This is a genomic window from Hyalangium versicolor (assembly GCF_020103695.1).
In the GTDB taxonomy this organism is placed as follows: Bacteria; Myxococcota; Myxococcia; order Myxococcales; family Myxococcaceae; genus Hyalangium; species Hyalangium versicolor.
In genome coordinates this window covers 1-57,671 of sequence record NZ_JAHXBF010000015.1, presented here as the reverse complement: position 1 = coordinate 57,671, position 57,671 = coordinate 1, and the positions used below count along the sequence as shown (strand labels likewise).

Here is a 57,671-nt window from a genome sequence, read left to right as displayed (position 1 = left end):
CCGCTCATCGTCGAACGCCTTGAGTAGGCGGCAGGCGATAAACCGGTTTCACGGAAAGATTGCGTGTGTGCCGCCCGTGTAGAAGGCGTGTGCATGCATTGTGTCATCAACTCTTGATGACGCAGGGGGTCCTGTGAGAGATCGCCCGCGCCATCCGGGAGGGGTGCCACATGACTCGTAAGCTCTGTTTCCTCGCTACACTCGTCGCCGTCTTCCTGTCGCCGATTCAAGCTCACGCGGGAGTGTGGTTCGAGGTGCTCCACGCGCCCTGCTGGACGGGTGACGAGAAGAACGTGAAGCACCCCACCGAGGGAGACCTCACCTACGGCCGATACCGGGGCGCCATCGACTGCTTCAACGATGACTTCAACGGCCGGGGTTCTCGCACCATCCTGTCGATCAAGGCGTTCCAGGCTTGGGAGTACGGGACGATGTTCCTGTACTACGACATCACCGGCCCGTGGAACGGCGCCAACTCGAAGACGGATGGCCAGGAGGATCGCGCCAACGAGCGTGGTGGCTTCTTCGGCGGCATCACCACGACGGTGTCCCCCAAGAAGATCGGCGAGAAGATCGCCGGCCGCCAGTTCGACTGGGGCATCATCTCGGACCTGGAGATCAAGTACGAGATGGAGCACGTCGCGAAGTTCGGCATGCTCAACTACTACGGTCTGCAGTGGGGCCTGAAGGTGCCGTTCATGGACTTCGTGACGGTGACCACGGTGATTCGCGACGACAGCGTGTTCAAGGGCGTCGACTTCCAGGTGGGCGGTGCGTGGCAGAAGTCGTTCTCGATCGCCTCGCAGGACTTCATCTTCGCGGGCTTCGTGCAGGTCGGCCTCTTCGGTGAGGGCGAGGGCGTGGGCAACTTCGTGGGGCAGAAGGGCAACCAGTTCCTGACCTCCCAGCCGCAGCTGCTGTGGGACTTCGGCAAGCCCATCGGGTTCACCCCGGGCAAGCTGTATGCTGGCTTCGAGTATCAGATCGCGCTCAACCGCTACCTGATCTCGGGCAAGACGGAGAACACGCTCCAGGGAATGATCCGCTGGAACATCTGATGCGGTAACGGCCGTGCCTCCGCTCCCCGCGTGATTTGCCCGCGCGGGGATGGAGTGATGCAGTGCAGGGGGGATGACAGATGGCTGATTCGTTCGAGGCAAGGTGCCTCCGGTGCGGTGCGCCGGATCCTGGGGACAAGGCGCGGTGTGTCTGTGGCGCCAGTCTCCTCATCGATGTGTCTTTGAAAGAGCCCGTGGCGGATGAGCGTCGGCGCTTCGCGCTGGCTCGCGCGCTGGCTCTGCTCGGTCCTCCAGCCCCGACATTCTCTCAGGCTCGCATCTCGCTGGGGCTCCCGGGCGAGCGGCTGGTTCGTGGAGTCTCTCGAGCGTTTGCCCAGAAGCTCGTGGCAGTGCTCTCCGAGCATGGAGTCAGCGCGGTCCTGCAGCCCGCCGAACCGCTCGTGGCGCAGCCCGTGGCCGAGGCTCCCCGGCGCTCGGGGTGGGGTGTCCTGGTGGCGGTGCTGTTGCTCGTGGTTGTTGCGGGAGCCGCGCATCGGCTGTGGAGCTCCCAGTCTCCCGAGACCCGGAAGAGCGTGGCGTTCGGGCTGGGGGCTCCTTCGCTGGCGTCTGAGGAGACTCGTCGGCCTGTGGGGTTGTCCACCCAGGAGATCTCCCAGCGGTCCATGCCGAGCACGGTGAGCCTGCGCTGCGAAAACCACATGGGCTCCGGGTTCTTCGTGGAGGAGGAGCTGGCGCTCACCAACGCTCATGTGGCCTGCCCGGTGGGGAAGAGGATGAGCGTGCTGCTGCCCGACGGGCGCCAGCTCATCGGAGAGACGTTGGCGCGTGACGAGGTGCTGGATCTCGCGACCGTCCGGGTGGTGGGCGCGAAGGCGGTGCCATTGAAAGTCGGAGATGTCACCCGGTTGCAGCCGGGAGATCCGATCGTCTTCATCGGTAGCCCCAAGGGGCTGGACTTCACCGTCCACGAGGGGAAGGTCGGCTATGTCGGCCGGCAGGACCTGGGGATTGGCTACGTGCAGGTCAACGCGACGATCAACCCCGGTAACAGTGGAGGTCCGCTGTTGGATGGTCGCGGCGAGGTGGTGGGCGTCGTCTCGATGAAGATCATGGATGCGGAAGGTCTGGGGCTGGCCCTGCCCATTGCGTATGCGAGCAAGCTCACCTCCGTTCCTTCCTCCCCCGAGGCGGCAGGGCGGTGGGAAGAGCTGCTGGCCCGCGTGTCCCGTGACGAGCAGCGGGAGATCGAGAACTACAAGGAGGACATGGCTCAGCCCAGGCTGGACTCGATCGCGGTGGTTCCCAATGTGGGGCTCGTGGTGATGCTCATCGAGCACTTCGATTCGCCCCCTTCGCGCAAGAGGCATGGGCTGGTGCTGCAAGCGGGGAGCGAGCCGTGCTCGATGCCCGCGGACTTCGAATTCTGGTTTCCCATCCTCGATGCGGTGAAACGCGTGGAGGACTCGCGCCGCATGCGGTGGATCGTCGCGCACGGCCTCACCGAGGGCGTTTATGTGGGGGCGGCGCGGCTTCCGGTCGAGAACTGCACCCTGCGTGGTACGGGGAAGGCCTGGCTGAAGGTGGATGGGGCCGGGGACGGCGAGCTCGACAAGTATGAGGTATCGCTCCAGTCGGTCGCGGAGGCCCGGGCTATCTGGGAGCGCCGCCAGGGCGCCATCAAGGCGTGGGAGCGCGATCTCTGGAAGATGGGCGTGCAGGGAGAGCGCACGAGAGAGGAGGCCGAACAGTGGCGGAACTCCTTCCGCCGGGCGCGCGAGCGGCTCTCTCGAGCCGAGGAATCGCAGCGCCAACTGCGGGAGGATTCGGCTGCCGGGAAGAATGTGCGGCAACAGCTCGCCGACGCTGAGGCGGAGACGAAGCTCGCGAAGGAGCAGCTCGGGGAGCTCGAGCGCTACGCCTCCAGCAAGAACATCCCCCCGGAGTGGCGGCAGTAGCGCCGCGTCACCCGCTCGGGCTTCACCGAGCGCTCAGGGCATCCAGCTCGGCGACCAGGGCGGGCACGTTGCCCCGAGGCACCGTCCGGCAGGGCAGGAAGCCCGAGGCTCGATCCGTGGCAATGATCGGGATGCCTCGGGCCACCGCGCGCGGCAGCTCATGGGGATGGCTCTCGCACCAGGCAGGGGCCAGCACCACATCCACGCCTCGTAGCGTCCGTTGCGTCTCTGCCGTCACCTGCCGCACCCGGGGATGATGCAGGTGCCTCGGATCCGTGCCCTCGGCCGGGCGCACCCACAGGCTCCACTGAGGACGCGCGTCGATGGCTGCCAGCGCCTCCCTCAGGCCGCCTCGCGCGAGCGCGGGGCCGGCGAGCAGCGCCACATGGTGGGCATGTGCTCCGGGCTTGTGCCCAGGAGATCGCCGGGGGATGCCGGAATCCTCCACCAGGAGACCCAACTCGCGGATCTTCTCGGGCGCGTGACCGGCGGACAGCAGCCACTCCCGGCAGAACTCACTGCGCACCCAGAGTTCGTCCGCCAGCACGCGTTCAGCCTCCTGCCGCGCCACGTCTTCCGCGGAGGCGCGGTGGTTGCGCAGGAAGGACTCCTCCGGGTGCCTCGTGGCTGCCTCATCCAGGTCCGCGTGGAGCGCTCTCAAGGAGGGCAGGTCCTCCAACAGCACGCAGCGCGCGCCCCGGCTTCGGGCCATGGCGAAGACTTCGCGTGCGCACAGGGAAGGGGCGAGCACCGTCTCTACGGAGCGAGGCAGCAGCGCCGCGACAGCCTGTGCCACCCGTTTGCGCATCGCGAAGCGGGCCCGGAACGTCGCCGCCGTCGAGGGTGCCGCCAGCCGCATGCCCGCCTCCACCGCGACCCACCCCGGCAATCCCCAGACGCGGAAGCCCTGGGGGACTGGAAGCGTCCGGCGCTGCCAGGCCGAGCGCAGCTTCGCGGGAGCGGGGACCCACCTTCCAATCCGGGCGGGGAGGGTCCACGGTGCCACCACCTCGCCGCGACCCCCGGGGCCCAGCAGGGAAGGCAGCTGGTGGATCCATGGTGCGGGTTCTGGAGCGAGGATCAGGTTCATGACGCCGCGACCTGGGGATGAGGGACTTCTACCCGCGCGTGGCACTCCGTCTCACCGCACGTCAGGCATGTCCGCTTTCGCGCTTCGGGGTCCAGGATTCGCCGACGGTTCTCCCCGATGACGCGTTCCTCCAGCACCGCGCCGGTTCCCACGTCGACGAGCCTCCGGACAATGCGGTTGGTGCGCACCGGCCCTTCGGGCGTCTCCACCACCGAGTCATTCTCGGACCACAGTTGGCTGCGTGTCCGAGGAGCCGCCGCTCCGTGGAGGGTGAGCCGCAACCTGCCTTCCTGCACGCGGGCGCCCAACCGCACTGGCCCTTCGCGCGGTGCCACCACCAGATCCACATAGGGCCAGGCCACCGTGGCGTCCATGCCCCACAGTGTCCCTTCGAGCGGAGGCACGGCCTCCATCGTATGCCCGTGGCGCTCCAGGATGTGCCAGCCCTGGCGCGCGGCGAGCTCGAACAGCGCGTTGGCCACCAGGCAGATGCCGCCGCCAATCGACGGCGTGAGACATCCACCCCGCAGTGACAGCCCGTACCGGTAACCCGCCTGTTCGGTCAGCCGTCCCAGCGTGCGCCAGAACGAGAGCGGCCGCTCTGGTGTCAGCAGCAGCCCATCGAACGCGGGCGCGGCCAGGCGGACGTTGTGCTGCTTGCCGGCCTCCAACAGTGGATCCGCCTCGGGATCCACGCGAGCCAGCTCCACGGTGTGTGAAGCCACCTGCACGCCCAGGCCCCGCACGGGCGCGAGTTGGGGACGAGGCCAGCGCTCGGGAGTGGCTGCCCAGCGCACCAGCCGGTTCGCCTGCAACGCCAACTGTTTGCTTCGCCGCCACAGCAGCGCGGCCGAGGAGAGATCCACCAGGCGGGGCGCTACAGTTCGTGAGGACATGTCCTCCCCGGGTTGCAAGGGCACTGCCAGCCACGGATCACAGCCTATGAAGCCGGCAGCGGTAAGGCCTTCATAGCCCTATATGTCGCACCCCGAACTCCCGGCCATGTGTTCATCACTGAGCTGAACACGTATACTGGTGTTTCAATTGTTCAATGTGAGCAGCATGGAGCGGCAGTCGGAGCCAATGGAGGAAGTGCTCGCGGAGAAGGCGTACGCCGCGGAGCGGGGCCTGGCGCTGCAGCGCGTGCTGATCGTCTTCGCGGGGTGGTGTTGCTACCCGCTGATGGACAAGACGGGGACGGTTCCGTGGCTGGCGTACTTGCTGCTGAGCCTCTCGACGGTCTACGCGATGGGCGTCGCGCTGCTGAAGCCCCGCGCGAGGCGACGGTCGCTGCCGTCCACCACCGCGACGGTCGTCAGCGATGCGGCCTTCGTGATGCTCTGGCTGTACGCCACAGGAGGCATCCACTCTCCCTACATGCCGGTGCTGATGCTGGGAGTGATCGCGGTGGGGATCCGGCTCACGCCTCGAGACACCCTGCTCGCCATCGCCGCGTTCGCGGGTGGGTACGCCGTGCTGCTCTGGGTCATGGGGCAACTGGGGGACAACCTGATCCTGGCGGCGCTGCGCATCTTCTATATCTGCATGTCGGGCCTCATGGGGTGGCTGGTGTCCGGTCTGGTGCTCGAGCAGCTCGTCGCCAAGGTGGAGCTCCAGAAGCGGCTGAAGATGGAGGAGCGCCTGTCGAGCAGCGAGGCGGCGCTCGCCGAGGCGCAGGCCATTGCCCAGACGGGGAGCTGGAACTGGGAGTTCGCCACGGATCAGCACACGTGGTCCGCCGAGCTCTACCGCATCATGGGGCGGACACCCGGCGAGCCGGTCCGGCATGAGGACTTTCTCCAGGGGATGCATGCCGAGGAGCAGCCGCTGCTCCATGCGGCATTGGGGCAGGCCCGTGCGGACCAGGAGGCCTTTCACGGTGAGTACCGCCTGGTGCGGCCGTCGGGGGAGCTGCGCTGGGTGCACCTCAAGGGCAAGGTGGTGAAGGACGGGCTGGGGCAGCCGGTGCGGATGAGCGGCACCTTGCAGGACATCACCGAGCGCAAGGAGATGGAGCGCCGGCTGATGGTGGCCGATCGCATGGCGGCCCTGGGCACGCTGGCGGGGGGGATCGCCCACGAGATCAACAACCCGCTCACGTACATCACCACCAATCTGGCTTTCCTGGAGGAGAATCTGTCCACCTCAGCCGCGAAGCAGAATCCTGCGCTCGAAGAACTCCGGGGGGCTGTGTCTGACGCGCGCGAGGGCGCCAACCGCGTGCGTCACATCGTGCGCGACCTCAAGGCGTTCTCTCGGGTCGATGAGTCCCGGCCCCAGCCCGTGGATGTCCGCAAGGGCCTGGAGTTCTCATTCAACGTCGCCGCGCCGGAGATCCGCGCGCGGGCGCAGTTGGTGCGCGACTTCCAGGAGGTGCCGCTCGTGCTGGGCGACGAGACGCGGCTGGGGCAGGTGTTTCTCAACCTGCTGGTGAATGCGGCGCAGGCGATTCCCGAGGGCAATCCCGAGGCGCATTCCATCACGGTGCGCACGCGGAGAGGGGAGCCGGGCCAGGTCGTGGTGGAGATCAGCGACACGGGGGGCGGGATTCCCCCGGCGAACCTCGAGCGCATCTTCGAGCCGTTCTTCACGACGAAGCCGGCCGGGGTGGGAACGGGCCTGGGGCTGTCGATCTGCCATGGCATCGTGACTTCGCTCGGGGGAAGGATCTCCGTTCAGAGCGCGGTGGGCCGTGGGACGACGTTCACGGTGACGTTGCCCGCGACGGAGGCAGCCCAGGTGGTTGCGCCCCAGGCGGCTCCCGTGGTTGCGAGTCCGCAGCGCGCTCGGGTTCTCATTGTGGACGACGAGCCGATGGTGGCCGCGTCGCTCAGCCGGCCGTTGCGGGCGGAGTACCGGGTCACGACGGCCACGGGCCCAGAGGCTTTGCGCCGGGTATTGGAGGGAGAGGACTTCGACGTGATCGTCTGCGACCTGGCCATGCCGGACATCAGCGGCATGGACCTGCACGCGCGGCTGAAGGAGCAGCGTCACGCCCTGGCCGACCGGATGATCTTCCTCACGGGAGGAGCGTTCACCCAGAAGGCTGAGGAGTTTCTCGCCCAGACGCGCTACTGGCTGGAGAAGCCGGTGGACCTGGCGACGCTGCGCAAGCTCTTGCAAGAGGTGGTGGAGCAGGCCCAGTTGATTCAGTAGGACACGCCGTCCAGCTTCTCCAGCACGGCCTTGATGGCTTCGGGAGTGGTGCCGCTGCGCTTGGCGAGGTCCGGGGCGAAGTACGTCAAGGCGGCTGTTGAAGGAGGTCGCTCCATGTGCCGTAGGAAGAGTTTCGTTCCGAGGTCGCCAGGCCAAGGCAGGGCAGCCAACTCTGCGGCTCTGCGCACGGGATCAAGAATGGTGAAGCATGGCCAAGGAGGAAAACGGAGGGTTCGGGCATCACAGCCGAGGAAGCGGGTCTGATCCATCTGCGCGTCAGTGAAGTCACAATCCGCGACGCTTCCGTGAGTTGGGGTGGAAGGCCACTCGCCGAAGTCATTGCCTGTGAAGCGTCCCTTGAACCGACACCCCGTCAGATGGGCATGATCCCATCTGAAATTCTTCAATAGCCTTGCCACCTCGATGTTGCAGTCGAGCCAGCGTGTCCGGTTCAGAACCAGCGCTTTGGCGGGGACCTTCACGATGAGGGTGCACCGATTCAGGGTCAGCGAGGGACCCAGATAGTAGAGCTCGGTTTGGCTATCGAGAACGAGTTGCTCGTTCGATATCTCGCGATCTCGGAACTGAATCATGATGTCCCTGTATGCCGCTGGATCAGAACGTGATCATCCGGAACAGCTCCTCCGCCATCCTTCGCCCGTGCAAGTGCATGTTCCAGTCCGTCCCTGTGAGAATCTCGTATTTGAGCCCTGTGGCTGGGTCAACTGCATCGACACCCGTCGGGTTCCAACGCAGTTCCGGAAATTCAAGGCGCAGTTGCTTCTCCACCCATTGCCCTCGATACATGCGCTCCATCAGATGCGCCCGGAGATAGTCGCCATGGTTGAAGGCCTCCTGGAGAGCGTCGGACTCTCTTTCGGATAGCTCGGTGCGGTTCCAATTCTCCCTGATGCGCCGCGCTGCTGCTTGAAGAGCATCCCCCGCAGCATCCTTTGCCGGGATGTCTCGGACGGACCTGCTGGCTGGCACGTGCCAGCGCTGGCCGTTGATGAGGAGCTGCCTGTTGCCGGCTCGGTGGCGGATGAGAACCGTGGCCCCGGTGCGCTGCTCCGCAGCCTCCTCCGCGGCCGCAGCCGCGCGGCTTCCGGGCCGACGTACCATCAGGGTGAAGGTCTGTTCCTCGACGGCGGCTACTGCCTCCACCTCTCCTGCTGCGGAGAGGCTCATGCCCTGGGCTTCGGCCCGGGCCGCCGCCGGAGCGAAGCCCGGTAGCTTGGGTAATTGCGCGCTGAACCTGGCCATTCCCCCCGTCACCACGGCCGTCACTACCATCACCACCACGTGCGCCGTGTTCTCGCCCATCTGCCGGCGGAACTTCGCGCTGGCCTCTTCCACCTGAGTAAAGGATGTGGCCCGGTCCACCTCGTGCACCAGACGGCCCCAACCCTCCATCAGGCTCCACAGGGTGTGAACCGGCAGCCATGCCAGCAGCGCCACCGTCAAGCTCGCGGCCAGGACCTTGCTTACCGGCTCGGGCAGCAGCCAGAGAGTCAGGTACACGCAGCAGGTCCACACCAGCATCGCTACCAGCGCCCGTGGGGATACCATCCCCTTGAGGGCTGTGCCCGTCTCCGCCAGAGCGTCCTTCATGGCCAGTGCCAACGCCAGCGTGCGCAGGTCTTCCCGCGTCAGCGTGGGCCCGTCCGCCAGCAGCCCCAGGCAGTCTCCGCCCCCGTATTGCTGTTGGCACAGGCCGAGGTACTTGCGCTTGTTCTCCGCGGCTGAGGCTGCCTCCAGCGGGCTGTCATCCTCCAACGGCATCAGCCGCACCACACGCCCGCGCTCCATTTCCGCCTGCAGGTCGGCTCGAAGTGAGCCCTCCATCAGCCAGTGCGCGGAATCCGCCGGTCGTGCCGCGGGGCGGAAGCCCGGGGCCAACACCCTCATGGCGCGTTGGAAGTCCTCGGTATTCACCTCCACCGCCTCAGCAGGTCCGCTGCCCGCAGTGAGCTCATGTAGCTCGTAGCGGGCTGCGGCCAACTCCGCCTTCGCAGGGTCGTGCAGTGCCCGCGGAGTACCTGCACAGGCCGTCAAATAGGTCAAAAACAGTGCTCCGACCTGTTGCAGCCGCATAGAACGCCTCCGGCACGACAAGGGGCTCGGTCCATCCAGCGTAAGCGCAACCCCGTCTTCCGTGGGGCGCTGCCGGAGGATGACCCGGTGCGGCAGGCGGAGAACGTGCCATCCACAGTGGCCGGATCCTCGTCCGTGGCCTGGCCGCGTATATGATGGCCAGGAAATGGGGCTTTACGAGCAGGTCCAGGAGACGGTTCAGGCCATCCGCCAGCGGGCTGGCAGCTTGACGCCACGCGTCGGAATCATCCTCGGCAGCGGGCTGGGCGCCTTCGCGGACGGCTTCGGACGCAAGGTGGTCATCCCCTACCAGGACCTGCCGCACTTCCCTCACTCCTCCGTCCCCGGGCACGCGGGCCGCATGGTGCTGGGCGAGGTGGGCGGCGAAGTCGTCGTCGCCATGCAGGGCCGCGTTCACTCCTACGAGGGCTACTCCTCAACGCAGGTGGCCTTCCCTGCCCGCGTGCTCTGCGCGCTCGGCATCCGGGGCCTCGTCGTCACCAACGCCGCGGGCGGCATCAACACCCAGTTCGCTCCAGGCGACCTGATGGCCATCACCGACCACATCAACCTGTCGGGGTGGAACGCACTGACGGGCCCGAATGATGATCGCCTCGGCCCTCGCTTCCCGGATATGAGCCGGGCTTATGCACCCTCGCTCCGGACCTCCCTGCTGGAGTCGGCCCAGCGCAGCCAGGTTCCCCTGCGGCAGGGGGTGTATGCCATGGTGGCCGGCCCCTCCTATGAGACGCCGGCGGAGATCCGCATGCTACGGACGCTCGGGGCGGATGCGGTGGGCATGAGCACCGTGCCGGAGGTGGTGGCGGCGGGCCACATGGGGGTTCCCGTAGTGGGCATCAGCTGCATCACCAACCTGGCAGCAGGGGTGGGAGACAAGCCCCTGACTCATGATGAAGTGGCAGAGACGGCGAACCGGGTGGCGGGTATCTTCTCGCGGCTGCTGACGGACTTTCTTCCAGTGGTGGCACGCGCGTGAGCAAGGATTCGACAGCGATGGCGGAGAGGACTGATTCCACGGGGCCCAAGAGCGAGGAGCGGCGTGAGTCGCCTCGGGTGCCCATGAGCTTCCAGGTGCGGCGCGCCGGGAGCGAGGCGACGTTTGAGTCTCACCCGGGCGATCTCTCGCTCGGTGGCTGTGCCTTCAAGGGGGCTGGGCTGGAGCCCGGTTCGCAGCTGGAGCTGCGCTTCCGTTTGCCCTCCGGTGCGGACGAGCTCCAGGTGCGCGGCGAAGTGCTCGCCGGCTCGGACGGGACGGCCACGCGGGTGCGCTTCCTGGATCTGCCCGTGGAGGCGGAGCTGGCCATCGCCCGGCACCTGGATGACCTGGAGCTGGCCACACCGAAGACCTGAGCCCGGAGGCAGCATGGCCGACGAAATCCCCTGGGAGGCGCTGTTCCAACAGGCGACGAAGGTGCGCGAGCGCGCCCACGTGCCGTACTCGCGCTTCCCCGTGGGGGCGGCCGTCCTGTTCTCGGACGGGGCCGTGGTGGCGGGCTGTAACGTGGAGAATGCCACGTACGGACTCACGGTGTGTGCCGAGCGCAATGCGTTCGCCTCGGCGGTGGCCCAGGGGCACACGCGCCCGGTGGCGGTGGCCATCGTCGTGGACACCCCCGCGCCCTGTCCTCCCTGCGGCATGTGCCGGCAGGTGATGGCCGAGTTCGGTGGGCCCGAGCTCCCCGTGCGCAGCCGCAACCTCAAGGGAGAGGAGGCGCAGTACACGCTCCGGGATCTGCTCCCCCATGCGTTTACGCGCGACTTCCTCTGACACCAGCCTGCTCTGTGTTAAGAGCAGCCCGCGAGTGGATATCCTCCTCACCCATGGCACCGTCGTCACGATGAACCGCGAGCGCGAGGTGCTCGCGGACGCGGACGTGCTCATCCAGGATGGTCGCATCGCGAAGGTGGGGCGGGGCCTGAAGGCCGGCAGTACGGCGCGGCGGGTGATCGACGTGAAGGGCCAGGTGGTGATGCCCGGGCTCATTCATGGCCACCTGCACGCCTGCCAGACGCTGTTCCGCAACCACGCGGATGGGCTGGAACTCCTGGACTGGTTGCGCGAGCGAATCTGGCCCTATGAGGCCGCGCACGACGCGGACTCCCTGCGTGTCTCCGCGGACCTGACCTTTGCCGAGCTCATCCAATCCGGTGCCACCGCGGCGCTCGATATGGGCACGGTGCGCCACTACGACGCCGTCTTCGAGTCCGCGCGGGACAGTGGGTTCCGGCTCACGGGCGGCAAGGCGATGATGGACACGGGCCACGGGTTGCCTGCGGGCCTGCGTGAGACGACGGAATCCTCGCTGGCCGAGAGCCTCGCGCTGCTGGAGCGCTGGCACGGCAAGCACGGTAACCGGTTGCGCTACGCGTTCGCGCCGCGCTTCGTCCTCTCGTGCACCGAGCCCCTCCTCAAGGAGGTATCCCGGCTGGCGCGGGAGAAGGGCGTGCGCATCCATACCCACGCCAGCGAGAACGCCACCGAGTGCGACCTGGTGCGCCAGCGCATCGGCCAGGACAACATCGCCTACTTCCATTCGCTGGGGATCAGCGGGCCCCATGTGACGTTGGCCCACTGCGTGTGGCCTACCGCCGAGGAGCAGCGCCTGCTGCGCGAGACGGGCACGGTGGTGTGCCACTGCCCCAGCTCCAACCTGAAGCTCGCCTCCGGAATCGCCAAGGTGCCCGAGCTGATGGATGCGGGGGTCCACGTCTGCCTGGGTGCGGACGGCGCTCCCTGCAACAACAACCTGGATCTGTTCCTGGAGATGCGGCTCGCGGCCCTGTTGCACAAGCCGCGCGTGGGCCCGCTGGGCATGCCGCCACTGCGCGTGCTCGAGATGGCTACCCTGGAGGGAGCACGGGCGTTGGGCCTGGAGAACGAGGTGGGCTCGCTGGAGGTGGGTAAGCGCGCGGACGTCACCGTGGTGGACGTGCGCGGCCTGCACACCCTGCCTACCCCTGAGAGTGTTCTGGGGGTGCTCGTCCATGCGGCTCGGGCCACGGATGTGACGCACGTGATCATCGACGGTCAGCCCGTGCTCAAGGATCGGCAGCTGCTCACCCTGGATGCCCAGGAGGTGGCTGACAGCGCTCGGGTGCACGCCGCCCGCATCCTGGAGCGCGCGAGCGTCTGAACCGGCTCTGAGCCGTCAGGCCGCGCGGCTCGACTCTCCGGGGGCCGCAGGCAGTCTCGCGACGAACGAGGTGGGCCACCCCTGCGCATCCTCGACACCGATGCGCCCGCCGTGGGCCTCCACCGCGAGCCGGGAGAAGTAGAGCCCCAACCCATAGCCCTTCCGGGTGGCGCGCTCCTGCTCTCCCTGCACGTGCTTGTCGAAGATTCGGGCCCGTTGTTCGACGGCAATGGCGGGCCCGTCGTTGCGCACGGCGAGGTAGGACGTGCCTGCCTCCGTTCCCGCCTCCAGCCGCACGCGTCCGCCGGGAGGCGTGTAGCGCAGGGCGTTGGCCACGAGGTTCTCCACCACGCGCGTGAGCAGCGCCCGGTCTCCCTGGAGCATCAGGCCGGCGGGGGATTCCACCTCCAGCGTGAGCCGGCGGAACTGCGCGGCCCCGACGAAGGCCTGGCGCACCTCCTCGAACAGCGACGCCGTGTCGATGCGCTGAGGGCGCAGCTCCAGCTTGCCCTCCTCCAGCCGGGGCAGGTCCAGCAGCTCCGAGATCATCCGCTCCATGCGGCCGGTGACGGCCAGCCCCGTCCGCACCCCCTGCATGAGCGCCAGGTCGGCCTCGACCAGCTCGGTCTCCAGCCAGGAGAACGTCATGCTCAGGGCTGACAGCGGAGAGCGCAGATCATGCACGAGGAACTGGATGAGCTGATCCTTGTCCTGCTGCAGCGCCATGAGCTGCTGGTTCTGGGCGCGGACCTCCTCCAGCATCCGCTCGATGGTGCTCCGGGCCTGCTCCATTTCCTGGACGCGCCGCGACTCGACCTGGCGCTCCACCTCCACGCGGGTGAGCTGCAAGGCGAGCTGCCGCACGCGCTGGCTGCCGTACTGGCTCAGGGAGGCCACCACCACCAGCACCACGGCCGCGGCCGCGACGGAGCCGTAGCTCACGTCAGCCTCGCGCATGAGGATGGCCTGCGCCACGGCCGCCAGCACCGCCGTCGCATAGGCGACGCCCGGCATGAGGGTGAGGCTGCTCAGCACCACCACCGCGCAGAAGAGCCCCAGGCTGAAGCCCGCGATGCCCGCGGGGAAGCGGGCCATGGGCAGGGCCGCGTGCTGGACCCAGAAGATGAGCCCCACGTCGACCAGGGATTGCGCGACGTCCAACCACTGGACGAAGCGCTGGCCGTGCAGCGCGAGCAGGGCCGCGGCCACCAGCAGGTAGAGCGTGAGCGGAATCGGGTAGGCCGCCCAGTCATGCCGGCCCATGAGCCACAGGGCCAGGATGATGACGAGGAGCACGAGCGTGCCCGCCACCCGGACCGCCGCGCCCACCTTCAGGACGCGACGGCGCTGCTGATCGACCGCTTCCGCGAGAAGCGCATCGAAGGCTGTGGTGTCCTGCTGGGTCATGTGAGAGGTGGGCAGACACTATCACCCTGGCCGGGAGGGAGTGGACTGCCCTCCGGGGAGAGGGGTGGACAGTGCCTTGCCCCTCTGCCCGAGCGCCGGGGGTTCGGGGGGAACCGTCCAGGGGAAGGCAATGTCCCCTGGTTGGTATGCGTAGGGGAGGGGAGAAGGGTAGGCTTGGGCCCCACGGGATCGTATAAGGTCCAGGCGTTAGAGGTCTCTGGAGGAGGTAGCAGCCGATATGTGGCAACGGTTCAAGAGAGCAATGCGCAGCTTCGCGGGCTTCTTCGTCTCCTCCATCGAGGACCCGGAGCTCATCCTCGAGCAGAACGTTCGGGATCTGAACGATCAGGTACCGAAGATGAACGAGTCCATCGCCATGGTGCGGGCGAACGTGACGCTGCTGGAGAAGGAGAACGCCAAGTACCAGCAAGACGTGCGTGAGCTCACCGCCAAGGTGAAGGCCGCCATCCAGGCCGGCCGGGACGATCTCGCCGGGCAGTACGCCTCCAAGCTCCAGATGGAGAAGCAGGCGCTCGAGCGCAACGAGCAGCAGTTGCAGATGGCTCGTGCGGCCTACGAGAAGGCGATGAACGTCAAGAAGCTCTTCATGCGCGAGAAGGAGCGGAAGACCCAGGAGGCGATGAATGCCATCCGGGACGCCCGCCGCGCCAAGTGGCAATCCAAGGTGGCGGACGCCATGGAGTCCTTCCAGGTGGCCGGCATCGACGCCACCCATGACGAGATGCTCCGCAAGGTGCAGGAGAACGCCGCCGTCAACGAGGCGCGCATGCAGATGGCGCTCGAGTCGGTGGATCACCAGTCGCTGGCCATCGAGGAAGAGGCCGAGAAGCTGCAGGCCAACGAGCTGGTGAAGCAGTTCAAGATGGAGATGGGCCTGGACAGCCCGGCGCCGGTGAGCGACGTGGGTGCTCCGGCGGAGAAGACCATCGGCAAGAAGGTGGAGGTGAAGTAGCCCTCCCCTCGGGAAGGGGCCCTACCCATGAAGCTGCATCGCGGGCCAGGCCTCTTCCTGTTCCTCACCCTGTGCTTGTTCGGCGCGGGCTACATGCTCGCGTCGCGCATGGGGTACCTGGATCGACTCCAGGCGCGGCTGTTCCCGCCCGCCAAGGAGGTGATCCGGCTGTCCCCCGGTGACTTCCCCGCCGGGGTGTCGGCCCCGGTGGCGGATGTGGCCTCGGTGCCGCTGCGGCCCGTGCTCATCGGCTTCACCCCGCGAGGCTCTGCGTCGGCGCTGCTCCTGGCCACGGGCGGCTCCACCACGCTGGATGCTCCCGCTGCTCCTCCGGGGGCCGCCCAGGGGTTGCTCAAGACGGCCTATGCGCTGGAGGCCCGCGCGGTGCTCTTTGCCCGCGAGGAGGAGCTTCGGCAGGCGCTGGCCATCGGCGCGGAGAACGGCGGGGTCGACATGGCCTGCCTGTCGGTGGACCGCCTGGCGGCCTGGGCGCCCTCGTTGCGAGACGCGGCGCCGCGCACGGTGATGTTGCTGGGGCGCAGCCGCGGGCAGGAAGCACTGGCGGCGGTAGGGGTTCAGGACCTGGCCTCGCTGCGTGGGAAGCGCATTGGCGTGTACCCGATGAGCTCCGCGCACTACTTCGCGCTGTGGGTGCTGTCTCGCATGGGGCTGCGGACCACGGATGTGAAGTGGGTGGATCTGCCCTCCACGCTGGACGCGGGCCGGGCCCTGCGCGAGGGTCGGGCGGATGCGGTGGTAGGGCTGTGGGGCGACGTGGAATTGGCCGCGAGGGACCGAGGTGGCTCGGTGCTGGCGACCACCGCAGATGCGCCGCACCTGATTGCCACGGTGCTGGTGGCTCGGGGCGACTTCGCGGCTCGCTACCCGGATGCGGTCCGGCGCGTGCTGCGCGGTTTGTTGGATGCTGGGCAGGGGGTCCAGAAGGAGCCCGGTGCGGCGGCTCGGATGCTCGGGGATGTGGCGCCCTATCTGGGCGATCCCATCGAGGCCATCCGCTCGGCGCCTCCCGCGACACTGGCGGACAATCGCTCTTTCTTCGGGCTTTCCGGCGAGGCGCCTGTCACTTATGACGAGCTCTTCCAGAGCGCCTCGGCGCTCTTCCAGAAGCTCAAGCGGGGGACTCCGGCTCCCCCCGCGGAGGACACGCGGGACCTGGGAGCGTTGAAGTACGTGTCGGAAGCCCGCGGACCCTGACGCCCCTGTGTGGGGCAGGAGAGATGTCGTGGCGGATTCGCCCAGCTTCATCAAGGCCGCCTTCCTGTTGCCCGCCAACCTGGTGGGCTTGCTGACGGCCGGCGCCTCGTCGCTGATGACCGGCGAGCCCCTGCCGGCGCTCGTGGCCTTGGGCGTGGAGGGGCTGTACCTGGGGATCGTCCCGTCGATGAAGCGCTTCCAGCGGGCGGTGCGCGCGAAGGGCGGGGAGGAGTCGCCCGATGCGGAGCGCAAGCAGGTGGATGCGCTGCTGACGGAGCTGGCTCCCTCTCAGCGGGAGCACTACCAGGCGCTCGTGGGACTCAAGGAGAAGATCCTGGAGAACTACCGCCGGCTGCCGGCGGGGAAGATGCTGGCGAGCGAGAGTGAGCCGCGGCTGGATGCGCTGCTCACGTCGTTCCTGAGGCTGGTGTCCGCGCTCAACCATCACCGCACGTACCTGAACAGCACGGATCGGGAGCAGTTGGAGAAGGAGCTGCGCGAGCTGGAGGCTGAGGTGGCGCAGGAGTCCAATCCGCGGCTGAAGGACGTGAAGGAGAAGCGGCTGGAGATCCTCCGCAAGCGCGTGGCTCGCTTCCAGCAGGCGGGTGAGAGCCGGGAGGTGGTGAGCCACCAACTGGCGGGCATCGAGGATCTGATGCGGCTGACGCACGAGCAGTCCATCACCATCCGCGATCCGGAGACGGTGAACCGACAACTGGACGTGGTGAGCGCCGAGGTGGAGGCCACGGACGAGACGGTGCGCGAGATGGAGCGCTTCATGGACTTCCAGGAGGAGGTCGGCAAGCCGCTGCCGCACGGCACGCGGGTGCGGTGAGCCGGGCGGACGGAGCGCTCCCCTCGGGCGCGGTTCGAGCCAGGTGGTATGCCTGTCATACCAGTTCAGTTCAGCTCTGCAGGACTCCTCCGGTCAGGGAAATCGCTCCATACCGGTAAGGTAGGTCGTGGGTTGGCGCGGGGGAGTCCAGTTGGGTGGACGGAGCGTCCACGGGCAGAGACTCCAAACGTGGAAACGAAGGACTTTCTCGGCTCTCGGCGCTCTGTGTGTCCAGGAGAGGACCGGTCGGCCCATTCCTTGCTCAGGGCATGTGACGGGGGCGATTGACGCGCGAGCCAGTCCACCGCACGCTTACGTGCATGGGACGGCGCGCAGAGGAGCGTGGAGGTACCTTCCCCCAGGCCCCCACGCAGGAAGAGTGGGAGGCGATGGGGCCTGAGGAGCAGGTCCGGGTGGTGGAGTCACTGCCTGGAGAGGTGACGTGGGACGAGATGGCGATGCCGGAGGGCGACAAACACTCCGGGGCCAAGATGAGGGCGAAGGACCTGCTGGCCGGCTACTTCCGCCACCAGCGGCGTCAGGTATACCTGGGCTCAGAAGTGGCGATTTATTACCCAGCCGAGCGGAGGTTCGCGCCGGACCTGCTGGTGGTGCTGGATGTGGAGCCGCACGAGCGGAGCAAGTGGGTGGTGAGCCACGAGGGCAAGGGGTTGGATTGGGTGCTGGAGGTGCACGTGGGCGGCGACCGGAGGAAGGACGCCGAGTACAACGTGGAGCGCTACGCCCGGTTGGGCATCCCCGAGTACTTCATCTACGACCGTTCCCGGGAGAAGTTGGAGGCCTACCATCTGGCCAGCCCGGGAGCGCGGAAGTACACACGCATGGAGCCGCGGCAGGGCCGGTTTCATTCCGAGGTGCTGGGACTGGAGTTCGAGGTGGTGAACGCGCGGCTGCAGGTCTGGGCCGGCAACGCGCTACTGCTGGAGTCCGAGGAACTGCTGGCGCGGGCGTTGGAGAAGTTGGAGGAGACGGCTCGACAGCGAGAGGAAGAGGCACGCCTGCGCGAGGACGAAGCAAGGCGGCGCGAAGAAGTTGAGCACCGTCTTGCGGTGGAAGAGCAGCGCCGCGAGGAGGAAGAGCGGCGGCGCGATGCGGCGGAGCGGCGCGTCGCGGAGCTCCAGGCCCAACTGGAGCGCCTTCAGCATCCCGGATAGGACGCGCCCACGCTGCTCAGTACACCGTGCTCTGCCACGGGAAGAGGTACTTGAGCGGGATGCTCAGCCGTGCGGCCCAGGATGCCTCATTGTGACTCGCGCCCTGGGCCACGTAGGAGTACAGATCGCTGCCCTGTACGTAGCCGTCCGCCACCAGCGCATCCTTCATTCGCGTGGTCTCCGTCAGCCCGTCGCCGTTAGTCCCGGCGTCGATGTAGATGCTCACCGCGACCTTGGTCGTTGACGCTTCCACCTGCTGCGTCAGCGCCTGGTTGTTCCACCAGAATGAGCTCGAGAGCGCCGCCAGCTTCGAGAACACCTCCGGGTGCCTCCGCCCCGTGTAGAACGAGTCCAGCCCGCCCAGCGACGAGCCCATGATCGCCGTGTTCTTGTTGCCCGGCAGCGTCCGGTAGTTCTGGTCGACGTACGGCTTCACCGTCTCGAGCAGGAACCGCTCGTAGACGTCCGCGCCGCCGCCTCCGTACTGAGGATCGCAGCACGGCGTGAGCTCGTAGATGCGGTTGGCCCCGCCGTTGTCCACGCCCACCACGATGATCTCGTCCATCTGCCCGTTGTTGATCAGGCTGTTGGCCGTCTCGTCCACCTGCCACTCCACGCCCCCGAATGCCGTCGAGGTCTCGAACAGGTTCTGCGCGTCATGCATGTAGAGCACCGGGTAGCGCTTGTACGGGTTCTGCCCGTAGCTCGGCGGCAGGTAGATCCTCAGCGCCCGCGTGTTGCCCAACTGGGGCGAGCTGAAGTTGTTCACCTTCACGAGGCTGCCTGCCTGCGCCTGGAAGAACGGGTAGATGTCCACCGTGGCGCCCGCCTTCACAGTGTAGTTCGCCCCCACCGACCACGCGGAGTCGTTGATCAGCGGCTTCAGCTCCACGTCCCCCACCGAGTTCGCCCAGGAGTACGTCCAGATGTTTCCCGTGGTCCACGTGGTGTTGATGCCCGTGTTCCAGGAGAACGGCGTCTTGCTGCCTCGCACCGTGATGCGGTTGCCGTAGCCCACGTCGTAGTGGACCCGGAGCGTGGTGGCTTCGGCCGCCGCCGCGACCCAAAGCACCAGCAGGCAGACCAGGGCCCGGATCTGGCTCGAAACGAACTTGCGCATGGCGTGACTCCTCTCGGGGGATGGCGCTGCCCGGACGGGGTTACAGGGAAGCCGGCGCAGGCCCGCCGAGCCTGTTAACAGCGTGTCCGGCCCTGAACAAGCCGGCTCCAGCGGATATCGAGCGCTCCTGTCAGGAAGAATTTGACTCTGGACGCGGGTCCGTCTGCACTCAGCCCCCATGCTCCGCCGTGTCTCCCCCTGGTCCCTGCTCCTGCTCGCCTTGCTCGCCGGTTGCTCTCGCTGTGGGAAGGAGAGCGGTCCGGCCGGACCCACTGGCAAGCCCGCCTCCGTCGAGCGCTTTCTGCCTCGCGAGGCCCAAGCGCTCGTCGTTGTCCCGGATCTCGGCGCGCTCGGCGAGAAGCTCGCGCGCTTCCAGGGCCTGAAGATCGCCTCCTTCCTCGCGCAGCTGCAGAACTTCCAGAGCGCCGAGGGCTATGTCTCCGCCGTGATGCGGCAGGTGGGCGTCGACCTGCGCAGCCGCCAGGCCATGGAGAAGGCTGGCATCGACCCAGGGAAGGGGGCCGGGGTGGCGTTCCTCTCCCAGACCCAGGCTTTCTCGGTGCTCGGAGTGAAGGACGCGAAGACGCTGGAGGAGACCTTCGGCAACCTCGCGCGCAACCGCCTCGGGGCTCCCGATCGCAAGGAGGAGAAGGCCGGTGGTGGCACGCTCATCACCTTCAGCCGCAAGGGCGCCACCACGCCCCAGCTGGGCCTGCTCTTCATCGGAGACTTCGTCCTGGTCGCCCCGGGCACCACCGTCGACCGGCTGGCCACGTTCGCCTCGCAGCCTCCCGAGAAGTCTCTCGCCGAGGAGCCCGTGCTGGCGGCTTCCCTCGGACGACTCCCGAAGGAGCGCGACTTCCACGTCTACCTCCCCGGTGGCACCGAGCTGCTGCGCCCGGGCACCGTGCAGGGGCTGACCCTCACCGGCATCATTGAGGACCGTGCCGTCACAGTGCGCGCGGACGCCCCGTGGCCGGACACCCAGCAGGCGCTGGCGCCCCTCGTCCCCAAGGACGGGCCCGATCTGCTCGGCTACCTGCCCACGGACAGTTTCCTCGTGGCGCGCTATCGCGGAGATCCCGCGACCCTCAGCGGTGTGTGGCCGTACATCGTCGGCCCCTACGTCACCCGCGCCGTTCAGCAGAGCAACTTCGATATCAAGGGCGAGGTGCTCGACAATCTCCAGAGCGGCATCGCCATGGGCGTGGCGCTGGCTCCCACGGCCCAGTTCGGCAGCGGCATTCCCGAGCTCGACATCCGGCGCACCAGCCCCTTCCGCTATGTGCAGATGATGGTCGTCGCCGAGGCCAAGGACGCGGCCAAGGCCGACGCCACCCTCGCCAAGGTGCCGGACATCGCCGGCAACTTCGGCGCCCAGGTGAAGCCCGAGGACATCGGCGGCAAGCGCGTCTACCTCACCTCGTATCGGGCCGGGGAGGGCGCGCACTTCGCGGACGTGGGTGGAAAGCTGGTGCTCGCCGCGCCTCGCTCCCGTCTGGAGGCCGCCCTCACGGGCCTCGCAGGCAAGCCGGGCGAGCCCCCGCTGTCGCAGGACCTCCAGGGCGCGATGAAGGATCAGGTCCTCTCCGTGGTGCTGGATCTGCGCAAGCTCGCGGATGCCGTGCGCAACCTTCCCTCCGAAGCCTGGGGCGTGGGTGGATTCGCCATCAAGGCCACCGCTGTCCGGTGGCTCGAGGCCACCGATGACCTGCGCGCCGTGACGCTCAACCTGTCCCAGAAGGAGAGGGCCGTCCAGGCCGAGGTGTCCTTGAAGCTGACGCTCCCTCCGGCGCCCGCGGCCCAGACTCCGCCTCCCTCCCAGCCCCAACCCTCCGAGCCCAAGTGATCCGCGCCCGAGACATCCAGAAGGAGTACCACGACGGCGATGGCTCGCTGGTCCGCGTGCTCGATGCTCTGTCCCTGGAGGTGGAGCAGGGGGACTTCGTCGCCGTGGTGGGACCCTCCGGCAGCGGCAAGTCCACGCTGCTGCACCTGCTGGGCGGGCTCGATGTGCACTACAAAGGAGACGTGGAGGTGGGCGGCGTCAAGCTGCGCGGGCTGAGCGATCGCGAGCTGGCCCGCTTCCGCAACTCGCACGTGGGCTTCGTCTTCCAGTCCTTCCACCTCATCCCCAACCTCTCGGCGGTGGAGAACGTGCTGATGCCCTCGCACTTCGGCCCCGTCTCCACCGAGGGCCGCAAGCGCGCCGAGGCCATGCTCGACCGGGTGGGCCTGCTGTCCAAGAAGGACCGTGCCCCGGTGCGCCTGTCCGGCGGCGAGCGTCAGCGCGTGGCCATCGCCCGTGCGCTCTTCACCGGTCCGAAGCTGCTGCTGTGCGACGAGCCCACCGGCAACCTCGATGCGGCCACTGGCGCCGGAGTCATCCAGCTCTTCCACGAGCTGCACCGCGAGGGGCTCACCGTGCTCGCCGTCACCCATGAGGAGCGGATGAGCTCTGCCGCCCGCCGAGTGCTCCGGCTCAAGGAGGGCAAGCTCGTCGAGGAGCCCGTACGGCCCGCGCCCGGAGGTGCGTCATGAGGCTCTCCGCGCTCTCCCGCTTGGTCCGTCTCAGCATCGCCCGCGAGCGCCGCGGTGCATTCTTCTCCGCCTTCGGCGTGGCCGTGGGCGTCGGGGCGCTCGTCTTCTTTGTCGGCCTGGGCCTGGGCGTGGGCAAGGTCATCCGCGAGCGCATCTTCCCCACGGACGCACGGCTCGTGGACGTCGTGCCTCCGGCGGTGTCGCTCGGTTCGCTGCTCGGCGGCGGCAAGCTGGACGCCGAGATGGTGGAGCGCCTGTCCGCCCTGCCCGGCGTGGAGAAGGTGTACCGCAAGATGAACGTGCGCGTGCCCGCGGTCAGCCGCTACGAGGGAGCCTTCTTCGGCTCGCGGCTGCGCATGGGCATGGAGGTGCTCGCCGTGGGCGTTGACCCCGGGCTCGTCTCCGCCGACGTGCAACTCGGCGAGTTCAAGGACCCCGGACCCGACAAGCCCATCCCCGCCGTCATCTCCACCCGGCTCCTGGAGATCTACAACAAGACCTTCGCCCCAGCCCGCAAGCTCCCGCAGATCTCCCCGCAGATGATCGTCGGCTTCGGCTTCCCGGTGGAGTTCAACCGCTCCTACGTGGCGCAGACCTCCGGGGGCCCGACCACACCCACCCAGGCCCAGGTCGTCGGCGCCTCGGACCGAGGCCTGCTCGCGGGCATCACCATCCCGCTCGAGACGGCCATCCGCCTCAACCGCGCCTCCGGCGTGGATGCTGACACCTTCACCGGCGTCACGCTCGTGGCGCATGATCCCTCCCAGGTCTCGGCCCTCGTCGCCGCGGTGAAGGAGATGGGCCTGGAGATCGACGACCAGGAGCGCCGGCTGGCCGAGAATGCGGGCGCCGCCGTGACGCTCACCACCTCCGCGCTCGCGCTGCTGTCCATCCTCATCTGCGTGCTGGCCGCGGTGAACATCGCTCATGCGCTCTCCGCCTCCGTGCGCGCGCGGGCCAAGGAGATCGGCGTGATGCAGGCCGTCGGGGCCTCGCGCGGGGATGTGCGCAACATCGTCCTCGCCGAGGCGGGGGTGGTAGGGCTCGCTGGGGGGGCCGTCGGCACCGCGGCGGCGCTGCTGCTCGCCTTCGCCATCAACCGGCTCTCCTCCCGCTACCTGCCGGACTTCCCCTTCAAGCCCGACAGCTTCTTCTCCTTCCCCTGGCCCGTGGTGCTCGGAGGCGTGGGGCTGGGACTCTTCGCCGCGCTCGCCGGGGCCTACTTCCCCAGCCGTCGCGCCGCCGCCACGGATCCCGCCCGGACGCTCGCCGGATGACGCTGCCCTCCCGAAAGGTCCTCCTCTCCAATGCCCTCTGCCTGGGGCTGCTGGCCTGGCTCTACGGAGGAGACCTGTCCGATGCCCTCCAGGCTCGCTCCGCCGAGGTCGCCGCCTTCACCGAGCTTCCGCACCTCGGCCTCCCCATCCTCGTGCTCGCCGCCAGCGCCGCTGCCCTGGGTGTGGCGGTGTGGGGGCTGCTGCGTCGCCGGGGCGACGACTTCAAGGGCTACAGGTTGCTACCCATCCTCCTGGTGGGAGCACTCTTCGTGGATCTGGTCTTCGCCGAGAGGCGCATTCCGCTGAGCTCCCTCGACCTGGCCTCCATGTCCCTCCAGTCCTTCCACACCCTGGCCCAGCAGCAGGCCTCCCTGGACGCCGTCCCCGCCGATCCCGCCGTGCTCAACCCCCTGCTCGGGCAGCTTGGGCGCCCGCCCTACCTCGTGCGGGGGCAGCCCGTCGCCCAATACTCCCTCCAGGTCCGCCAGGACTGCGATGGCCCTGTGCGCTCGGCCCCCGGGCTTCAGCCCGGCACCCTCATCTACTGCGTGGCCCCAGGCCGCAAGGGCGCCTGGATCACCCTCGTCGGCCTCCCCGCCGAGCGCCGCTTCGGCACCCCGGACGTCCTCTCCGTCCAAGGTGAACCGCGTTTCATGTTGGTCCAGCCCGTGCCCGCCGAGGAGGCTCCCGCCGCTGCCCCCTCCCCGGAGGAGCCCTTTCGGGGCTCGGACGGCTCGGAACCCCCTCCCTCGGGGCCTGGCAGCGAGGGCCAGGACGCTCGCCAGGGCCCCTGACCGGGTGGCTTGCCTACACGTTCCACACACGGTCTACGAAGGTTGACCCTGTAGAGGCGCGATCGCTAGGCTCGGGTTCCAAACCCCGAGACCCGAATCTCGTGACGACCTCTCAACCGAAGCGGCAACCCATCCCATTTGGGAAGTATCTCCTTCTCGACCGCATCAACATCGGCGGCATGGCCGAGGTGTGGCGCGGGAAGACGTTCGGCGCGGGAGGTTTCGAGCGGCTCGTCGCCATCAAGCGCATCCTCCCGAACATCGCCGAGGACGACGAGTTCATCTCGATGTTCATCGACGAGGCGAAGATCAGCGTCCAGCTCGCCCACGCGAACATCGCGCAGATCTACGAACTGGGGCACATCTCCAACAGCTACTTCATCGCGATGGAGTACATCCCCGGCAAGGACATGCGGGCGATCTTCGACCGCTGCCGGAAGAAGGGGGAGCCCGCCCCCATCCCGCTGGTGGCCTACACCGTCGCGAAGATGTGCGAGGGCCTCGATTACGCCCACCGCAAGAAGGACGGGATGGGGCGGGACCTGAACATCGTCCACCGCGACATCTCCCCCCAGAACGTCCTCATCTCCTTCGAGGGGGAAGTCAAAGTCATCGACTTCGGTATCGCCAAGGCCGCGGGCAAGGCGACCAAGACGCAGGCCGGCATCCTCAAGGGCAAGTTCGGCTACATGAGCCCGGAGCAGATCCGCGGCCTGCCGCTGGATCGCCGCTCGGACGTGTTCGCCATCGGCGTGTGTCTCTACGAGATGCTCACCGGCGAGCGGCTCTTCGTGGGCGACAGCGACTTCTCGGTGCTGGAGAAGGTGCGCAAGGCGGAGGTGGCTCCGCCGTCCACGTACAACCGCCGGATCCCGGAGCAGCTCGAGAAGATCGTCCTCAAGGCGCTCACGAAGGACGTGGACGAGCGCTACCAGTACGCCAGCGAGCTGGGCGACGACCTGCAGCGCTTCCTCATCACCAACGACGCGATCTTCGGCCGCAAGGACCTCATGCAGTACATGAAGTCCACCTTCGCCGAGGACGTGGAGCGCGAGAAGCAGCGCCTGGCCGAGTACGCGGGCATCAAGCCCCCCGAAGGGATGCTGGCCGCCATCGAGGCGGGCTTCAGCGGCACCTCGCCCATGCCGAGCGCCGCGCCGCCCCCGCAGCCTGTCGCTCCGCCGATCCAGACGCCCATGGAGCTTCCCAAGGCCGCGGGCGCCACCGCGGTGATGGGCCCCCCGGGCGCCGGGGGGGAGGCCATTCGCCGTACGCCCTCGCTCACCGCGCTGCCCAAGCTCACGGCCGCCGCCGCCGCGCCGCCGCCCAAGGATGACGAGGGCGTCGCGACGATGCTGGTGGACTCGCGCGAGTACTTCGACGACGAGGACGAGCCCACCACGCAGCCCGGCGCCCGGCCCGGCCGCGCGGTGACGCCGCTGGAGTCCGAGCGGGCGGAGCTGGGCGATGGAGAGCCCGCCGGTACGGGGAAGACGGCTGTCATCGGTCCTCCCCCCGGGTCGCAGGGGCCGCGCCTGTCCTCCGGCAACATCCCCGTGGTGACGCCCACGCCCAACGTGCAGATACGCCCCTCCGTGTTCGGGATGCCCGCGGTGCCGCCTCAGGAGGCGGGCATCTCGCCCGCGCGTCCCCCGCCGGGCCGTTACCCGGGAGAGGGACTGCCTCGCATCGCCCGTTCCGAGGGGCCCGGAGGAGGGCCTCCCATCCTGAGCCCCGGCGGGGCCTCGGCTTATCCCGGGCCGGCCTCGCGGCCGCCGCCCCATCTTCCCTCGGCCACGCCTCCGCCAGGGCCCGCCGCGAAGGCTCCTCCTGCGCCGCGGGAGGAGAATGCGCCCGGGCAGCTGTTCGGCCAGAACCGGAACGTGGTCTTCGGAGCCATCGGCGGTGTCGCGCTGCTGATGCTGGGGCTGATCCTCTTCCTGGTGCTGCGCTCGCCCGCCACGGGCTTCATCGTGGTGCAACTGCCGCAGGAGCTGAAGGGCAAGGCCCGGGTGACGATCAACTCGCAGCCGGCCACTGTGTCGGAAGGCTTCGTTCTGCAGACCATTGCCGCGGGCCCCGTGGCCGTGGTGGTGAGCGCGGACGGCTATGACACCTTCTCCCAGGTGGTCACCATCCAGCCGAGCCAGCAGACCACCGTCGTGCCGACGATGGCCTCCCAGGTGAAGACGGTGTCCATGGTGCTGGCCACCGTGCCGCAGGACGCCCAGGTGATGCTCAACGGCAAGGTCGTTCGTGCCCAGGGTGCCCAGGACTCGTTCATCCGGGATCTGCCCGCCAGCGAAGAGATGGCCATCGAGGTGAGGGCTCCGGGCTACAGGACGTTCCAGCAGAAGTACGCCCCACCCAAGGGAGCCGAGCCGCTCCAGGTGACGGTGCGGCTGGAGCAGGCCGAGGTCGCCGTGCGCGTGGAGTCCGAGCCAGCGGGGGCCACCATCCTCGCCAGCGGCAAGGAGCTGGGGGCCGTCACCCCGGCCACGGTGAAGCTGCCGGCGGGAGTGAAGCAGGTGACGCTGCGGTTGCGGTGCTTCGAGGAGACCGATGTTCCGGTGAGCCCTTCCTCCTCCGGAGAGTCGCCGGCGGTGGCCAAGGGCTCCTTGAAGAAGCAGCCTGGCTGCAAGTAGCCGTGCTCGCCTGAGAGAGGCGAGCCGGGGGCCCTGAGGGGTGGAGGGACATTCGTCCGTGACGACCAAAGCGCGCAGGAACAAGGCGGATCCCCTGGCGGATCTGCCTCGGTGGGCCCAGAAGCTGGCCCAGAAGTACTACACGAAGACCGTCTCCACCTTCCTGCTCTACGGGGCGGTGAGGGATCTGCAGCCCCTCACGCTCGAGGACGGCAACCGGGGCTACGGCACGCTGAAGACGTTCCTCGCCGAGGAGCTGTTCGGCGGCAGGGACCACGTCATCTTCTATGATCGCTCATCCGGCATCCGTGCCGCCGCGCCCGAGACGCAGAAGGATCTCCAGCGGGCCATGACGGGGTACGACGCCATGTACGGCACGGACTACGCCAAGTCGCTGCCGAGAGATCCGGGTCGGGCGCTGCAGATCCTCGAGAACTTCCTGCGCCTGCGCCTGAGCGACGGCAAGTCGATGGCGCTCATCGTCGACTTCGCGGAGACGCTGGTGCCCGGCGGGGAGATGAGCCACCTGTCCGCGGAGGACCGGTTCGTGGTGGCCACGCTGGACAAGTGGGCGCACGATCCGCAGTTCCTGTCCAACGACATCTCCGTGGTGCTGCTGGCGGAGAACCTGGCGGACGTCTCTCCGCGCATCTCTCGCAACCCGTACGTGGCCCCCATCGAGCTGCCGCTGCCGGCCGAGGAGGAGCGGCTGGACTACGTGCGCTACAAGCTGGAGGGCAAGCGGCTGCAGTCCGTGTCGGACGTGCCGCTGGCCGCCCTGGCGAAGATGACGGCGGGCCTGTCTCGCATCAACCTGGACCGGGTGCTCACCGAGGCGCTCGAGCGCGAGGTGCGCATCACTCCCGAGCTTCTCAAGGAGAAGAAGAAGGAGCTCATCCAGGCGGAGTGCCACGGCCTGCTGGAGTTCATCGAGCCCTCGAACAACCTGGACTCGGTGGCCGGCCACGGCAAGGCGAAGGAGATGCTGCGCCACGCCGCCAACGCGCTGAAGAAGGGCCGCATCGAGGTGATGCCCATGGGCTACCTCATCAGCGGCCCGGTGGGCACCGGCAAGACGTTCATGGTGACGAGCTTCGCCGGAGAGATTGGCATCCCCGCGGTGAAGTTCCTCAACTTCCGCAGCCAGTGGCAGGGCGTCACCGAGGCCAACCTGGAGCGCATCTTCACGCTGCTCAAGGCGCTGTGGCCCGTGGCGGTGATGGTGGACGAGGCGGACACCTTCCTGGGCAACCGGGACTCCGGCGGCGATTCGGGGACGAGCAGCCGTGTGTTCGGCTCCATCGCCTCGTTCATGGGCAACACGCAGTACCGCGGGAAGATCGTCTGGTTCCTGATGACGGCGCGGCCGGACCTGCTGCCCATCGACTTGAAGCGACAGGGGCGCGCGGAGGAGCACCTGGCGCTCTTCTACCCGCAGACGGATGCGGAGCGGGACGAGCTCTTCAAGGTGATGCAGAAGAAGACGGGCGTGTCCGTGGAGGTGCCGTCCTTCGCGGCGCTCATCCCCGAGGGCACCCGCCAGTTCAGCGGCGCGGACATCGAGGCGGTGATGGTGCGCGCGAAGTTCCGCGCGCTGGCCGAGGGGCGCGAGCAGGTCACGGTGGACGACTTGAAGGCCGTGTTGGCGGACTTCATCCCGCCCAGCTATCCGCTGGAGATCGAGCTGCAGAACCTGGTGGCGGTGCAGGAGTGCACCAGCCGCGAATTGCTGCCCGAGCAGTTCCGCAGCGTGGACCGGGACGAGGTCACCCGGCGCGTGCGCGAGCTGAAGATGCTGCTCGAGGAGCAGTGAGCCTCCTCAGGAGGCGTGCCGGTCCCTGGCTTCGAGGAGACCTCGGAGCTCTCGGCGCAGGTGCTCGAGGTTCACGGGCTTGACCAGGTGGAGATCGAACCCCGCCTGGCGGGCGCGGTTCCGATCCGACTCCTGGCCGTAGCCCGTCAGCGCGATCAGCTTGAGGTCCGGCAGGTCCGCATGGGCCCGGAGCCGCTCCGCCAGCTCGTAGCCGTCCATGACGGGCAGACCGATGTCCAGCAGCGCCACGTCCGGACGGAACGCCAGGGCCGCCTCCAGCCCCGAGGGCCCGTCCGAGGCCGTGTGCGTGACGAACCCCATCATGCGGAGCGCCTCGGCCAGCATCTCGGCCGCGTCCCGGTTGTCGTCGACCAGCAGGATCCGCAGGGTGGGGAATGTGCTGAACACGGGGGGATGGGAGAGGGCGGAGGCGGGCTCGGCGCGGGAGCCCGTGGAGTACGGCTTCGCGAGGGGCAGGCGCACCATGAATTCACTCCCCCGGCCCGTTCCCTCGCTGTGGGCGGAGACCGTTCCGCCGTGCAGCTCGACCATGCTGCGCACGATGGCGAGGCCCAGTCCGAGCCCTCCTTGAGAGCGGTCGATCGCCCGGCCATCCTGCACGAACATCTCGAAGACGCGGGGCAGCATCTCCGGGGAGATGCCCGTGCCCGAGTCACGGACCCGCAGCACCGCCTGCTCCCCCTCGTTCATCACGGAGACGTGGATCCAGCCTCCGGGTTCCGTGTACTTCGCCGCGTTGTTGAGCAGGTTCGCCACCACCTGGGCCAGCCGCGCTTCGTCTCCTTCCACGAAGAGAGGGGCCTCCGGCAGATCGAGTTCGAGGTGGTGGGCGTGCTGCTCGAGCAGGGGCGCCGTCATCTCGACGGCTTTCGTCACGATGCCCAGCGTGTCCACCAGCCCGCGCTTCAACTGGATCTTCCCGCGGGTGATGCGAGACACGTCGAGCAGGTCATCCACGAGCCGGACCATGTGATCGACTTGCCGCTCGATGATCGTCCGCTCCCGAGGCATGGCCTCCGGCTCCTTCTGCCGCATGAGTTGCAGGGCGGTGAGGATGGGCGAGAGCGGGTTGCGCAGCTCGTGGCCGAGCATCGCGAGGAACTCGTCCTTGCGGCGATCCGCCTCCCGGGCCGCCGCGAAGAGCCGGGCATGCTCGAGCGCCACGCCCGCGCGGAATCCGAACTCCTCGACCATGGCCAGGGTCTCCGCTCCGTAGACTCCCGGCTGCTCCGTGCCGAAGATGACCACGCCGAGCGGACAGCCGCGTCCCGCGATCGGTGCGAGGACCGAGTGGTTCGTGAGGCGGGGGCGCAGCTCTCCACCCGCGGCGAGCAGGGAGCGGCCGTACTCACGGGCGCGATGCGTCCTGGAATCATCGCGGTGGACGACCACCGTCCGAGGTTCCTCGGTTCCCGAAGAGGGTGAGGCCGCCACCTGGAGCAGGACCCAGTCGGCGAAGCGGGGCACGACGAGCCGGGCAATCCACGAGAGTGCCTCCTCGAAGTCGAGCGAGGCGCCCAGGATGGCGCTCGCCTCCGAAAGGAAGTCCGCGCGCTGCTGCCGCGCCTCGGCTTCGAGCCGCGCCCGGTGTTCGGCCTCCAGCAGCCGCGCGCGATCACACGCCTGCGCCGTCTGCTGGGCAATGGCCTGGATGAAGGCATGCTCGTCCTCGGAGATGGTCCGAACCTCGGTGAAGCCCAGGCTCAAGATGCCGAGGCCCTGATCGTCCACCACCAGGGGAACGAGCGCGGCCATCTTCGAGCCGGTGGGGGGCAGCCCGTAGCACTCCGGAGAAGCTCCCTCCGGGAGGACGAGGATGTGCGCATGCTTGTTCCGGAAGAACTCGGCGAGCGGCACCTGCGCCTTCACGGGGATGCGCCGGGGCGCCTGCGGGGAGGAGTCGTCGGGTTTCGTTCCTGGCACGGAACGCAGCTCGGAGTGCGTCTCATCGAGGAGGAAAACGCTGCCGGCCTGGGCACCCACGGCCGCCATGCCCTGCGAGAGGATCACGTCCGCTACCTGCTGGGAGGTATGCGTGCGCGAGAGCCCATCCGAGAGCTTGTGGAGCCGGGCGAGCGTCAGGTTCATGCGCTCGAGCCGGCCTCGCTCCTCGACGAGGCACCGCTGGGCCCGGGCCTCGCGGCTGGATTGCATGGCGAGCGCGGCCTGGTTGGTGGCGGTCTCGAGTAGCTGGAGCTCGTGGGCCGTGGGGAAGTTCTGCCGCCACGAGCCCACGATGACCACGCCCTGCTCCCCGAGCGGAGAGGCCGACACCACACGGGCCTCACTGCGCCCCACCGTGTTCGGTCGAGGCAGCCGGAACAGGGTGGGCGGGGAGCCCGGCGAGCCCTGGACGGCCGACAGGAGCGCCGCCCCGTCCAACTCGGAGGGGAAGTGTTGCTCGATCGCGCCCTCCGGGTCGTGGATGCGGATGAGGGCCACGTCGAGCCGGAGCAACTGGACGATGACCTCGATGAAGCTCTCGGCGATCTCCCTCGGCTCGCGGTCTCTCCAGTGCGCGGGGAGATCGAGCAGCGCGAACAGATCATGGATCTGCCGCCGCAGAGCGAGGGCGCCCTGCTCGGCGAGTTCCGACAGCCGGAGTCTGCTTCCTTGCTGGGGCACGGGCGCTTCGCTTCTCCGCATCAGGACTGGGGATCCGAGGCGGACAGGGAGCGCAGCAAGGCCTCGGGTTGGACGTAGTACGGATTTTCTCGAAGCACGCCGTCGACGATGGCGAACGGGTGCGTGCGGAGGACGTCCACGGTGGTGAGGCCGTTGAAGCGGGTGAGATCGTAGACGCAGATCGCCGGTTGCTTCAGCCGGTTGAGGAAGTGGTTGACGCGTGCTTCGTACTCGATGAGCCGCTCCACCCCCGGCCAGCTCTCGCTTGCCCACTCCATGTGCCCCACGAGCCGGACACGCTCGAAGCCCTCGGCGAGGCTCGTGTTGATGGTCTCCTCGACGAGAGCCATCATTGTGTCCCCGTCGAAGCGGCCGTTCTTCAGGTAGGCGTCCTGCCAGCCGAGGACTTCGAGCTGGCCGGTCCGGGTACAGTCGGCAGTCGGTACGCCCATCGCCTCGAGCTGGTGGAGGTGATCGTGCCGCTCCTCGGGGTTGCAGATGTGGAGCGCCTTCTCTCCCGCGCTGATGCCTTCCTTGATGTAGGACCGGAGGATCTCGTACTCCTCGTCTCGAGAGCGGATGAAGGCCGCGACGTGGTAGTGGTGAAGTTTGCTGCCCGCGAGGGTGACGTCGTTCATGAGCGGCCTCCGTGAAGAAGTCTGTGTCACGGGAAGCTAGCGGCTCTGGCGCGAAGGCCATCAAGGGCGGGGATGCTCGCTGTTGAGGACGCGATCGAGTGCCCGATCCTCGGGGCAGTGGACACCATTGATTCTGAACGCTTGGGCTCGGGAGAAGTGTCAGGCGTGGGCCGCGAACCGGCGCCGGTACTCCGCCGGAGGCACGCCGAGCGTCCGTTTGAAGACGCGATGCATCGTCTCCAGCGTCCCGAACCCCACGTCGCGGGCGATCTCCTTGATGGTGCGCTGGCTCGTCTCCAGGGAGGTGCGCGCCGCCTCCACGCGCAGCCGCTCGACGTACCGGGCGGGGGTGACGCCCACCTGGGTTCGGAAGGCGCGCGAGAAGTTGCGGGGGCTCATCGCCGCGCGCTGCGCCAACGTCTCCACGGAGAGATCTTCCCGGAGGTGCTCCGGCAACCACTCCTGCACCTCGCGGATGGGAGCGCGCGAGGCCCACTGCGAGGCGAGCTGCACGCTGAACTGGCTCTGCCCACCCGGGCGGCGCAGGTACATGACGAGCAGCCGGGCGACCTGACGGGCCACGTTGCGGCCGAGATCCTCCTCCACCATCGCGAGGGCCATGTCGATGCCGCTGGTGACTCCGGCCGAGGTCCAGATCCGGCCATCGCGGACGAAGATCCGGTCCGGGAGCACCTCGCATCGCGAGTGCTGCTTCTGGAGATCGTCACAGGCCATCCAGTGGGTCGTGGCGCGCTTGCCGTCCAGGAGCCCCGCCCGGGCCAGCAGAAAGCTCCCGGTGCAGACAGAAGTCACTCGTCGGCAGCGCTCGGCGAGCCCGCGCAGGAGCGGAGGCAGTTCGGGCAGGTTGCTCGAAGCCATGGTCACCATGCCGCCAGGGACCACCAGCGTGTCCACGGGCTCCCGTACGCGGTGGAGTGGAACTGTCGCTTGGAGGATGACTCCTCCTTCGGTGACCACGGGTCCTGTCTGCAGGCCCGCGATCTCGACCCGGTAGCCAGGACGCTTCGGACTCACGAGCTGTGAGGCGGTGGTGAACACCGACGAGGGCCCCGCGATATCCAGGAGCTGGACGTCCGGGAAGGCCGCGATGAGCACCCGGCGATCCCGGGAGCGCTGAGGAGATCTGCGTGCGGGCTCTGCCATGATGACACCCAGAGGAAGGCCGGGTTGGCCGGAATCATCAAATCATTGGCAGCCCTGCCATCGGCTGACAAGCGTACCTTGAGCCTCGGTGGCGCCACGGAGGCGCTTCCAGATACCCGTGTGGGGGACACACCATGGACATCGCATTTCTGCTCTACGACAACATGACGCCGCTGGACTTCATCGGCCCGTACCAGGTGCTCGCCCTGGTGCCAAACGCGCGCATCCACCTGGTGGCCACCGAGGCAGGGCTCGTGCGGACGGACTCGGGCATGCGGATGTACGCGGAGAAGAAGTTGGAGGAGGTCTCCCGCGCCGACATCCTCGTCGTGCCGGGGAGCAAGGACCCGTCGAAGACGATGGCCAATGCGCGGGTGCTCGAATGGCTGCGCGCGGTGGATGCATCCACCCGGTGGACGGTCTCCGTGTGCACGGGCTCGCTCATCCTGGGGGCGGCGGGGTTGCTTCAGGGCAAGCGCGCCACGACGCATTGGATGATGCTCGATCAGCTCCGGGACTTCGGGGCTACGCCTGTCTCGGAGCGCATCGTGTTCGATGGGAAGAGGGTGGCCTCGGCCGGAGTGTCCGCGGGCATCGACATGGCGCTGGCCCTGGTGGGCAAGGAGTTCGGAGTGCCGACGGCGCAGGCCATCCAGTTGGCGATCGAGTACGACCCGGAGCCGCCTTTCCAGGCCGGCTCGCCACGAGTGGCTCCGCCCGAGGTGGTTCAGGCGGTTCGGGCCATGATCGAGCAGGACGTGCGAGCCTGAGCGGAGCGTCAGGGGTTCAGCTTGTTCTTGAGCGCCGTGACGAGCGAGGCCTGCGGATCATCCCCGCTCAGCTCCCAGATCATCACGCCACCCAGGGCGTTGCTGTTGATGTAGTCGCCCTTCACGCCCAGGGACGTCGGGTCGTCGTAGCTCACCCAGAGCCCCGTGGACGGGTTGTAGAGGTAGGGCACCTGCGCCTCGGCGTGGCGGCGCTTGATGGCGGAAGCCTCCAGCGTGCTGCGGATGTAGAAGTAGTCGAACATGCCGCTGGCGCCCGCCGTGTCCTGGTTGCCCCAGGCCGGGCCCCACGAGTTCTGGTAGAGGCCGTCTCCCGTCGAGCCCGCCTGAGTGCCCTGCCAGCCGCGCCCGTAGAAGGGCACTCCCACGACGATCTTGGCGGCCGGCACGCCCGCGGCCAGGTGTCCCTGCACCGCCTCGTGCGTGCTGTCCTTCAGGCTCTTCGCCGGGTTCGCGTTCTGGTTGTAGAGCGGCGCGTGGAAGTTCGTCTGCACGTCCCACCCGCCGTGCATGTCGTAGGTCATGATGTTGACGTGGTCCAGGTAGGTGGCCGCCTGGCCGAGCTGGATGTAGGGGTACACCTTGGGCGACGACGGGGTGGCGATGCTCAACTGCAGGCCCGGGCGCACCAGGTCCAACTGGCGGCGGAACTCGGCCAGCGCCGCCGTGAAGTTCGCCGTGTCCTCCGGACGGCCCGGGTTCAGTCCGCCCGAGACAGGGAACTCCCAGTCGATGTCGATGCCGTCGAACACTCCGGCCAGCGAGCCCGCCGGCAGCCCCGGCACGTTGCCGCGGATGTAGAGATCGATGCACGACGCGGCGAAGGCCTGGCGCTTCTCCGGCGTGCTGACCGCGTCCGAGAAGCCTCCGGACCAATCCCAGCCGCCCAGGGCGATGAGGATCTTCAGGTTCGGGTACTTCGCCTTGAGCTTCTTGAGCTGGTTCAAGTTGCCCTTGAGCGGCTGAGTGGCGGTGTCCGCCACGCCATCCACGCTGATGCCCGCGTCGAAGGTCATCTGGTAGTCGGCCCACGGGTCACCCAGCGGCGAGGCGAGGATGCCGCACTTGCCATTCACCACGTTGCCGAAGGCGTAGTTGAGGTGGGTCAGCTTGGCGGCCATGCCGTTGGTGTCGAGCGTCTTCGGGTAGAAGGCGCGGCCGTACACGCCCCAGCGGACGAAGTAGCCGACGATCCTCTTGGGGCCAGGCGTGGTGACGGTGAGCGCGGCGCTGGCGGCGGAGCGGTTGCCCGCGGCGTCCCGCGCCTTCACGGTGAAGCTGTAGGTCGCGCCCGGCGTCAGCCCGTCCACGCTCACGCTGGTCCCAGCCGGCGAGGCCACCGCGGTGCTGCCACCATTCATGAACACCTCGTAGCCGGTGACGCCCACGTTGTCCGTGGAGGCCTGCCACGAGAGCGTCACGCTCTTCGGCGCCTTGGCCACGAGCGTCAGCCCGCCCGGTGTGGAGGGAGCCTGCGTGTCTCCGGCGGGAGGAGGATTGGGCACACCGCCAGTGCCGCACGGCTTGCCGTTGAGCGTGCAGTTGAAGGGATCGCTGACCGCGACCGTGCGGGTACCGCAGAACCCGAAGGACAACTGGCCTCCGGCGGGCACCGAGTTGTTCCACGTCTGGTCCGTCACCGTGTGCACCGAGTTCTGGTAGGTCCAGTTGCCATTCCAGAGCGAGGTGATGTTCAGCCCGGGCGCGAACTGGAACGTCACCGTCCAGCCTTTGATGGGCTGGCTCGTGGTGTTGGAGACGCGCATCTCCGCGCAGTAGCCGGTGGGCCACGTCGTGGTCGTGAGGAAGGTGAAGCCAGAGCTGGCCACCTGGATGCGAGGCGATACGGCGGCGCGCACCTCCTGGGAGGAGGCGGCCTCCGTGGAGGTCGGAGCCATGCCCAGCGCCAACATGAGGCCGAGCAGCACAGAGGGGATGACGCGAAGGGACGGGGGCTTCGCGGAGGTGAGACGCATGGGGGGCCTCCTGAGAGGGAGCTGCGGTGCTGCTCTTCCTGGCAGCGACATGGCGCGCTGCACACGCATCGGTACTGGTGGCGATGAACCCCCAGAATGGGTCACCGATTTTTTAGAAGTTGAGACAGCAACTCTGGCGCTTCAGGCACGCAGGAAACGTGCGGTATCAGCGAATCGTGCGACGCGAGCGTGCACGGCGTGGCGGACCTTTGTCGTGTGGCTGTGGGTTGTTGGCGAGCTCCAGCGCGGCGCGCACCATCTCCACGGCCTGTTGATGCGAGATGGGCCGGGCGGGGCCTGCCTCGCTGTCGAGCAGGAGCTGAAACTCCATGAGCTCCTCACGGTCCTCCGTGGAGTGGTCCATGCGGTGTCCTCTCCTCTGCTTCTTCTTGGGCAGCCAGGGTTCGCAGAGCGGTTCGGCCCAGGCGGAGGCGGCTGCGCACGGTCTCGAGCGGGATGCCCAGCTCGGCCGCGATCTCCGGCACGCTCATCTCCATCACATGGTGGAGGACCAGGGCGTGGCGCTGCTCGTTGGGGATGCGATCCAGCAGCGTCACCACGTGCTGGCGGTGCACGTGCTCATCCAGCGGCGCGTCGTCCGAGGGCACGGAGACCAGGGCTTCTGGCTCGTTGTCGCGCGCCTCGCGGCTGTCACGCATGCGCCGCAGCCACGCGAACGTCGTGCGCGCCACGATGCGGTCGGCCCACGAGCGCAGCAGGCCGTCTCCGCGATAGGCGGGCAGGCCGTGCAGCAGTGCGACGAGCGCTTCCTGGGAGATGTCCTCGACGTCCGCGTCTCCGCGCACCAGGTAGCGAACGAGGTTGCGCACGCGGGGCAGCAACTCCAACAGCAGGGACTCCTCCGTGCCGGGCCGTCGGTGAATGGGGGGACGGGGAGACGGGTGCCCGCGTCCGTTGTCTGTTGTTTGTCGAGCCATACTCATCATCCCCCTTATGGTGGCGAAAAACCGCCAAACCGGGTCACCCAGATTCGTGGGAAAAACTCTAGCGCTGGAGCGACGGCGCTGCTTCCCTTCTGTGCAATCACTTTCGGGCGCGAGTTTTCCACCGCGGTGGCACGCGGCTACGTGTGAGCAGCCGCGAGAGCACAGCGTGAGTGGCAAGCTTCACGGAACACGGGAGTGTGAAAGTGGGCGAGGCTCAGGAGGCGGGCGCGGATGCACGTGGCGGTGCGCCGGGGTGTACCTGCACGAGGCCCCGGCGCACGGCGTTTGTGAGGCTATGAATCGGAACCGAGCACCGTCGCGAGCGCCCTCAGCTCCGGTCTCAGTTGCTTCTCCGCCGCGCTGCCAGCCACGACCACGGGCAGCATCGCGCCCTCGAGTGAGGACTCGGCGGAGAGCCGCACGGCGATGGGAGCCATCACCTTCGCCTCGATGAGTCGCTTGAGCGGGCGGGCTCCGAGCTTCGGGTCATAGCCGTTGCGCGCGAGCCAGGCCCGCGCGTCCGGATCCACGACCAGCCGCAGCTTGCGCCGCAGCAGGCCCGCCCGCGAGGCCGCCTTCTCCAACTCGAGATCGACGATGCGAAGCACGTTCTCCTCGGAGAGCCGGCGGAAGGGGATGACGTGGTCGATGCGGTTGAAGAGCTCGGGCCGGAACGCCTGCCGGACGGCTCGCAGGAAGTCTCCACCGCTGCGCTCGGCGCCGTAGCCCACGGGCTCTGCTTGTTCCACGCCGAGGTTGCTCGTCATGCAGATGACCGTCATGCGGAAGTCCACCAGCCGCCCCAGGCTGTCCGTGAGCCGGCCTTCTCCGAGGATGCCGAGCAACAGGTCGAAGATCTCCGCGTGGGCCTTTTCGATCTCATCGAAGAGGACGAGCGACATCGGCTGTTGGCGCACGCGCTCGGCGAGGCTGGTGACGCCGGGGCCCACCTCCATCAGCCGCTGTGCCGAGCCGGGCAGCATGTATTCGGACATGTCGAGGCGGATCATCCGGTCCTCGTGGCCGAAGAGGGTTCGAGCGAGCTGCTTGGACAGCTCCGTCTTGCCCACGCCCGTGGGACCGACGAAGAGCAGCGTGCCGACGGGCTTGTCCGGATCGTTGAGTCCCGCCTTGAACCGCGAGAGCACTCCCGCGGCCAGCCCGCAGGCCTGCGTCTGGCCGATGACGCCCTGGGCGAGCTGGGCCGCGAGCGAACTCTGCTCGGTGGGGATCTCGTCGCTGATGAGCTGCAGGGGCAGCCCCGTGTAGCGGGCGTAGGCCTCCGAGGCGTCGCGAGGGTAGAGCGTCCGCGTCTTGCCTCGTTCGGCCTGCTGGTCCAGCCAGTCCAGGAAGCGGAAGGCCTTGCCGGGGAAGAGGGTATCGCGCTGGAACATCTCCAGGTGCCCCACGACCTGTCGCAGGCCCATGGGGTGGATGGTGACGCGGCTGCGCCGGGTCTCCTGGTAGCGCCGCATCAGCTCCGGCATCTCCGTGGCGGAGGGCTCCTCGATGCGGATGATGCGGAAGGGACGCAGCGCCTCGGGGAAGCGCCGCTGGCAGCGCTCGAACTCGGCCTCGGTGCACTCGGCGATGAGGGAGATCTCCTCGCTGGCCGCCGCGGGGATGAGCAGGTCGGCGATGGACGAGCCATCCGGCTGCCGCGCCAGGAGAGACGTGAGCCGATCGACATAGAGGTAGTGGTTCTCGAACGAGAGCGCGTCGATGATCTTCAGGCAGCGCTCCTGCCACATGCCCAGGTACACCATGCCGGCGACGATGCGCTCGGCGCTCGTGCGCCAGATCTTCGGGAACTCGCGTCCCTTCTCCTCGCGGCGCCGCTCCGCGAACCACCGTGCGAGTTTCAGCACCCAGCTCGTCTTGCCGACCCCTGGGCCTCCCACGAGGAGGAGCGACTGAGGAGGCTGGCGCCGCACGTAGACCTGCCACGCTTCCTGGGACAGGGCCTCATGGTCATAGACCAGCGCGGGGGCACGGCTTCCCAGCGCGCGCGAGGTCAGTTCCTCGCTGATCTGGGTGAGCACCTCCGGGACGGATTCCTCGGAGGATCGCATCCGAGAGGCCTGCTCCAGCCCGCCCGGATCCCAGCTCTGCACGTACTCCTCGCCCTCGTGGCGGAAGTCATAGAGTCCCTTGGGCTGCTCGCCCAGCAGGGCCGTGGCGAGCGCGTGCTGCAGCACCTCGCGGGCAATGGACAGCTCCTCGAGCACGAAGGACCAGCCGAAGCGTGGCACGAGCACACGGTACGCGCCGCTCTCCAGCTTCCCGTAGACGTACGTCAGCCGGAGCGGGATGAGCGCCTTGCCGATCACCGGCCGCTTCTGGTGCACCGTCTGAGGGTGGACCTCCACCGTGAGCGTCTTGGCCTGCAGGGACTCTTCCCACAGGAAACGGTCGAGCGTGGAGGGGTCCTCGATGATCATCACCCGGACGCGGGTCTCCAACTGGGCATGGACCTCGGCCTCGCTGGAGCCGTAGGCGGACGGCGCGGGCGCATCGAAGAAGCTGGCCCACACGGGCAGCAGCTGCCCCGTGAGGCGGCCATCGTGGTGGCGGGTGAAGTAGATGCGAAGGCTCTTGTCGGCCATGGCTCAGAGGTTCCCGTCCGAGGGGTTCTGGGTCATCCTCAGCCGCCAGAGCGCGGGGAGAGGGTCTGTCGGAGTCTTCACGCGGTGATTGCCGCTGTAGGTGAGCAGGTAGTCCTCCAGTTCCAGGCTCCCGATCGCGTGGGGATGGGCGGGCGGGTCGAAGCGGTAGGCGCGGACCACGGGGACGGCGGCCTCGGGGTTCTCTGGTAGGGAGCTGAGCCCCTCCTGGCGGGCCTTGTGGAAGGCCTGGAGCTTCGTGTCGTGCTGCATGATCAACTCCAGGGGCTCGGGAGCTGCCGCGGCATGCACACGCACCTTGACGACCTCTGGGAGGCTGGAGGACGACTGCCACACGTGCAGCCCGGCTTCGCCCTCGAAGAAGGGCCGCACGCCCGGACCCACCATCTTGAGCGCGATGTGCACGGGATCCAGTGGGGACTGCTCGAGCGCGAGCAGATCCTGGTAGGAGTTCCCCGACAGCAGGGCGCCATCGGCGAGGCGAGCGGCAAAGGTCTCGAACGAGCCGCGTGCGCCGCGATAGGCCTCGCCGAGCCAGGAGGCGAGTGCCGAGCCGGTGGTCCCCTCCCGCTTCCATTGCCCCAGGGCGAGCAGTTCCATCGTGACGGTGTGCTGGTCCGGACGGGAGAGCGTCTGAAGGATGCGCCGCAGGAAGTAGACCTCCGCGAGCGCGTCCAGGATCTCCTCTCGGGAGACGGCCCGTACCGGCTCGAAGGCTCGCCGGTCGAAGAGCCGGATGCGCCCCGAGACGCCTTTCTCCTGGTCCGAGGGATGCTTCTCGACGCCGAAGCGGTCGACCTCGATCATCTCCCGCGCTTCCTCCTCGGGGGCTCGTGCGAGGGCCTCCAGCTGCCCCGAGAATCCCTCCAGGAGCAGCCTCATGGAGTCCAGCGTGTAGACGGACTCGGCATGTTCTCGTTCTCCCGCCTGCAGCCGGGTGAGGTGGAATCGGAGTTGCTCGGAGAGCGCGCCCAACTCCTCGCTCTGCCGGATGCGATGCACCTCTTCCCGCGCCTCGAGGATCTTCTCGCGCAGCTTCGCCACCGGCAGCCCCAATAGGGGCTCGAGCGCGAAGCCCACCGTTTCCGGCTCGCGGGGCACGAGCGCATCGGCCTGCACCTCGAAGCGCCCGTCCCGGGTGAAGAGCTGAAACAGCCGCATCTGCGACTGAGGCCCACGGATGATGGCCTCGGAGAGCACCTGCCCGACCTTCTCCTCCAGGTAGCGCTTGAGCGGCCGCGCGCCCAGGGCGGGATCGAAGGACTCCTCGACGATGCGCCGCTTCACCGCGTCATCCGCCGACACGAAGATGTTGCGCGCCGTCAACCCGCGCCTCGCCAGCAGCCGCGCGAGCTCCTTCTCCACCACCTTCTCTCCGGATTCTCGCGAGAGGGGAGAGAAGTGCACGATGCGGTCGATGCGGTTGAAGAGCTCGGGGGGGAAGAATTCGCGCACCGCGCGATCCGAGTCGAGCGCCACGGCGCGCGCATCCTGCTGGCCGATGCCCACCACGGCCTTCTGACGGGCGCCGAGGTTGCTCGTCATCACGATGACCGTGTGCGTGAAGTCGGCGGTCTCTCCCGAGGCGTCGGTGAGCCGGCCCTCGTCGAAGGTCTGTAGCAGCAGGTTGAGTAGCGCCGGATGCGCCTTCTCGATCTCATCGAGCAGCACGAGCGAGAAGGGCTGCTCGCGGATGAGGCGCGTCAGGCGGCCCTCCGGCTGCCATGCATTCCCCGTCAGCCGAGCGACGGCATCCGGGGTCTGGAACTCGGCCATGTCGAGCCGCACCATGCGCGACGCGTCTCCGTACAGATAGCTCGCGAGGGCTCGGGCCAGCTCCGTCTTGCCGGTCCCCGTGGGCCCGGTGAACAGGAAGACTCCATAGGGGCGCCGAGGGTCGGTGAGCCCCGAGTGGATGCGCACGATGAGATCGCGCGCGACGCCCACCGCCTCCGGCTGGCCCATCACCTTACGGGAGAGGGAGGCGTGGATCTCCTCGGGATCCAGCCGCTTGTTCGGGTGGAGCAGGAAGTCCGGGAGCCCCGTCCGGCGGGAGAGGTGCTCGAAGAGCAGGCCCGAGTCCACCTCTCGGTCTGCGCCGCCGTAGTCCACGGCCAGCTCGCGCAGCAGATCCAGCGCTTTGCCCGGCAGTGCCGCACCGGCGAAGAGCGAGCTGGCCTGTTCGAGCAGCGCCGGGAAGAGCGTGGGCTCCCAGGAGACAGAGTGCCGCAACTCAAGCTCGCGGCCCTCGTGCAGCAACATGCGCAGGGTCTCGTCGGTGGTGGTGGGGCGGACGTGGAGCTGGGTGAAGAGCGCGGCGAAGGAGGGCGCATCCGTTTCCAGCCGCTGGAGCTGCTCGGGCGTCATCGAGCCGACGAGGGTGATCTCTCCCCGGGACAGCGGGCCCTGGAAGAAGAGGGCGAGGTTGGCGTCACTGTCTCGCGAGCGGCCGATGCGGCCGAAGGCATGCAGGTCCTCGACGAAGAGGATGCGCCGCCCGCCACGCGAGTCCTCCAGGAGCGCCAGGCAGCGCTGCTCCCAGTCTCCGACGTAGCTCATGCCGGCGATGATGCGCTTGCCCGCGACGGCCCAGATCTCGGTGACCTTGTCCAGGTTGCGGTGGCTGCGGAAGTCCTCGGCTTCGAGCTGGTCGGCGGCGAAGTGCTTGAAGAGGGTCCGCTTGCCGGAGCCTGGTGGCCCCACGAGCAGCACTGGCGTGCGCCGCTCGCCCCCGAGCAGCAACTGGAGCTGCTCACGGTAGGGGCTGCGAGGCATGCCCGTGTCGAGCGTCTCCTCGGCGGCCTGGACGGTGAGGTTCGTGCCCAGGTTGTTGAGCACCTGGAGCCCTCCGGACTTCTTCTTCTTCTTGCCGCTCCGGTCGGTCAGCTCGAGATCGTCCCACGGGCCCTTCTTCTTGCCGAGCTCGTCGAGCAGCGACTTGGGCCGCACCACGAATGACACGGCCTGGAGGCTGTCCTTGCGCTGGGAGCGCATGGCTTCGAGCGTGTACGGCTCCAGCCGGGCCCAGGCGCGGGTGAAGAAGGCCTTGGCCTGGTCCTCGAGGCTGAGTTCGGGGTCGACGGGGAACCATTCCTCCTGGCGCGCGGGGTGGTAGGCGATGGTCAACGGCTCGGTGCGCGTGCGCATGCGCGGCTCGAGGATGAGCGGAAAGACGCCCGCCAGCTTTCGTGTCTCGGCGTCGGTGTGGACGCGCTTGAAGTCCAGTTCGAGCCGCACCCGCTCCAGGTGGATGCCGCGCGGCAACTGGAAGTAGCTCAGCTCGCGGACCGGGAGCTCGCCGATGACGCTGCGCAACTCATCCACGAGCTTGCGCTGTAGTTTGATCGCGTTCCTGCCCGTGCGGCTTCGGGTATACGGGCCGAGCGCGAGGGTGGTCCACTCGAGCCCCGAGGGCCCCCGGCTCTGGTAGATGGCGATGGTGAGGTTCATCGCTTTGCCTCCCGGACCTTGTCGAGTTCGAGGGAGAAGAGCTCTTCCCGGTCGAGTCCGCCGGAGCGTTCGGCCTGATCGATGTGTTCGAGCAGGATGAGCTCGAGATCCGGGAAGTAGCCCCGGGTGCCGAGTGTCATCCTCCGGGCGCCGTTGCACAGCTCGAGCTTTGCCTCGGGCAGATGGCTGCGGACCGGCGGCATGAGCCGCAGCTGCTTCAGCGGCAAGGCGACGGGGGGGATGATGAGAGCGAGCTCCTTCTCGGAGAGGCTGCTGCGCATGGCCACGGGTTTGATGGTGAGCAGGGGAGGGTTCTCACTCTCTCCTTCGCCCGTGAAGCGGTGCACCCCCGCCTCGAGCGCCAGGAACACCCCGGCGTTGGGCCCATGGATCGTCAGGAGCAGCTCGCGGAAGTTCCGCTCGGGGTTGCCCAGGGCCTTCTTCAGATCCTCGGCGCTGAGGGGTTCGCCCCATTTGCGCTTGCGATCGCTGGTCTTCATCGTCACGGAGGGACGGCCGTCGATGACCCAGCCGCGCCGGGGCGCTTCCAGGAGCAGCGGCAGGACCCAGTGCTCGAAGCCTCGGGGCTCACCGCACTCCTGGAGCACCAGCGCGATGTCATCCCGCCTGGACTGCATCGCGAGCAGCACCGCGGGCATGCTCCTTCGCAGCGCATCGAGCTGAGCGTTGGCTTCTTCCACGAAGGGCGTGACGTCCTGCTGCTCGAAGAGGGCCATCAGTGAGAGCTCCTCGGCGGCCACGAGCGCCGAGCGCAATTGCTGCACGTGTCTCCAGAGTCCATCGAGCCGGTGGTGCTCACCGCGGAGGTTCGCGAGCGTGAGGGAACCCGGGCCGCGTTCGTCCCGCTCGCTCTGGGAGAGCTGGGCCACGAGGAAGCCGATGTGCTCTTCGATCTGCACCACCGCATCGAGCCGGAAGAGGGTGTCGACGGCCCTGCGTTCCGCCTGGACTTCGCGGACCAGGTACAGCTGGTTGCGAGTCGCCTTCGGGCTGCCCTTCTGGAGTTCGACCGCGAGCGCTCCATCGCGCAAGGTGACGTCCACGCGTCCACCCTGGAGCTCCGGTCCCGCGGCGGAGAGCGCCCGGGCCACGGGGACGACGAGCTGCTGGTCCAGGTGCCTGCGCATGGCCCGTGCGCCATAGGCCTCCTGGTAGCCGGAGGAGGCGAGGGCGGCGGTTGCCTCGGGAGGCAGGTCGAGCGTGATGCCGCGCTGGATGATGCCGCGCCGCTGCCGCAGCTTCTCCACGCCGAGCCGCGCCACCTCCGCCACCTGCTCGGAGGTGAGCGAGTGGAAGGGGATGATCTGATCGATGCGGTTGACGAGCTCGGGCCGGAAGTGCCGGTGGACCTCGCGCAGGTAGTGGGTGGTGTCATCGGCGGCCGACGTGCCGATGCCAATGGGGCTGCGGCGGTGGGCGGCCCCCAGGTTGCTGGTCATGATGATGAGGGCGTTGTGGAACCAGGCGGTGTGGCCGCGGGCATCGGTGAGCCGTCCCTCGCCGCAGACCTGGAGGAGCAGATCGAAGACCGCGGGGTGGGCCTTTTCGATCTCGTCGAGCAGGAGGACGCAGAAGGGCTGCTGGCGGACGCGCCGCGTGAGCAGGCCTTCCCCCTGCTCGTTGCCACGGATGAGGCGGTCGGCGGCCCAGGCATCCATGAACTCGCTCATGTCGAAGCGGAACAGACGCTCGGGCGAGCCGAAGAGGAACGTAGCGAGCAGCCGCGCCAGCTCCGTCTTGCCGACGCCCGTGGGGCCGACGAAGAGGAAGGTGGCGAGCGGCTTGCCTTGGGGTTGCAGGCCTGCCTTGACCATGCACAGCGTTTCCGCCACGCGGCGTACGGCCAATTCCTGGCCGATGAGCTGGCGGCGGAAGTACGCCTCCACATCTCCGGCGAGGAGCGAGCGATCCTCTCGCAGCAGGAACTCGGGCACGCCCGTCTTGAGGCTGAAGAGCGAGTAGACCCGCTCCCGGGTGAGCACGGGCGTCTGGCCGTCGCCGGTACGCTCCTGTTGGACGCCCGCGCGCATCTCTTCATAGAGGCGCAGGGCTTTGCCGGGCAGGGCGCGGCTGGGAAGGTAGCGCTCGGCCAGCTCCACGAGCGGCACGACGGCATTGTCAGCCAGGGTCGGCCGTGAAGGCTCTGCCTGCCGCTGCCAGGCCACCCGTGCTCGCAGGGCATCGCAGGTGGTTTTGGATCCGAGCGGCTCGATGCGCACCCGGCTGAGGGCGGCGAAGAGCGCGGGGTGACGGCTCTCGAGCAGGTCGAGCGACTCGGGCGCCAACTCGCCCAGGAATCGGACCTTTCCCTCCTCCAGGAAGGGCTTCATCGCGCTGGGCAGATCGATGGACTCCGTGGAGTGCTGAGCGAGCAGCTCACCGAGGTTCTCGAAGTAGAGCACGGCATCCAGGTCCTGCGCGGCACGCATCACCCGGAGGACGCGCTCCTGCCACTGCCCGAAGCCGGACATGCCAGCGATGAGCCGCGAGCCGCTCGTCGCATACACGCGACGCTCGCGGCCTGCCTTTCGCTCCGCGCGCAGCCATGCGTAGAGAATCTCCGTCTTGCCCGCGAGTTCCGGGCCGACGAGCAGCACGCCTTGCCGTTTCTCCCCCCCGAGCAGGTTCGTCAGGAGTGCCAGCTCGGTGTCCCGGCCGACGAGCGGGGGGCCACGCTTGGACTCCTCCCGTTCATGCATCAGCGTGGAGACGGAGGAGAGGACCTCGTGCGCCTGATCTCGCACGAGCTTCTCCTGATGCTTCTTCCGGGCCTGGCGGGCCTTCTCGCTGAAAGCGTCCTGGCGGCGGAGCTTGAGCTGCACGGTCTGGAGCGTCGCCGACTTTGGAGGGAGCAGCCGCAGGTACTCGTGGGAGGTCGGCGCGCGGGCGGCCAGGAGCCGTTCCACGTCCGTGCGGACGGCTTCGAGGACGTCCTGGTTGCGGCCGACGTAGACGGTGTGATCGAGCGCCGGGACGAAGGCCCAGGTCTCCTGGGGGAGCGGGACGACGAGGGTGGCCAATTCGAGGGTGGAGGGCTTGAAGAGGCGCTTGGGCAGGTCTGCCCGAGGCGCCAGCACCTCGATCATCTCGATCCGGACCTTGTCGGGCAGGGCGAAGCGGGCGAGGACCTCCGGCGCCGCGCGAGAGAGGTACTCCTCGAGGAAGAGCCGCTGCTCGGCCAGGCAGGCCTCTTGGGTGGGAGCGTGACTCGTCAGGGCGGGTGCGGCGACGGGAAACGCCTGATGGTTTCCGTTCCAGAGCTGCTGACAGAGGAGCGGAGTGGCGAAGTCCAGGGTCCCGGTGGCGTCAGAGGAGGCCATGTGGCTGGCATCCTATGCTGGACTCTTCCCTCCGTCCCAGGTCACGAGGGCAGGCCGAGAGCGGCGCAGGCGGACTCGATCGCGCCCGCCTTGATCTGCTCGATGGGCAGGTCCGGGAACTCGACGGTGCAGTCGGAGAGGCCGCCCACCGCGACGACGGCACGGATCCGCCGGGCGAGCGACGGCTTGGGTCCCAGCAGCAGCGCCATCAGACGGTGCCTCCACTTGAGGACACGCTCGGTCAGATTCAGGGTGCTCAGGGTGCTCGGGTTGTGCAGCACCATGAGCATGATGTCGCGGTGCTGGTAGAGCAGGTCGAAGTAGTCGCTGAGGAGCACGCGCGGGTCGTGGTGCTTGACCGCCTCGCGCGAGATGAGGACCTCCTCCATATGGTCGAGCATGGGCTGGACGATGCTTGTGACCAGCGCCTCTCGAGAGTCGAAGTGGTAGTAGAGCGCGGGCTTGGTGATGCCCAGTCGCTCCGCGATATCGCTGAGGCTGGTCTGCTGGACGCCCCGCTGTGCGAACAGCTCGCGAGCAGCCGCTTGAATCCTCGCCTTGGTGTCGGAGTTCCGCGTTTTTGGCACGCCCCCAAGATAATCGTTGACTGACCGTTCAGTAAGGCTTGCCAGAATCCGGTCAGTTTGTTTACTTACCAGTAAGTAAGGAGACACCATGCGGATCCTCATTTCCGGAGCCAGCGTCGCTGGCCCAGTCCTCGCCTACTGGCTTGCGCGCTACGGTTTTCAGCCCACGGTGGTCGAGCGGTCCCCCACGCTGAGAAAGACGGGCGGCCATGCGGTCGATCTGTTCCGGCCGGCCATGGAGATCGTCGAGCGGATGGGGCTGCTCTCGAAGTTGGAGGCGAAGAAGACCGGTACCGATCGGCTGACGCTGCTGCGCGAGGGGGTCGATCGGCCCATCGAGGTGGATGTGGCCCGGCTGGTGACGGCGGTGTCCGACCGCCACGTGGAGATCATGCGTGACGATCTGGCGGAGCTCTTCCATGACGCAACGCGCGACTCGGTCGAGTACGTGTTCGGTGACTCGATTGCCGCGCTCGCGGAAGACGCGGGGGGCATCGACGTCACGTTCGAGCGCGGCGCACCTCGCCGGTTCGATCTCGTGATTGGCGCCGATGGCCTGCACTCGAACGTGCGCCGTCTGGTCTTCGGCGACGAGCGCCGCTTCGCGCACTGGATCGGTGCGTACCTGGCGGTGATGACCCTGCCCAACTACCTTGGGCTGAAGGACCGGTCGATCACCTTGGGGGATGTCGGGCGCCTGGTCGTGTTCTACAGCGGTCAGCACATGGATGACGCGCGGGCGTTGTTCATGTTCCGGACGCCGCGGGAGCTCGATATCCACTACCGCGATGTCGCACGGCAGAAGGGGGTGCTGCGCGAGGCGTTCGCCGGCCTTGGCTGGGAAGTGCCGCGTCTGCTCGAGGAGCTCGATCGGACACCGGCATTCTACTTCGACTCGATCACCCAACTGCGCATGGACACGTGGTCGCGGGGCCGTGTGACCCTCGCCGGGGATGCTGGCTACTCACCGGGGCCGGCCGTGGGGGGGAGCACCAGCCTCGCCATCGTGGGGGCCTACGTGCTCGCGGGCGAGCTGGCCGCGGCTGGCGGCGACCACGTGCGTGGCTTCCAGGCCTACGAGCGCGAGCTTGGCGACTACGTCCGCCGCAGCCGGACCTTCGCGCTCCATACAGCAAAGAACCTCGTGTCCAGCAGCCGCTTTCAGTTGTGGGCGCTTGTCCAGGCCGCAAGGCTGATCAGCCTTGCTCCCCCGCGAATGACGCGCGCGCTGTCTAAGCTCAGCAGCAAGGGGGTGCGCCTGCACGACTCGATCGCGCTCAAGGACTACGGGCACCAGGCGCGGGTCGCGGCGTAGTAGGGCTGAGCGAGCGTGTTGTCCATGGGGGACCGAGGACCCGGAGGCGTCGCACTGGTGACCCCAGACACCAGGTGGTGAATGCCGTCATCGTGCCGCGCCATGTCGGGCAGGGCAGGGGAGACAGGCTGATCCTGCCAAGTGCCCGATTTCCGGAGGAATGCAGCCCCTTTCCCACCTGCGCATGGCCCTGCCTACACATGGCCCGATTCCTGCTCATGTTCCTCCGCGTCTGCACCACCCTTCGCCCCTTACGGAGTCGGACATGTCCATCTCGGCCCTCAACCGCTCTGCCTTCGCCATTCCCTCCTCGAGCACCTCGAACGTTCAGCCAGCCGCTGTTCCGGCCCAGGGAGTGGAGGGCGCTTCGGCGTCGCGGTGTGGCAATGGTGGCGGCCTGCGGCAGCGGCTCATGGCCGACTCCTTCGAGCAGGGCCCGCGCAAGCTGGGTGATGCCCTGGGGGCGGGTGGCGCGGATCCGATGCAGCAGCTGTCGCAGGTGCTGGACAACCTCATGCAGGTGCTGAACAGCCTGGGTGCGCAGCTTCCGGGTGGCCAGGTCGGCGGCTCGGATGCTTCCGCCGGAGCGGTGGGCGGAGTGGGCGGCGCGGGCTCCGCGGCTCCCGTGGACCTTGGCGCTCCTGCAGACCTCGGCGCTCCCGTAGACCTCGGCGCTTCTGAGGATCTCGGTGCTCCTGCGGACCTTGGCGCTCCTGCGGATCTCGGCGCTCCTGCGGACCTCGCGGCTCCCGAGGTTTCGGCGGGGCAGGTGTCCAGCGAGGCCCCCAAGGCCGAGGGCTCGGCTGCGGCGGTGGGCACGTCCAGCAAGGCGGACAAGCCCACGTACCCCACCTACAACAGCGAGGCGGGTCCCGGGTTCGGCCCGCCGTCCGCTGGGTCCACCGAGCCGGCGCCGGCGAACGAGCCGTGGTTGGCCAAGAACAACGTGGGCACGCCCTACAACAGCAACATGCAGCTGATCGACGAGGGCCAGAAGAGCCAGTTCAAGTACACCAACACGTTCACGAACAAGACGGACAAGCCGCAGACCATCACTCTGTGGAACAAGACGGGTGAGAACGGGAACCCGAACGACGGGCAGAACTTCGACAAGAGCACGCCGAAGACGTTCACGCTGCAGCCCGGCCAGTCGCAGTTGGTGGCGTTCGACACGAACAGCAGCGTGGCGTGGGCTGTGTCGAAGGACGGCGCGGCGAGCCCGGGTGCGAACTCGGGGCAGACGTGGGGCGAGGCGACGTTCGGTAACTCCGCCACCGGCTGGAGCGGCTACGACACCAGCCAGATTGCTCCTGCGGGCCACAACGGCCGGATGTCCATCACCAACGAGGCCACGGGCAAGACGGTGACGGAGGCTGACGCCTGGCAGACGCCCCAGGACAACCCCGCGGGCCGCGACGTGGGCGTCCCCGCTGGCCCGCTGAACCTGGCCACGGTCCTCAGCTGATCAGTCGGCGGGCTCGACGGCAGGGCCCTTCAGACTCCCTTAAGATTTCGTCATCCGGGCGAAACGCCGAGGACATGCGTGTGCAGCACGGTATCCCTGGCCGCGTGTGAGCGCGGTGCCGGGAGATATCGAGCATGGAGCTGAAGCCTCGCCCCACCACCGATGAGGACATCCAGGTACTGCTGGTGGAGGACGATGAGCGGCTGGCCGCACTCACGGCCCGCTATCTCCACGAGCGCGGTCTGGCGGTCACTCTCGCCCATACCGGCCAGGAGGGGCTGGCCCAGGCCGGCCGCCACCGCTACGACATCATCCTGCTCGACCTGATGCTCCCGGGCCGGGATGGCATGGAAGTGTGTCACGCGCTGCGCACGCGCAGTGACGTCCCCATCATAATGGTCACCTCCCGTCGCGAGGAGACCGACCGGGTGCTCGGGCTGGAGTCCGGTGCGGATGACTACCTGCTCAAGCCCTACTCTCCGCGGGAGCTGCTCGCGCGCATCCGTGCCCAGGTACGCAGGGCTCGCGGCCAGATCGGGCCCAACACCCAGTTCCTCCAGGTGGGCCCGCTCCGGCTGGATCCGAGCAGCCTGACCGCCAGCGTGAATGGCAAGCCCTTCTCCCTGACGACCTACGAGTTCATGGTCCTGCGCGTCCTGGCGGAGCATGCCGGCCGCGTCCTGAGCCGCGAGCAGATCCTGGGGGCCATCAACACAAACGCGGAGGAGGTGTTTGATCGCTCCATCGACGTGCACGTCTTCCGCCTCAGGCAGAAGATGGAGGCGGATCCGCACAGCCCCCAACTGCTCAAGACGGTGCGCGGTGTGGGCTACATGCTCAGCCGGGGAGAGGATCCGTGAGGGGCTTCCGGTTGCCGGGCTCGTTGCTGGTGCGAGTCTACGGGGTCGGCATCGCCCAGATCGTCCTCGTTGCCTGGGTGTTGATTGCCGCCCGGGACTATGTGGCGGACATTCCCTCGCGCCAGAGCATGGGGCGGTACGCGGCCTTCCTGACCTCCGATTGGGCCCTGAACCTGGAGCAGCCCGAGGCACTCCAGGCGGAGCTGGATCGGGTGGGGCGGCAGTTCGACACCCAGGTGGTGATCCGTTCGGCGGATGGCCGGTTGCTGGCTGGCAATGTCTCTCCCGCGTTCGAACCCCTCGCTCCGGAGGCGCTCCAGCAGCTCTGGGGAGAGAGAGTCCTGGTGGAGGGAACGCCCCCGCGCATTTTCGTCGCCCTTCCGAACACAGGGCCCGCGCGGGCCTATGCCATCATGCTGTTGCCTCCGCCGCCGAGGCCCTCCATCAACGTCGCGCTGCTCACCTCCCTGGTGCTGGGTTGCATCGCCATCACCTCGCTGGCCTTCGCCCGCACGCTGGTCGTGCCGCTCCAGCAGTTGGCGAAGGTCGCGCGCACGTTCGGCGCGGGCTCGCTGGAAGTCCGCACGGGCCTGCATCGGCGAGACGAGCTGGGGCAGGTGGCCGAGGCCTTCGACGAGATGGCCGAGCGGCTCACCCAGTTGCTTCGCTCCCAGCGGGAGCTGCTCGCCAACATCTCCCACGAGCTGTACACCCCCCTGGCCCGGATCCGCGTTGCGCTGGAGTTGGCCGCCGAGGGAGATGGCTCTCAGGCGCACGAGTCGCTCGCCGGCATCGCCGCGGACCTCTCCGAGCTGGAGCGCCTGTTGGCGGATGTGCTCAGCGCGGCGCGGCTGGGGGACGCCGCTGGTTCGCTGCCCGGTGCGACGCCTCCCCTGCGCCGGGAGCGCGTGGAGGCCCGGGAGTTGATTGACCGAGCCGCGGCACGCTTCCGCGCCACCTGGCCCGGACACCCTTTGGAGTTGATCGTGGAGGCACCATTGCCCGCGCTGGAGGCGGACCCGGTGTTGCTGCGGCGTGCGCTGGACAACCTGCTGGACAATGCGGGCAAGTACTCCGAGCCCGGGACTTCCGTGCGGCTGGGCGCCGTCATGCGGGAGGAGGGACTCCAGCTCGAAGTCAAGGACGAGGGCATCGGCATCGACTCGCGTGACATGCCCCACCTCTTCACTCCCTTCTTCCGCGGCGATCGGAGCCGCACCCGGGCCACCGGGGGCGTGGGGTTGGGGCTCGCGCTGGCGCGCCGCATCGTCTCGGCGCACGGTGGGTCGCTCACGCTGGAGAGCCAGCGAGGCATAGGGACCCGGGTTCGCATCCAGCTGCCTGCCTCCAGGTCATCGGCGCAAATGCGCGCTTAATTCAGACTTCATCTCGGCTCTCTACAAAGCCTCTCGCACGAGGACGCTGCCCTCGCCGCGCCACGTGGTCCGTGGAGCTGCTGGCGGGCGTGCAGCCTCGAGCAGAGGCACGCGCTCGACGAGCGCCACCGAGGAGAGTACCTGATCATGAAGCATGTAAGGACCGCAGTGGTGTGTGCCGGGCTCTGGCTCGGTCTGGCTTGTGGCGGGACCGAGGAGGAGTGCCCGGAGGGGCAGCATTCCCACGGCGATGGCGAGTGTCACACCGACACGCCGGTGGATGGCACGCCCTCCGAGCCGTCTCAGGAGACGGGCTACTTCGCCACGCAGGTGCGTCCCCTCCTTGATGCGAAGTGCGTGAGCTGCCATGGACCCCAGGAGGCGTCTCTCGGCCTGGTGTTGGGGCCTGCCTCCAAGGTGTCCAGCGCGGACCTCATCGCCGGACTCGTCAACGTCCAGGCGAAGTCAGCGCCCATGGACCTGGTCGAGCCGGGCGAGCCGGCGCGGAGCTGGATCATCCACAAGGTGACCGGCGACTTCCAGGGGGTGACGTGCAACGGAAGCTGCGGCAACCGCATGCCCCCGACGGGCACCTCGCTGACAGCCGCGGAGATCGACGTGCTGCGCACGTGGATCACCAGTGGCGCGGATGCGAAATGAATGCGGCCAGTTTTCGGAAGCGCCGTCTGCCTTCGTGTAATCGCAAGCAATCCCGACTTAATCCAGACTTCATCTTGATCCCCTACAAGGCTTCTCTCCTGTCACGGAAAGCGAGTCACCATGAGCAGCAATACGAAGGCAGAGTCGCATCATCAAATCCTGACGCGCCGCAAGCTCCTCTATGGAATGGGAGTCACCGCGGCGGCCGTTCCACTCGTCAAGCTCCTGGCCGCTTGCGGTTCCAGCGATGACGGTACCCCGGGCATGGATGACATCGTCGATCCTGGCGCCTGGGCTATCGGCGGCACCCAGTCAATGACTGCCTTGAAGGACTACCCCAATCCTTTCGTTACGGGGCTGGGGGCTGTCTGTGCCGTGACATGCGAGACCATGCTGGGGCCGTGCTATGCGGTCACGCTGGAGCGCGAGGACATCTCCGAGGGAGAGAGCGGGCTGCCCGCGCGTCTGGCCTTCCTTATCGTGGACGAGGCGTGCAAGCCCATCCAGGGAGCCACCGTCGACATCTGGCACTGTGGCCCGGATGGCCTGTATTCGGGGGATGACTCCAGTGACGTGTGCACGTTTGGCGATGCGCGCGCTCGCGCGGCTCGCTGGTACCGCGGCGTGCAGACCACCGACAAGAACGGCCGCGTCAACTTCAACACCTGCTTCCCTGGCTGGTACCGCGGCCGCACCATCCACATCCACCTGACCGTTCGTCTCGCCAATCAGGAATATGTCACCACCCAGCTCATCTTCGACGACGCGCTGGCCAACGAGATCGTTGCTACCCAGCCGCTCTACGACACCCGCGGTCAGCGCGACACGACCAACTCCACCGATATCGTTGTCTCGCAGAGCGGCTCGGACCACGTCTTCGAGACCCGGCGCATGGCGGACGGTGCCCTGCTGGCCTGGAAAACCCTCGTCATCCGTTCCTCCCTCTCCACGCCCATCTGCCATCACGGCCTTGACGACGGCCTGCCGCCTCCCAATGGCGATGGCGGCATGGGTCCGCCTCCGGGCTGGGATGGCGGCATGCCCTGAGCCACTCGGAACCCCAGGCGATAGCGCATCGCACCCCTCGAGGAATCACCCATGAAACCTTACAGAACAACTGTCACCATCGCGGACCGGAGCACCTGGTACAGAAGGGCCACCCCTTTCGCGCTATGCGCGGTCATGGTCGCGGCTTCGTGCGCGGACTCCGATGACGAGACCCACGACCATGAGGAGAGTCATCCCTGCGATCAGCCTTATGCTCCCGATCCCCGGGACGCGACGATGAGCAGCGACTTCATTCGCCTCGTCACGAGTCAGGGCGACCCCAGTGATCCTTCGGACGATCAGTACGATCTGACGTTGCCTCAGGAGATGGTCGACTGGCTCTTCGAGCAGAACTGGGTTCAGGCGCACGGCGACTGGCACAACGTCCGGCGCATCGCCCAGGCCTGTGGACAGAACACCGCTCTGGAGAGTTGCCCGAGCGCCAAGGCCTTGGCCGAGCGTGGTTTGCAGCCCGCCGCGATCCAGCAGGACAAACCCGGGGATGGCTATGCATTCCTTGTGGCGCACCGCCACATGATCCGTGGTTTCAAGCAAGCCTTCCCCAAGCACGCCGAGCTTTTGCGTGGATTCGAGCACGTGCCGCTGACCCAGGAGGATCCCGAGAACCCGCTTCCCTGGGTCAAGATCCAATGGACCGATGATCAGCTCGCTTCGATCAAGCTTCTGCAAGACATCGAGAACAACCTCGAGCTCTTCGAGAGCGAAGATGATCTGGGGCAATGGATCCAGGACGGCACCCTGGGGGCGGGCGGGGGCGGTCCTCCTCCTGGCGGCTTCGACGGCGGCATTCCGGACGGAGGATTCCCCTTTCCGCTTCCCCTCCCTGGACCCGGCGACGGTGGCGTCAGTGATGGTGGGCGCCCTGCGGGAGGCATTCACAACGGATTGCATGGGCAATGGTCCGTGCCAGGCTCGCAGTACCTTCTGGCCAACAACAACGCCAACCTCCCCGTGGTGGCCTTCTGGCGGCTGCACACCTGGATCGACGACATGTGGGAGCGCTATCGCGTCGCGAAGGGCATCGGTGAGGAGGATGAGGCCTACAAAGCGGAGATGCAGGCTCAGTGCGAGGAGATGCACATGCTCGAGAAGGCGCCGAAGCCCAACGACGGCACGGCGGCGGTCGAGACTGGCGTGTTCGCGGAGAAGATCGCTCCGATCTTCAAGTCCTATTGCTCGGGTTGCCACGACATCGTGAGCCCGTCCAAGGGAGTGGTGCTCGCGGGCACGGCCGCGTCCACGATTCGTGTGGGCCTGGTGGGCGTGAAGGCCTCCGAGGTCGATATGAACCTGATCGATCCGGGCTCCCCCGCAACGAGCTGGCTCTATCGCAAGATCACCGGTGACATGAACGGCATCCAGTGCAGCGGGTGCACTTCGCCGATGCCTCCAGCGGGTGCTGGCCCCAAAGCCGAGGAGATCGAGACCCTCCGAGCTTGGATCGCGGCGGGCGCTGCGGCCGATTGAAGCGCCTGTCCTTATGGCTGCCGCTGTCCAAGGCAGTGGCCGTCTCCCAGCCCGGGAGCAAACCGGGCTGCGCAAGGCGGGTATTGCTGTGGCTGGGCTCAAGGGGCTCGGTGGAATGGGCCTGAGCGTGGGTGCATCACTCTACCCTCCCAGTCGGGCGGCGGCACCTTGAGGACGCCGATGCTCTCGTCGCGGACGCACAGCCACTCGCGGCTAGCGCAGCGCCGCGAGGGCTGCGCTGACCTTCGTCACTGTCACCGACACGGGCGTCGTCACCTCCGGAGCGAAGATGGCCACGCGGAGCTCCTCGAAGGCCCACCGCAGCTCCTGCGCCGCCTCCTGGTCACGCACGGTGGCGCGCTTGGCGAGGAAGGTCTCCCACAGGGGGGTGAAGGGCGCGGCCTTCCCTGTGTCCTTGCCGGGGTTTGCCACCGCACGCGACAGCCGTGCTTGGGCCGCGCGGAGGTAGCGCGGGTAGTTCAGCAGGCGCTCGAGGGGGAGCCACTCGATGAGGTTCGCGGGGAACAGGTGCCCGAGCTGCGAGCGGATGTCCCGCACGGCCGCCGCGCCGCTCGGCCCCTTGGATGCTGCCTTGAGTGCAGAGAGCGTCGCAGCGAGCTCCGAGGACGTGGCAACGACGGCGTCCGCCCAGTCCCGGGCCGCCTGCTCAATGAGCGGTGAGCCATCACGAACCAGCTCCTCGAAGGCCGCCTTCGTACGGGGCAGCGGCGCACCCGGTGCGAGCTTGAACGCATCGTCGACGCTGCGTGCGAGGAGGAGCGCCCGGAAGGCCTCGGCCTGGCCCCGCGCGGGCGGCGCGCCGTCCAGGGACGGGAAGGGCAACGGCATGCGCGCGGCGCTGACAGCCACGTGTCCGCGCGCGGCGAGCATCAGGAGCCGGCGGACCCCCGTGCGCGTGGCCGCGTCGGCGGCGGCGGAGGTCTCGAGAAGCACCAGGTCTACGGCAGCGCCCCGGTCGACGAGCGCGGGGTAGCTGCGGACCTCGAGCCCGCCGGCCCGCCGGGTGACCACGGAGGGCAGCTCGCCGAAGGTCCAGGCCGTCAGTCCCTTGCGCTCCCAGTCCGAAGTCGGTGCCACGCTGCGCAGCGCCGCCCGTGCACGTCCCCCGTACTGCTCGAGCAGCGCGTCGGCGTCGCGGCTCCGCGCGAGCTCCTTTCCCCGCTCGTCGAGCACCCGGAGCGTGATGCGCAGGTACGGCGCCACGGCATCCGCCCGGAGGGATTCCTCGGGCACGTCCACGCCGCACAGCTGGGACACCGCACGCACGAGCGCTGGAATCATCGACCCGCGGAAGGGCACAAGTTCCTTCTCGAGACGGTCGACCAGGTCCGGCACCGGCCCCAGCTGCTTGCGCTGGGCGCGGGGGACCTGCTCGAGCAGGGCGGTGAGTTTCTCCCGCTGCCACCCGGGGATGGTCCAGTCGAGCTCACCCGGGACCAGCTGTGCGAGCAGCAGCAGCGGCACGCTCAGGGTGATGCCGTCGTCCTCTGCCGAGGGGTCGAAGGTGTACGTCACCGGCACGGACGCGCCGTGCAAGGTGATGGCGTCTGGGTAGTGCGCCGGGGACAGGTCCGGGTCGTGCGAGAGGGCATCCTCCATCGAGAGGACGAGCACGTCGGGGTCGGCCGCCTCGGCCTTGCGGCGCCAAGCCTCGAAGCTCGCTCCGTCCGTCACGTCCGCCGGGAGGCGCTCGTCGAAGAACGTCAGCAGCGCCTCGCTGTCGAGCAGCTCGCTGCGCCGGGCCTTGTCCCGCAGGCGCGCCACGCGCTCGAGCACCTGGCGGTTCTTCTCCTGGAACGCCCCTCGGGTGCGGTACTCGCCGCGCGCCAGGGCATGATCGAGGAACATCAGCCGTGCCCGGGCGGGGTCCATGCTGGCCAGGGCCACGGGGCGCTCCTTGAAGACCTGAAGCCCGAAGAGGGTCGCGTTCTCCTTCACCACGGCGCGCGCGGACTTCTCCGACCAGTGCGGTTCGGAGTAGCTGCGCTTGAGCAGGTGGGGGGCCGCCGCCGCGAGCCACTCCGGGTCGAGCTTCGCCACGGTGCGCGCGAACAGCTGGGACGTCTCCACGAGCTCGAACGCCATCGCCCAGGCAGGGGGCTTTTTCGCGAGCGCCGACGAGGGGTGAACCATGAAGCGCGTCTGCTTCGCGCCCGTATAGTGGCGCTGCTCCGGATTCCACTGGCCGATGCGGGACAGGAGCCCGGTGAGGAGAGCCTGGTGCAGGGTGTCCCCGCGCGACGGGGCGCCCCGGCCCTTGCGCGGCAGGCGCAGCTCGCGGACGGTCTCCTCGAGCTGGCGCTGGACGTCCCGCCACTCGCGCACCCGCAGGAAGGACAGGAAGTTGTCCCGGCACACGCGCCGCAGATGGGACGTCCCCCGGCCCTCGGCCTCGCGCACGAACGCCCACAGCTTGAGGAGCCCCGTGAAGTCCGAGTGCTCGTCGCGGAAGCGCCGGTGCAACTCGTCCGCCTTTTGCGCGAGCTCCCGTGGCCGCTCGCGCGGGTCCTGCAGGTTGAGCGCCGCGGCGACGATGAGCACCTCGTCCAGGCACCCGTACTCGGCGCCGGCGAGAATCATCCGCGCGATGCGCGGATCCACCGGGAAGCGCGCGAGCTGGTACCCGAGCGGCGTCAAGGTGCGCTCCTTGCCCTCGATGGCCCCGAGCTCTTCGAGCACCCGCCAGCCCTCGGCGATGGCCCTCGGCTGGGGCGGATCGAGGAAGGGGAAGTCCTCGACGTCACCGAGGTCGAGGGACTTCATCCGCAGGATGACCCCCGCGAGCCCGGTGCGCTTGATTTCCGGGTCGGTGAAGGCGGACCGCGTGGTGAAGCTCGCCTCGTCGTAGAGGCGCACGCAAATCCCCTCGCGCACGCGGCCGCAGCGCCCTTTTCGCTGGTCGGCGCTGGCCTGGGAGACCGGCTCGATGTGCAGGCGTGTGGTGCCCGAGCGCGGGTCGTAGCGCGACAGGCGCGCTACTCCCGTATCCACGACGTACACGATCCCCGGGATGG

The 57,671-nt window shown here is 68.0% G+C and carries 43 protein-coding genes (1 of these 43 running past the window's edge); 26 read left to right on the top strand and 17 right to left on the bottom strand.

Translation table 11 applies throughout. From position 1 onward, the window contains the following. The 3 genes from KY501_RS29145 to KY501_RS29135 form a co-directional block, all read left to right on the top strand. Window positions 1-27, top strand: partial view of a thymidine phosphorylase gene (locus KY501_RS29145; RefSeq protein WP_224367053.1) — the 3' portion only. 1,278 nt of this gene lie to the left of the window's left edge; only the last 27 of its 1,305 coding nucleotides appear in the window; its start codon lies off the left edge, out of view; its stop codon occupies window positions 25-27. 143 nt (window positions 28-170) lie between these two features. After that, window positions 171-1,058, top strand: a complete 888-nt coding sequence (locus KY501_RS29140) for a hypothetical protein (RefSeq protein ID WP_224366750.1) — start codon at window positions 171-173, stop codon at window positions 1,056-1,058. 80 nt (window positions 1,059-1,138) lie between these two features. Then, window positions 1,139-2,974 carry a S1C family serine protease gene (locus tag KY501_RS29135; RefSeq protein ID WP_224366749.1) on the top strand — a complete coding sequence of 612 codons (1,836 nt, stop codon included), beginning with the start codon at window positions 1,139-1,141 and terminating at the stop codon, window positions 2,972-2,974. Window positions 2,975-2,996: 22 nt separating this feature from the next. Here KY501_RS29135 and KY501_RS29130 read toward each other — a convergent pair whose 3' ends face one another. Beyond that, complete coding sequence (locus KY501_RS29130) at window positions 2,997-4,064, bottom strand: hypothetical protein (protein ID WP_224366748.1); 1,068 nt, start codon at window positions 4,062-4,064, stop codon at window positions 2,997-2,999. Beyond that, window positions 4,061-4,960, bottom strand: coding sequence for a VanW family protein (locus KY501_RS29125; protein ID WP_224366747.1), 900 nt, complete (start codon window positions 4,958-4,960; stop codon window positions 4,061-4,063). The genes KY501_RS29130 and KY501_RS29125 overlap by 4 nt, the downstream gene beginning before the upstream one ends. Before the next feature lie 166 nt (window positions 4,961-5,126). Between KY501_RS29125 and KY501_RS29120 the strand changes: the two genes are divergently transcribed. Continuing rightward, on the top strand, window positions 5,127-7,220 hold the full coding sequence (locus tag KY501_RS29120; protein ID WP_224366746.1) for a hybrid sensor histidine kinase/response regulator: 2,094 nt from the start codon (window positions 5,127-5,129) through the stop codon (window positions 7,218-7,220). Here KY501_RS29120 and KY501_RS29115 read toward each other — a convergent pair. Together KY501_RS29115 and sitA5 are read right to left on the bottom strand one after the other, a co-directional pair. After that, complete coding sequence (locus KY501_RS29115) at window positions 7,214-7,813, bottom strand: hypothetical protein (RefSeq protein ID WP_224366745.1); 600 nt, start codon at window positions 7,811-7,813, stop codon at window positions 7,214-7,216. The genes KY501_RS29120 and KY501_RS29115 overlap by 7 nt on opposite strands. A gap of 22 nt (window positions 7,814-7,835) precedes the next feature. Further along, complete coding sequence (gene sitA5, locus KY501_RS29110) at window positions 7,836-9,314, bottom strand: SitA5 family polymorphic toxin (RefSeq protein WP_444881612.1); 1,479 nt, start codon at window positions 9,312-9,314, stop codon at window positions 7,836-7,838. Between the two features lie 166 nt (window positions 9,315-9,480). On the opposite strand from sitA5, the gene KY501_RS29105 reads away from it, so the two are divergent. The 4 genes from KY501_RS29105 to KY501_RS29090 are packed head-to-tail and all read left to right on the top strand — an operon-like array spanning window position 9,481 to window position 12,469. Then, on the top strand, window positions 9,481-10,311 hold the full coding sequence (locus tag KY501_RS29105) for a purine-nucleoside phosphorylase (protein WP_224366743.1): 831 nt from the start codon (window positions 9,481-9,483) through the stop codon (window positions 10,309-10,311). A gap of 17 nt (window positions 10,312-10,328) precedes the next feature. After that, on the top strand, window positions 10,329-10,685 hold the full coding sequence (locus tag KY501_RS29100) for a PilZ domain-containing protein (protein ID WP_224366742.1): 357 nt from the start codon (window positions 10,329-10,331) through the stop codon (window positions 10,683-10,685). A 13-nt stretch (window positions 10,686-10,698) separates the two neighbouring features. Continuing rightward, window positions 10,699-11,103 carry a cytidine deaminase gene (locus tag KY501_RS29095; RefSeq protein ID WP_224366741.1) on the top strand — a complete coding sequence of 135 codons (405 nt, stop codon included), beginning with the start codon at window positions 10,699-10,701 and terminating at the stop codon, window positions 11,101-11,103. Window positions 11,104-11,137: 34 nt separating this feature from the next. Beyond that, window positions 11,138-12,469, top strand: coding sequence for a 5'-deoxyadenosine deaminase (locus tag KY501_RS29090; protein ID WP_224366740.1), 1,332 nt, complete (start codon window positions 11,138-11,140; stop codon window positions 12,467-12,469). A gap of 15 nt (window positions 12,470-12,484) precedes the next feature. On the opposite strand, the gene KY501_RS29085 is transcribed toward KY501_RS29090, so the two are convergent. Next, the gene (locus KY501_RS29085) at window positions 12,485-13,876 is read right to left on the bottom strand and encodes a sensor histidine kinase (protein WP_224366739.1); all 1,392 of its coding nucleotides are present in this window, start codon (window positions 13,874-13,876) and stop codon (window positions 12,485-12,487) included. A gap of 238 nt (window positions 13,877-14,114) precedes the next feature. On the opposite strand from KY501_RS29085, the gene KY501_RS29080 reads away from it, so the two are divergent. From KY501_RS29080 to KY501_RS29065, 4 genes are all read left to right on the top strand, one after another. After that, the gene (locus KY501_RS29080) at window positions 14,115-14,849 is read left to right on the top strand and encodes a PspA/IM30 family protein (RefSeq protein ID WP_224366738.1); all 735 of its coding nucleotides are present in this window, start codon (window positions 14,115-14,117) and stop codon (window positions 14,847-14,849) included. Window positions 14,850-14,876: 27 nt separating this feature from the next. Then, window positions 14,877-16,064: an ABC transporter substrate-binding protein gene (locus KY501_RS29075; RefSeq protein ID WP_224366737.1), complete on the top strand. Its 1,188-nt coding sequence runs from the start codon at window positions 14,877-14,879 to the stop codon at window positions 16,062-16,064. A gap of 28 nt (window positions 16,065-16,092) precedes the next feature. Next, window positions 16,093-16,899, top strand: a complete 807-nt coding sequence (locus KY501_RS29070; RefSeq protein WP_224366736.1) for a hypothetical protein — start codon at window positions 16,093-16,095, stop codon at window positions 16,897-16,899. Window positions 16,900-17,219: 320 nt separating this feature from the next. Then, complete coding sequence (locus KY501_RS29065; RefSeq protein ID WP_224366735.1) at window positions 17,220-18,074, top strand: Uma2 family endonuclease; 855 nt, start codon at window positions 17,220-17,222, stop codon at window positions 18,072-18,074. Between the two features lie 16 nt (window positions 18,075-18,090). Here KY501_RS29065 and KY501_RS29060 read toward each other — a convergent pair whose 3' ends face one another. Then, window positions 18,091-19,194: an alpha/beta hydrolase gene (locus KY501_RS29060; RefSeq protein WP_224366734.1), complete on the bottom strand. Its 1,104-nt coding sequence runs from the start codon at window positions 19,192-19,194 to the stop codon at window positions 18,091-18,093. 178 nt (window positions 19,195-19,372) lie between these two features. Here KY501_RS29060 and KY501_RS29055 point away from each other — a divergent pair, with 178 nt between their 5' ends. From KY501_RS29055 to KY501_RS29030, 6 genes are all read left to right on the top strand, one after another. After that, complete coding sequence (locus KY501_RS29055; protein WP_224366733.1) at window positions 19,373-21,043, top strand: DUF3352 domain-containing protein; 1,671 nt, start codon at window positions 19,373-19,375, stop codon at window positions 21,041-21,043. Further along, the gene (locus KY501_RS29050) at window positions 21,040-21,735 is read left to right on the top strand and encodes an ABC transporter ATP-binding protein (protein WP_224366732.1); all 696 of its coding nucleotides are present in this window, start codon (window positions 21,040-21,042) and stop codon (window positions 21,733-21,735) included. The genes KY501_RS29055 and KY501_RS29050 overlap by 4 nt, the downstream gene beginning before the upstream one ends. Next, window positions 21,732-23,012: an ABC transporter permease gene (locus KY501_RS29045; protein WP_224366731.1), complete on the top strand. Its 1,281-nt coding sequence runs from the start codon at window positions 21,732-21,734 to the stop codon at window positions 23,010-23,012. Before KY501_RS29050 ends, KY501_RS29045 begins: the two co-directional genes overlap by 4 nt. Further along, entirely contained in the window at window positions 23,009-23,806 is a 798-nt protein-coding gene (locus KY501_RS29040) for a hypothetical protein (RefSeq protein WP_224366730.1), read from the top strand. The genes KY501_RS29045 and KY501_RS29040 overlap by 4 nt, the downstream gene beginning before the upstream one ends. Before the next feature lie 101 nt (window positions 23,807-23,907). Continuing rightward, window positions 23,908-26,451, top strand: coding sequence for a serine/threonine protein kinase (locus tag KY501_RS29035; protein WP_224366729.1), 2,544 nt, complete (start codon window positions 23,908-23,910; stop codon window positions 26,449-26,451). 58 nt (window positions 26,452-26,509) lie between these two features. After that, a complete protein-coding gene (locus KY501_RS29030; RefSeq protein ID WP_224366728.1) occupies window positions 26,510-28,264 on the top strand; it encodes an ATP-binding protein in 1,755 nt (584 codons plus the stop codon). 6 nt (window positions 28,265-28,270) lie between these two features. Here the strand turns inward: KY501_RS29030 and KY501_RS29025 are convergent, their stop codons facing one another. The 3 genes from KY501_RS29025 to KY501_RS29015 all read right to left on the bottom strand — a co-directional run bounded on the left by KY501_RS29025 (window position 28,271) and on the right by KY501_RS29015 (window position 32,712). Continuing rightward, entirely contained in the window at window positions 28,271-30,910 is a 2,640-nt protein-coding gene (locus tag KY501_RS29025; RefSeq protein ID WP_224366727.1) for a hybrid sensor histidine kinase/response regulator, read from the bottom strand. 20 nt (window positions 30,911-30,930) lie between these two features. Continuing rightward, window positions 30,931-31,548, bottom strand: a complete 618-nt coding sequence (locus tag KY501_RS29020) for an MEDS domain-containing protein (protein ID WP_224366726.1) — start codon at window positions 31,546-31,548, stop codon at window positions 30,931-30,933. Window positions 31,549-31,707: 159 nt separating this feature from the next. Next, window positions 31,708-32,712 carry a GlxA family transcriptional regulator gene (locus tag KY501_RS29015; protein WP_224366725.1) on the bottom strand — a complete coding sequence of 335 codons (1,005 nt, stop codon included), beginning with the start codon at window positions 32,710-32,712 and terminating at the stop codon, window positions 31,708-31,710. A 134-nt stretch (window positions 32,713-32,846) separates the two neighbouring features. Between KY501_RS29015 and KY501_RS29010 the strand changes: the two genes are divergently transcribed. Then, window positions 32,847-33,482, top strand: a complete 636-nt coding sequence (locus KY501_RS29010) for a DJ-1/PfpI family protein (protein WP_224366724.1) — start codon at window positions 32,847-32,849, stop codon at window positions 33,480-33,482. A gap of 8 nt (window positions 33,483-33,490) precedes the next feature. On the opposite strand, the gene KY501_RS53705 is transcribed toward KY501_RS29010, so the two are convergent. The 7 genes from KY501_RS53705 to KY501_RS28965 all read right to left on the bottom strand — a co-directional run bounded on the left by KY501_RS53705 (window position 33,491) and on the right by KY501_RS28965 (window position 46,425). Next, on the bottom strand, window positions 33,491-35,476 hold the full coding sequence (locus KY501_RS53705; RefSeq protein ID WP_304608648.1) for a glycosyl hydrolase family 18 protein: 1,986 nt from the start codon (window positions 35,474-35,476) through the stop codon (window positions 33,491-33,493). 166 nt (window positions 35,477-35,642) lie between these two features. Then, on the bottom strand, window positions 35,643-35,840 hold the full coding sequence (locus KY501_RS28990; RefSeq protein ID WP_224366723.1) for a hypothetical protein: 198 nt from the start codon (window positions 35,838-35,840) through the stop codon (window positions 35,643-35,645). Beyond that, on the bottom strand, window positions 35,815-36,414 hold the full coding sequence (locus tag KY501_RS28985; RefSeq protein ID WP_224366722.1) for an RNA polymerase sigma factor: 600 nt from the start codon (window positions 36,412-36,414) through the stop codon (window positions 35,815-35,817). Before KY501_RS28985 ends, KY501_RS28990 begins: the two co-directional genes overlap by 26 nt. A 302-nt stretch (window positions 36,415-36,716) precedes the next feature. Then, complete coding sequence (locus KY501_RS28980; RefSeq protein ID WP_224366721.1) at window positions 36,717-39,029, bottom strand: AAA family ATPase; 2,313 nt, start codon at window positions 39,027-39,029, stop codon at window positions 36,717-36,719. Window positions 39,030-39,032: 3 nt separating this feature from the next. Continuing rightward, window positions 39,033-42,497, bottom strand: coding sequence for an AAA family ATPase (locus KY501_RS28975; RefSeq protein ID WP_224366720.1), 3,465 nt, complete (start codon window positions 42,495-42,497; stop codon window positions 39,033-39,035). Further along, on the bottom strand, window positions 42,494-45,838 hold the full coding sequence (locus KY501_RS28970; RefSeq protein WP_224366719.1) for an AAA family ATPase: 3,345 nt from the start codon (window positions 45,836-45,838) through the stop codon (window positions 42,494-42,496). Before KY501_RS28970 ends, KY501_RS28975 begins: the two co-directional genes overlap by 4 nt. 41 nt (window positions 45,839-45,879) lie before the next feature. Next, window positions 45,880-46,425: a TetR/AcrR family transcriptional regulator gene (locus KY501_RS28965; protein WP_224366718.1), complete on the bottom strand. Its 546-nt coding sequence runs from the start codon at window positions 46,423-46,425 to the stop codon at window positions 45,880-45,882. Between the two features lie 88 nt (window positions 46,426-46,513). Here KY501_RS28965 and KY501_RS28960 point away from each other — a divergent pair, with 88 nt between their 5' ends. The 7 genes from KY501_RS28960 to KY501_RS28930 all read left to right on the top strand — a co-directional run bounded on the left by KY501_RS28960 (window position 46,514) and on the right by KY501_RS28930 (window position 54,636). Next, window positions 46,514-47,740 carry an FAD-dependent monooxygenase gene (locus KY501_RS28960; protein WP_224366717.1) on the top strand — a complete coding sequence of 409 codons (1,227 nt, stop codon included), beginning with the start codon at window positions 46,514-46,516 and terminating at the stop codon, window positions 47,738-47,740. Between the two features lie 265 nt (window positions 47,741-48,005). Then, window positions 48,006-49,205: a hypothetical protein gene (locus KY501_RS53700; RefSeq protein ID WP_304608647.1), complete on the top strand. Its 1,200-nt coding sequence runs from the start codon at window positions 48,006-48,008 to the stop codon at window positions 49,203-49,205. A gap of 134 nt (window positions 49,206-49,339) precedes the next feature. Continuing rightward, on the top strand, window positions 49,340-50,065 hold the full coding sequence (locus KY501_RS28950; protein ID WP_224366716.1) for a response regulator transcription factor: 726 nt from the start codon (window positions 49,340-49,342) through the stop codon (window positions 50,063-50,065). Continuing rightward, window positions 50,062-51,441 carry a HAMP domain-containing sensor histidine kinase gene (locus KY501_RS28945; RefSeq protein ID WP_224366715.1) on the top strand — a complete coding sequence of 460 codons (1,380 nt, stop codon included), beginning with the start codon at window positions 50,062-50,064 and terminating at the stop codon, window positions 51,439-51,441. The genes KY501_RS28950 and KY501_RS28945 overlap by 4 nt, the downstream gene beginning before the upstream one ends. A gap of 147 nt (window positions 51,442-51,588) precedes the next feature. Then, window positions 51,589-52,101, top strand: a complete 513-nt coding sequence (locus KY501_RS28940) for a hypothetical protein (protein WP_224366714.1) — start codon at window positions 51,589-51,591, stop codon at window positions 52,099-52,101. A gap of 120 nt (window positions 52,102-52,221) precedes the next feature. Further along, on the top strand, window positions 52,222-53,148 hold the full coding sequence (locus tag KY501_RS28935) for a dioxygenase family protein (RefSeq protein ID WP_224366713.1): 927 nt from the start codon (window positions 52,222-52,224) through the stop codon (window positions 53,146-53,148). A gap of 51 nt (window positions 53,149-53,199) precedes the next feature. Next, the gene (locus tag KY501_RS28930; protein WP_224366712.1) at window positions 53,200-54,636 is read left to right on the top strand and encodes a hypothetical protein; all 1,437 of its coding nucleotides are present in this window, start codon (window positions 53,200-53,202) and stop codon (window positions 54,634-54,636) included. A 213-nt stretch (window positions 54,637-54,849) separates the two neighbouring features. On the opposite strand, the gene hrpA is transcribed toward KY501_RS28930, so the two are convergent. Next, window positions 54,850-57,671, bottom strand: a 2,822-nt coding sequence (gene hrpA, locus KY501_RS28925; RefSeq protein ID WP_224366711.1) for an ATP-dependent RNA helicase HrpA, incomplete at its 5' end; no start/stop codon positions are given.

Bases quoted from the DNA above. Each gene is read 5' to 3' on its own strand.
- KY501_RS29140 (WP_224366750.1), top strand. From the start codon at position 171: ATGACTCGTAAGCTCTGTTTCCTCGCTACACTCGTCGCCGTCTTCCTG.
- KY501_RS29135 (WP_224366749.1), top strand. From the start codon at position 1,139: ATGGCTGATTCGTTCGAGGCAAGGTGCCTCCGGTGCGGTGCGCCGGAT.
- KY501_RS29130 (WP_224366748.1), bottom strand. From the start codon at position 4,064: ATGAACCTGATCCTCGCTCCAGAACCCGCACCATGGATCCACCAGCTG.
- KY501_RS29125 (WP_224366747.1), bottom strand. From the start codon at position 4,960: ATGTCCTCACGAACTGTAGCGCCCCGCCTGGTGGATCTCTCCTCGGCC.
- KY501_RS29120 (WP_224366746.1), top strand. From the start codon at position 5,127: ATGGAGCGGCAGTCGGAGCCAATGGAGGAAGTGCTCGCGGAGAAGGCG.
- KY501_RS29115 (WP_224366745.1), bottom strand. From the start codon at position 7,813: ATGATTCAGTTCCGAGATCGCGAGATATCGAACGAGCAACTCGTTCTC.
- sitA5 (WP_444881612.1), bottom strand. From the start codon at position 9,314: ATGCGGCTGCAACAGGTCGGAGCACTGTTTTTGACCTATTTGACGGCC.
- KY501_RS29105 (WP_224366743.1), top strand. From the start codon at position 9,481: ATGGGGCTTTACGAGCAGGTCCAGGAGACGGTTCAGGCCATCCGCCAG.
- KY501_RS29100 (WP_224366742.1), top strand. From the start codon at position 10,329: ATGGCGGAGAGGACTGATTCCACGGGGCCCAAGAGCGAGGAGCGGCGT.
- KY501_RS29095 (WP_224366741.1), top strand. From the start codon at position 10,699: ATGGCCGACGAAATCCCCTGGGAGGCGCTGTTCCAACAGGCGACGAAG.
- KY501_RS29085 (WP_224366739.1), bottom strand. From the start codon at position 13,876: ATGACCCAGCAGGACACCACAGCCTTCGATGCGCTTCTCGCGGAAGCG.
- KY501_RS29080 (WP_224366738.1), top strand. From the start codon at position 14,115: ATGTGGCAACGGTTCAAGAGAGCAATGCGCAGCTTCGCGGGCTTCTTC.
- KY501_RS29075 (WP_224366737.1), top strand. From the start codon at position 14,877: ATGAAGCTGCATCGCGGGCCAGGCCTCTTCCTGTTCCTCACCCTGTGC.
- KY501_RS29065 (WP_224366735.1), top strand. From the start codon at position 17,220: ATGGGACGGCGCGCAGAGGAGCGTGGAGGTACCTTCCCCCAGGCCCCC.
- KY501_RS29060 (WP_224366734.1), bottom strand. From the start codon at position 19,194: ATGCGCAAGTTCGTTTCGAGCCAGATCCGGGCCCTGGTCTGCCTGCTG.
- KY501_RS29055 (WP_224366733.1), top strand. From the start codon at position 19,373: ATGCTCCGCCGTGTCTCCCCCTGGTCCCTGCTCCTGCTCGCCTTGCTC.
- KY501_RS29045 (WP_224366731.1), top strand. From the start codon at position 21,732: ATGAGGCTCTCCGCGCTCTCCCGCTTGGTCCGTCTCAGCATCGCCCGC.
- KY501_RS29040 (WP_224366730.1), top strand. From the start codon at position 23,009: ATGACGCTGCCCTCCCGAAAGGTCCTCCTCTCCAATGCCCTCTGCCTG.
- KY501_RS29020 (WP_224366726.1), bottom strand. From the start codon at position 31,548: ATGAACGACGTCACCCTCGCGGGCAGCAAACTTCACCACTACCACGTC.
- KY501_RS29015 (WP_224366725.1), bottom strand. From the start codon at position 32,712: ATGGCAGAGCCCGCACGCAGATCTCCTCAGCGCTCCCGGGATCGCCGG.
- KY501_RS29010 (WP_224366724.1), top strand. From the start codon at position 32,847: ATGGACATCGCATTTCTGCTCTACGACAACATGACGCCGCTGGACTTC.
- KY501_RS53705 (WP_304608648.1), bottom strand. From the start codon at position 35,476: ATGCGTCTCACCTCCGCGAAGCCCCCGTCCCTTCGCGTCATCCCCTCT.
- KY501_RS28990 (WP_224366723.1), bottom strand. From the start codon at position 35,840: ATGGACCACTCCACGGAGGACCGTGAGGAGCTCATGGAGTTTCAGCTC.
- KY501_RS28985 (WP_224366722.1), bottom strand. From the start codon at position 36,414: ATGGCTCGACAAACAACAGACAACGGACGCGGGCACCCGTCTCCCCGT.
- KY501_RS28980 (WP_224366721.1), bottom strand. From the start codon at position 39,029: ATGGCCGACAAGAGCCTTCGCATCTACTTCACCCGCCACCACGATGGC.
- KY501_RS28975 (WP_224366720.1), bottom strand. From the start codon at position 42,497: ATGAACCTCACCATCGCCATCTACCAGAGCCGGGGGCCCTCGGGGCTC.
- KY501_RS28970 (WP_224366719.1), bottom strand. From the start codon at position 45,838: ATGGCCTCCTCTGACGCCACCGGGACCCTGGACTTCGCCACTCCGCTC.
- KY501_RS28960 (WP_224366717.1), top strand. From the start codon at position 46,514: ATGCGGATCCTCATTTCCGGAGCCAGCGTCGCTGGCCCAGTCCTCGCC.
- KY501_RS53700 (WP_304608647.1), top strand. From the start codon at position 48,006: ATGTCCATCTCGGCCCTCAACCGCTCTGCCTTCGCCATTCCCTCCTCG.
- KY501_RS28950 (WP_224366716.1), top strand. From the start codon at position 49,340: ATGGAGCTGAAGCCTCGCCCCACCACCGATGAGGACATCCAGGTACTG.
- KY501_RS28940 (WP_224366714.1), top strand. From the start codon at position 51,589: ATGAAGCATGTAAGGACCGCAGTGGTGTGTGCCGGGCTCTGGCTCGGT.
- KY501_RS28935 (WP_224366713.1), top strand. From the start codon at position 52,222: ATGAGCAGCAATACGAAGGCAGAGTCGCATCATCAAATCCTGACGCGC.
- KY501_RS28930 (WP_224366712.1), top strand. From the start codon at position 53,200: ATGAAACCTTACAGAACAACTGTCACCATCGCGGACCGGAGCACCTGG.